General features: G+C 44.5%; 57 protein-coding genes, 6 tRNA genes and 1 pseudogene (2 of these 64 cut by a window edge). 30 read left to right on the forward strand and 34 right to left on the reverse strand.

Going from position 1 to position 57545, the window contains the following annotated elements; translation table 11 throughout:
- A protein-coding gene (locus ACTQ16_RS07880) for an outer membrane beta-barrel protein (protein ID WP_441936877.1) crosses the window boundary here: on the forward strand, positions 1-247 show its 3' portion. It extends 1994 nt beyond the left edge of the window; the window shows 247 of its 2241 coding nt (coding positions 1995-2241); the start codon falls outside the window, past its left edge; it ends in the stop codon at positions 245-247.
- Between the two features lie 51 nt (positions 248-298).
- On the opposite strand, the gene ACTQ16_RS07885 is transcribed toward ACTQ16_RS07880, so the two are convergent.
- Positions 299-697, reverse strand: coding sequence for an FKBP-type peptidyl-prolyl cis-trans isomerase (locus ACTQ16_RS07885; RefSeq protein ID WP_022121977.1), 399 nt, complete (start codon positions 695-697; stop codon positions 299-301).
- 144 nt (positions 698-841) lie between these two features.
- Between ACTQ16_RS07885 and ACTQ16_RS07890 the strand changes: the two genes are divergently transcribed.
- A complete protein-coding gene (locus tag ACTQ16_RS07890; protein WP_441936879.1) occupies positions 842-2128 on the forward strand; it encodes an NAD(P)/FAD-dependent oxidoreductase in 1287 nt (428 codons plus the stop codon).
- 1 nt (position 2129) lies between these two features.
- On the opposite strand, the gene ACTQ16_RS07895 is transcribed toward ACTQ16_RS07890, so the two are convergent.
- The 5 genes from ACTQ16_RS07895 to ACTQ16_RS07915 all read right to left on the reverse strand — a co-directional run bounded on the left by ACTQ16_RS07895 (position 2130) and on the right by ACTQ16_RS07915 (position 9770).
- On the reverse strand, positions 2130-3140 hold the full coding sequence (locus ACTQ16_RS07895; RefSeq protein WP_441936881.1) for an alpha/beta hydrolase: 1011 nt from the start codon (positions 3138-3140) through the stop codon (positions 2130-2132).
- A gap of 191 nt (positions 3141-3331) precedes the next feature.
- Positions 3332-5446 carry a TonB-dependent receptor domain-containing protein gene (locus tag ACTQ16_RS07900; protein WP_441192943.1) on the reverse strand — a complete coding sequence of 705 codons (2115 nt, stop codon included), beginning with the start codon at positions 5444-5446 and terminating at the stop codon, positions 3332-3334.
- Positions 5447-5798: 352 nt separating this feature from the next.
- The gene (locus ACTQ16_RS07905) at positions 5799-8369 is read right to left on the reverse strand and encodes a TonB-dependent receptor domain-containing protein (RefSeq protein ID WP_441936883.1); all 2571 of its coding nucleotides are present in this window, start codon (positions 8367-8369) and stop codon (positions 5799-5801) included.
- A 1-nt stretch (position 8370) separates the two neighbouring features.
- Positions 8371-9126, reverse strand: coding sequence for a DUF4974 domain-containing protein (locus ACTQ16_RS07910; RefSeq protein WP_441936885.1), 756 nt, complete (start codon positions 9124-9126; stop codon positions 8371-8373).
- Positions 9127-9287: 161 nt separating this feature from the next.
- On the reverse strand, positions 9288-9770 hold the full coding sequence (locus ACTQ16_RS07915; RefSeq protein WP_441936887.1) for an RNA polymerase sigma factor: 483 nt from the start codon (positions 9768-9770) through the stop codon (positions 9288-9290).
- A gap of 168 nt (positions 9771-9938) precedes the next feature.
- Between ACTQ16_RS07915 and ACTQ16_RS07920 the strand changes: the two genes are divergently transcribed.
- The 4 genes from ACTQ16_RS07920 to ACTQ16_RS07935 all read left to right on the forward strand — a co-directional run bounded on the left by ACTQ16_RS07920 (position 9939) and on the right by ACTQ16_RS07935 (position 11593).
- On the forward strand, positions 9939-10196 hold the full coding sequence (locus ACTQ16_RS07920) for a DUF4160 domain-containing protein (RefSeq protein WP_294967729.1): 258 nt from the start codon (positions 9939-9941) through the stop codon (positions 10194-10196).
- Between the two features lie 5 nt (positions 10197-10201).
- Positions 10202-10456 (forward strand): DUF2442 domain-containing protein, encoded by a 255-nt coding sequence (locus ACTQ16_RS07925; RefSeq protein WP_155814079.1) that lies wholly within the window; start codon positions 10202-10204, stop codon positions 10454-10456.
- Positions 10457-10965: 509 nt separating this feature from the next.
- A complete protein-coding gene (locus tag ACTQ16_RS07930; RefSeq protein WP_441936889.1) occupies positions 10966-11262 on the forward strand; it encodes a nucleotidyltransferase family protein in 297 nt (98 codons plus the stop codon).
- Between the two features lie 22 nt (positions 11263-11284).
- Entirely contained in the window at positions 11285-11593 is a 309-nt protein-coding gene (locus tag ACTQ16_RS07935; RefSeq protein WP_441936891.1) for a HepT-like ribonuclease domain-containing protein, read from the forward strand.
- 89 nt (positions 11594-11682) lie between these two features.
- Here ACTQ16_RS07935 and ACTQ16_RS07940 read toward each other — a convergent pair whose 3' ends face one another.
- The 4 genes from ACTQ16_RS07940 to ACTQ16_RS07955 form a co-directional block, all read right to left on the reverse strand.
- A complete protein-coding gene (locus ACTQ16_RS07940; RefSeq protein WP_441936893.1) occupies positions 11683-13242 on the reverse strand; it encodes a hypothetical protein in 1560 nt (519 codons plus the stop codon).
- A 16-nt stretch (positions 13243-13258) separates the two neighbouring features.
- Positions 13259-15847: an outer membrane beta-barrel protein gene (locus ACTQ16_RS07945; RefSeq protein ID WP_441936895.1), complete on the reverse strand. Its 2589-nt coding sequence runs from the start codon at positions 15845-15847 to the stop codon at positions 13259-13261.
- A gap of 1 nt (position 15848) precedes the next feature.
- Positions 15849-16610, reverse strand: a complete 762-nt coding sequence (locus ACTQ16_RS07950; RefSeq protein WP_441936897.1) for a DUF4974 domain-containing protein — start codon at positions 16608-16610, stop codon at positions 15849-15851.
- A gap of 160 nt (positions 16611-16770) precedes the next feature.
- Complete coding sequence (locus ACTQ16_RS07955) at positions 16771-17259, reverse strand: RNA polymerase sigma factor (protein WP_441936899.1); 489 nt, start codon at positions 17257-17259, stop codon at positions 16771-16773.
- 239 nt (positions 17260-17498) lie between these two features.
- On the opposite strand from ACTQ16_RS07955, the gene ACTQ16_RS07960 reads away from it, so the two are divergent.
- Positions 17499-17987 (forward strand): hypothetical protein, encoded by a 489-nt coding sequence (locus tag ACTQ16_RS07960; RefSeq protein ID WP_441936901.1) that lies wholly within the window; start codon positions 17499-17501, stop codon positions 17985-17987.
- Positions 17974-18261, forward strand: a complete 288-nt coding sequence (locus ACTQ16_RS07965) for a helix-turn-helix domain-containing protein (protein ID WP_441936902.1) — start codon at positions 17974-17976, stop codon at positions 18259-18261. The genes ACTQ16_RS07960 and ACTQ16_RS07965 overlap by 14 nt, the downstream gene beginning before the upstream one ends.
- Positions 18262-18365: 104 nt before the next feature.
- On the opposite strand, the gene ACTQ16_RS07970 is transcribed toward ACTQ16_RS07965, so the two are convergent.
- Genes ACTQ16_RS07970 through ACTQ16_RS07980 form a run of 3 tightly spaced genes read right to left on the reverse strand, consistent with a single transcriptional unit; the run spans position 18366 to position 22149 of the window.
- Positions 18366-20948, reverse strand: coding sequence for a TonB-dependent receptor domain-containing protein (locus tag ACTQ16_RS07970; protein ID WP_441936903.1), 2583 nt, complete (start codon positions 20946-20948; stop codon positions 18366-18368).
- Between the two features lie 17 nt (positions 20949-20965).
- The gene (locus ACTQ16_RS07975) at positions 20966-21673 is read right to left on the reverse strand and encodes a DUF4974 domain-containing protein (protein WP_441936904.1); all 708 of its coding nucleotides are present in this window, start codon (positions 21671-21673) and stop codon (positions 20966-20968) included.
- Positions 21670-22149, reverse strand: a complete 480-nt coding sequence (locus tag ACTQ16_RS07980; RefSeq protein WP_441218911.1) for a sigma-70 family RNA polymerase sigma factor — start codon at positions 22147-22149, stop codon at positions 21670-21672. The genes ACTQ16_RS07975 and ACTQ16_RS07980 overlap by 4 nt, the downstream gene beginning before the upstream one ends.
- A gap of 298 nt (positions 22150-22447) precedes the next feature.
- Here ACTQ16_RS07980 and ACTQ16_RS07985 point away from each other — a divergent pair, with 298 nt between their 5' ends.
- From ACTQ16_RS07985 to ACTQ16_RS07995, 3 genes are read left to right on the forward strand one after another with little or no spacing between them, the layout of a single operon-like run.
- Positions 22448-23215 (forward strand): radical SAM protein, encoded by a 768-nt coding sequence (locus ACTQ16_RS07985; RefSeq protein WP_295347878.1) that lies wholly within the window; start codon positions 22448-22450, stop codon positions 23213-23215.
- Between the two features lie 45 nt (positions 23216-23260).
- A complete protein-coding gene (locus tag ACTQ16_RS07990) occupies positions 23261-24082 on the forward strand; it encodes a bifunctional hydroxymethylpyrimidine kinase/phosphomethylpyrimidine kinase (protein ID WP_441936906.1) in 822 nt (273 codons plus the stop codon).
- Between the two features lie 48 nt (positions 24083-24130).
- Complete coding sequence (locus tag ACTQ16_RS07995) at positions 24131-25069, forward strand: DMT family transporter (RefSeq protein WP_441936907.1); 939 nt, start codon at positions 24131-24133, stop codon at positions 25067-25069.
- 44 nt (positions 25070-25113) lie between these two features.
- Here the strand turns inward: ACTQ16_RS07995 and ACTQ16_RS08000 are convergent, their stop codons facing one another.
- Positions 25114-27210 (reverse strand): hypothetical protein, encoded by a 2097-nt coding sequence (locus ACTQ16_RS08000; protein WP_295347892.1) that lies wholly within the window; start codon positions 27208-27210, stop codon positions 25114-25116.
- Between the two features lie 203 nt (positions 27211-27413).
- Here ACTQ16_RS08000 and ACTQ16_RS08005 point away from each other — a divergent pair, with 203 nt between their 5' ends.
- A complete protein-coding gene (locus tag ACTQ16_RS08005; RefSeq protein WP_441936909.1) occupies positions 27414-28187 on the forward strand; it encodes a winged helix-turn-helix domain-containing protein in 774 nt (257 codons plus the stop codon).
- Positions 28188-28280: 93 nt separating this feature from the next.
- Positions 28281-28838, forward strand: coding sequence for a hypothetical protein (locus tag ACTQ16_RS08010; RefSeq protein WP_441936910.1), 558 nt, complete (start codon positions 28281-28283; stop codon positions 28836-28838).
- Positions 28839-28963: 125 nt separating this feature from the next.
- On the opposite strand, the gene ACTQ16_RS08015 is transcribed toward ACTQ16_RS08010, so the two are convergent.
- Positions 28964-29497: a hypothetical protein gene (locus ACTQ16_RS08015; protein ID WP_441936912.1), complete on the reverse strand. Its 534-nt coding sequence runs from the start codon at positions 29495-29497 to the stop codon at positions 28964-28966.
- 452 nt (positions 29498-29949) lie between these two features.
- Between ACTQ16_RS08015 and ACTQ16_RS08020 the strand changes: the two genes are divergently transcribed.
- The 4 genes from ACTQ16_RS08020 to ACTQ16_RS08035 all read left to right on the forward strand — a co-directional run bounded on the left by ACTQ16_RS08020 (position 29950) and on the right by ACTQ16_RS08035 (position 32940).
- Positions 29950-30471 carry a ferritin gene (locus ACTQ16_RS08020; protein WP_134843744.1) on the forward strand — a complete coding sequence of 174 codons (522 nt, stop codon included), beginning with the start codon at positions 29950-29952 and terminating at the stop codon, positions 30469-30471.
- 213 nt (positions 30472-30684) lie between these two features.
- Positions 30685-31005: a nucleotidyltransferase domain-containing protein gene (locus ACTQ16_RS08025; protein WP_441933338.1), complete on the forward strand. Its 321-nt coding sequence runs from the start codon at positions 30685-30687 to the stop codon at positions 31003-31005.
- Positions 31006-31377: 372 nt separating this feature from the next.
- A complete protein-coding gene (locus ACTQ16_RS08030; RefSeq protein ID WP_153125195.1) occupies positions 31378-31983 on the forward strand; it encodes an HU family DNA-binding protein in 606 nt (201 codons plus the stop codon).
- An 87-nt stretch (positions 31984-32070) separates the two neighbouring features.
- Positions 32071-32940, forward strand: a complete 870-nt coding sequence (locus ACTQ16_RS08035; RefSeq protein ID WP_441936914.1) for an N-acetylmuramic acid 6-phosphate etherase — start codon at positions 32071-32073, stop codon at positions 32938-32940.
- Here ACTQ16_RS08035 and ACTQ16_RS08040 read toward each other — a convergent pair.
- Complete coding sequence (locus ACTQ16_RS08040; protein WP_441936915.1) at positions 32887-35445, reverse strand: S9 family peptidase; 2559 nt, start codon at positions 35443-35445, stop codon at positions 32887-32889. The two genes, ACTQ16_RS08035 and ACTQ16_RS08040, sit on opposite strands and share 54 nt — an antisense overlap.
- Positions 35446-35698: 253 nt before the next feature.
- On the opposite strand from ACTQ16_RS08040, the gene ACTQ16_RS08045 reads away from it, so the two are divergent.
- Positions 35699-37936, forward strand: a complete 2238-nt coding sequence (locus tag ACTQ16_RS08045; protein WP_294971750.1) for a TonB-dependent receptor domain-containing protein — start codon at positions 35699-35701, stop codon at positions 37934-37936.
- Positions 37937-38005: 69 nt separating this feature from the next.
- Here the strand turns inward: ACTQ16_RS08045 and ACTQ16_RS08050 are convergent, their stop codons facing one another.
- Both ACTQ16_RS08050 and ACTQ16_RS08055 read right to left on the reverse strand, forming a co-directional pair.
- Positions 38006-38683, reverse strand: a complete 678-nt coding sequence (locus ACTQ16_RS08050) for a phosphatase PAP2 family protein (protein WP_441936917.1) — start codon at positions 38681-38683, stop codon at positions 38006-38008.
- A 74-nt stretch (positions 38684-38757) separates the two neighbouring features.
- Positions 38758-39270, reverse strand: a complete 513-nt coding sequence (locus tag ACTQ16_RS08055) for a nitroreductase family protein (RefSeq protein ID WP_441936918.1) — start codon at positions 39268-39270, stop codon at positions 38758-38760.
- 159 nt (positions 39271-39429) lie between these two features.
- Between ACTQ16_RS08055 and ACTQ16_RS08060 the strand changes: the two genes are divergently transcribed.
- The 11 genes from ACTQ16_RS08060 to ACTQ16_RS08110 all read left to right on the forward strand — a co-directional run bounded on the left by ACTQ16_RS08060 (position 39430) and on the right by ACTQ16_RS08110 (position 48414).
- On the forward strand, positions 39430-40800 hold the full coding sequence (locus ACTQ16_RS08060) for a Y-family DNA polymerase (RefSeq protein ID WP_441936920.1): 1371 nt from the start codon (positions 39430-39432) through the stop codon (positions 40798-40800).
- A gap of 5 nt (positions 40801-40805) precedes the next feature.
- Positions 40806-41258 (forward strand): LexA family protein, encoded by a 453-nt coding sequence (locus ACTQ16_RS08065; RefSeq protein WP_441936922.1) that lies wholly within the window; start codon positions 40806-40808, stop codon positions 41256-41258.
- Positions 41259-41395: 137 nt separating this feature from the next.
- Positions 41396-42454, forward strand: coding sequence for a hypothetical protein (locus tag ACTQ16_RS08070; RefSeq protein WP_295346911.1), 1059 nt, complete (start codon positions 41396-41398; stop codon positions 42452-42454).
- 77 nt (positions 42455-42531) lie between these two features.
- A complete protein-coding gene (locus ACTQ16_RS08075) occupies positions 42532-43377 on the forward strand; it encodes a hypothetical protein (RefSeq protein ID WP_441936924.1) in 846 nt (281 codons plus the stop codon).
- 275 nt (positions 43378-43652) lie between these two features.
- Positions 43653-44084 carry a hypothetical protein gene (locus tag ACTQ16_RS08080; RefSeq protein ID WP_441936925.1) on the forward strand — a complete coding sequence of 144 codons (432 nt, stop codon included), beginning with the start codon at positions 43653-43655 and terminating at the stop codon, positions 44082-44084.
- Positions 44085-44343: 259 nt separating this feature from the next.
- A complete protein-coding gene (locus ACTQ16_RS08085) occupies positions 44344-45645 on the forward strand; it encodes a hypothetical protein (RefSeq protein WP_441936927.1) in 1302 nt (433 codons plus the stop codon).
- Positions 45646-45655: 10 nt separating this feature from the next.
- Complete coding sequence (locus ACTQ16_RS08090) at positions 45656-45844, forward strand: hypothetical protein (RefSeq protein ID WP_441936928.1); 189 nt, start codon at positions 45656-45658, stop codon at positions 45842-45844.
- Positions 45831-46832 carry a CHC2 zinc finger domain-containing protein gene (locus ACTQ16_RS08095; RefSeq protein ID WP_441936929.1) on the forward strand — a complete coding sequence of 334 codons (1002 nt, stop codon included), beginning with the start codon at positions 45831-45833 and terminating at the stop codon, positions 46830-46832. Before ACTQ16_RS08090 ends, ACTQ16_RS08095 begins: the two co-directional genes overlap by 14 nt.
- A 141-nt stretch (positions 46833-46973) precedes the next feature.
- Entirely contained in the window at positions 46974-47195 is a 222-nt protein-coding gene (locus tag ACTQ16_RS08100) for a DUF4248 domain-containing protein (protein ID WP_153125180.1), read from the forward strand.
- Positions 47196-47559: 364 nt separating this feature from the next.
- Positions 47560-47748, forward strand: coding sequence for a hypothetical protein (locus ACTQ16_RS08105; protein WP_153125178.1), 189 nt, complete (start codon positions 47560-47562; stop codon positions 47746-47748).
- A 135-nt stretch (positions 47749-47883) separates the two neighbouring features.
- Positions 47884-48414, forward strand: a complete 531-nt coding sequence (locus ACTQ16_RS08110) for a DNA-binding protein (RefSeq protein ID WP_441936930.1) — start codon at positions 47884-47886, stop codon at positions 48412-48414.
- Here ACTQ16_RS08110 and ACTQ16_RS08115 read toward each other — a convergent pair.
- Positions 48403-48612, reverse strand: a pseudogene (locus ACTQ16_RS08115) (substrate-binding domain-containing protein); the annotation flags it as partial. The gene ACTQ16_RS08110 and the pseudogene ACTQ16_RS08115 sit on opposite strands and share 12 nt — an antisense overlap.
- A 244-nt stretch (positions 48613-48856) precedes the next feature.
- Here ACTQ16_RS08115 and ACTQ16_RS08120 point away from each other — a divergent pair.
- The gene (locus ACTQ16_RS08120) at positions 48857-50218 is read left to right on the forward strand and encodes an NAD(P)/FAD-dependent oxidoreductase (RefSeq protein ID WP_441936931.1); all 1362 of its coding nucleotides are present in this window, start codon (positions 48857-48859) and stop codon (positions 50216-50218) included.
- Positions 50219-50347: 129 nt separating this feature from the next.
- Here the strand turns inward: ACTQ16_RS08120 and ACTQ16_RS08125 are convergent, their stop codons facing one another.
- The 15 genes from ACTQ16_RS08125 to nspC all read right to left on the reverse strand — a co-directional run.
- On the reverse strand, positions 50348-50680 hold the full coding sequence (locus ACTQ16_RS08125; RefSeq protein WP_022122055.1) for a cupin domain-containing protein: 333 nt from the start codon (positions 50678-50680) through the stop codon (positions 50348-50350).
- Positions 50681-50765: 85 nt separating this feature from the next.
- Positions 50766-51314 carry an NUDIX hydrolase gene (locus ACTQ16_RS08130; protein ID WP_119227869.1) on the reverse strand — a complete coding sequence of 183 codons (549 nt, stop codon included), beginning with the start codon at positions 51312-51314 and terminating at the stop codon, positions 50766-50768.
- An 88-nt stretch (positions 51315-51402) separates the two neighbouring features.
- Entirely contained in the window at positions 51403-51753 is a 351-nt protein-coding gene (locus ACTQ16_RS08135) for a hypothetical protein (protein WP_441936932.1), read from the reverse strand.
- A 9-nt stretch (positions 51754-51762) separates the two neighbouring features.
- Entirely contained in the window at positions 51763-52866 is a 1104-nt protein-coding gene (locus ACTQ16_RS08140; protein WP_441936934.1) for an esterase-like activity of phytase family protein, read from the reverse strand.
- A gap of 22 nt (positions 52867-52888) precedes the next feature.
- The gene (locus ACTQ16_RS08145; protein ID WP_441936936.1) at positions 52889-53524 is read right to left on the reverse strand and encodes a 4'-phosphopantetheinyl transferase superfamily protein; all 636 of its coding nucleotides are present in this window, start codon (positions 53522-53524) and stop codon (positions 52889-52891) included.
- A 6-nt stretch (positions 53525-53530) separates the two neighbouring features.
- The gene (gene gldE, locus ACTQ16_RS08150) at positions 53531-54874 is read right to left on the reverse strand and encodes a gliding motility-associated protein GldE (RefSeq protein WP_295346900.1); all 1344 of its coding nucleotides are present in this window, start codon (positions 54872-54874) and stop codon (positions 53531-53533) included.
- A gap of 40 nt (positions 54875-54914) precedes the next feature.
- Positions 54915-55361 carry a single-stranded DNA-binding protein gene (locus tag ACTQ16_RS08155; RefSeq protein WP_441936937.1) on the reverse strand — a complete coding sequence of 149 codons (447 nt, stop codon included), beginning with the start codon at positions 55359-55361 and terminating at the stop codon, positions 54915-54917.
- A gap of 38 nt (positions 55362-55399) precedes the next feature.
- The gene (locus ACTQ16_RS08160) at positions 55400-55942 is read right to left on the reverse strand and encodes a hypothetical protein (RefSeq protein WP_153123856.1); all 543 of its coding nucleotides are present in this window, start codon (positions 55940-55942) and stop codon (positions 55400-55402) included.
- Positions 55943-55980: 38 nt separating this feature from the next.
- Positions 55981-56053, reverse strand: a tRNA-Gly gene (locus ACTQ16_RS08165).
- A 20-nt stretch (positions 56054-56073) separates the two neighbouring features.
- A tRNA-Leu gene (locus ACTQ16_RS08170) sits at positions 56074-56157 on the reverse strand.
- A 22-nt stretch (positions 56158-56179) separates the two neighbouring features.
- Positions 56180-56261 (reverse strand) — tRNA-Leu (locus tag ACTQ16_RS08175).
- Positions 56262-56299: 38 nt separating this feature from the next.
- Positions 56300-56372 (reverse strand) — tRNA-Gly (locus ACTQ16_RS08180).
- A 17-nt stretch (positions 56373-56389) separates the two neighbouring features.
- Positions 56390-56473, reverse strand: a tRNA-Leu gene (locus tag ACTQ16_RS08185).
- A 65-nt stretch (positions 56474-56538) separates the two neighbouring features.
- A tRNA-Gly gene (locus ACTQ16_RS08190) sits at positions 56539-56611 on the reverse strand.
- Positions 56612-56804: 193 nt separating this feature from the next.
- Positions 56805-57545, reverse strand: partial view of a carboxynorspermidine decarboxylase gene (gene nspC, locus ACTQ16_RS08195; protein WP_441936938.1) — the 3' portion only. It continues 435 nt past the right edge of the window; only the last 741 of its 1176 coding nucleotides appear in the window; its start codon lies beyond the right edge, outside the window; the stop codon is at positions 56805-56807.

Below are 57545 nucleotides of genomic sequence, written 5' to 3' on the forward strand. Positions count from 1 at the left end.
TCAGAACTGGAGTCTTGGTGCCAACAAATCGTGGATGGACGGCAGATTACAGGTTGCCTTCAGTGCCAACGACCTCTTCCATCAGCAGCTCTTCAAGGAGCGAATCCACGAGCATGCCGTTGACTTCTCCCAGACTGAGGATTACAAGCTATGGAGCTACAAGTTGACCGTAACCTGGAAATTCAACAAGCGCAAGGGAAGATACAACGGCATGAACAGTGCGGAAGATGAATTGAACCGACTATAGTCGGACAAGACACTCTTATCTTAATGATCTTTATAATTTCAAGTATCCGGGTTATCCCACTCCCAGCAGTTCTACTTCGAATATCAGGGTAGAACCGCCTGGGATGCCCGGCTGCGAGAACTTGCCGTAGCCCATCTCGGCTGGGATGTAAAGTTCCCACTGGTCGCCCACGTGCATCTGCTGCATGGCAACAATCCAGCCATCTATCAGGTCGCTCAATCGCATGGCGAACGGCGTACCGCCACGGCTGGAATCAAACTTCTTGCCGTTGATGGTCCAACCGGTGTAATGAGCCGTCACGATGCTGCGTCGGCTAGGCTGTGCTCCCTTCGGGTCGCCCTGCTTCAACACCTTATAATATATACCACGAGGCAGCGCCATAACGCCCTCCTCCTTTGCCTTTTCCTCCAGCCAACGCTTGTTGGCCTCAACATATTCTCTTTTTGCCATAAATCTATTTGATACTTGATATACTATGATTTTTACGCAAAGTTACAAAAATCTATCGTATCTGCAAAAGAAAAAGAGGAACTTTTCTTCTTTTATCAAAGAAAAGCAGTACCTTTGCACCCTAATCATCCAAAAAAATACGATATGCCACAATCACTACATATTGCAATTATTGGTGGGGGTGCCGCAGGATTCTTTGCGGCGATAGAGGCCAAGCGCAACTTCCCTCACGCCGACATCACGATTTTCGAGAAGAATTCGAAGGTTCTCGCCAAGGTGGAAATCACGGGAGGAGGAAGATGCAATCTTACCAATTCCTTTGAGGAGATTTCCGACCTGAAACAGGCGTACCCTCGCGGACATAAACTGATGAAGCGACTCTTCAAGAGATTCGACTACCAGCATGCCTTCGACTGGTTTGAGGAGAACGGCGTGCCACTGGTTACGCAGGAAGACCAGTGCGTGTTTCCGCAATCGCAGGATTCGCACAGCATCATCGACTGTCTGGTGAATACCGCCAAGCGACTGGGCGTGAAGATACAATGCAACCACCAGCTCACCGCCATCACCGAACTGGAGGATGAGCGCCTGCTCCTGGATTTCAAGGTTTCAAAAGAAAAGGGAAATCTATCGGGTGCATCTTCTGCCTCTCATCCCGTTTCCGGAATCAGGCAGATTGCCTTCCACCGGGTAGCCATCACCACGGGCGGTCATCCCAAGCTGGAGAGCTTCAAGCATCTCTCACACCTGGGACATGCGATAGAGCAGCCTATCCCATCGCTCTTCACCTTCAACATTGCCGACAAGGCTTTCAAGAATCTGATGGGCACGGTGGTTGAGCCTGTATATACCAGCATTCCGGGCACCAAGCTGAAGGCTGAGGGTCCGCTCCTCATCACCCATTGGGGCATGAGCGGTCCTGCCGTGCTGAAGCTCTCATCCCATGCAGCCCGCTATATGCACGAGAACAACTATCAGATTAAGATTTCCGTAAACTGGGTACACGAGAGCAACCGCTCGCTGGTGGAAGAGAACATCCAGGGCATCATCATCGCCAACCCACAGAAGCAGCTGGCTAGCATCCGTCCTTACAATCTGCCATCCCGCCTCTGGCTCTTCCTGATTCAGAAGATGGGATATGCACCCGAGAAGAAATGGAGCGAAATGGGAAAGAAGGGTTGCAACCTGCTGATAGAAACCCTCACCAACGACCTCTATCAGGTGAACGGAAAGGGAGCCTTCAAGGAGGAGTTTGTTACCTGCGGCGGCATCAGCCTCAGCAACATCGACCTGCATACCCTGGAGAGCAAGGTGTGCCCTCACCTCTTCTTTGCCGGCGAAGTGCTCGACATCGATGCCATCACCGGCGGCTTCAATCTGCAGGCTGCCTGGACCACGGGGTATGTGGTGGGACAACATATCGGAGAATAGCCTATTCCTCTTTCGAAACAAAGTCTTTTACGATGCGGGTATATTCCTCGTGATGATCGTGATATGCCATAGCATGAACGGAGCCTTTGGCGATGAAGATGGCTTTACGGCCCTTCGTCTTTGCCTCGTAAAGAGGATGCAGCATGGCGTAGGGCACGAAGGCATCCTTGTCGCCATGGATAAAGAGCATCGGTTTGGTACTCTTGCGAACCTGCTCTATCTGCTGCGCCTCGGCAAACGACCAGCCGTAGCGATACTGGCAAAGGGCGGAAGTGGTATTCATCAGCGGGAAGGCAGGCAAGCCAAACTGGTCTTTGAGCTGAGCGGAAAACTCATCCCACACGCTGGTATAGCCGCAGTCCTCCACAAAGCACTTCACGTAATCGGGAGTCTTCTCTCCCGATACTGCCATCGTGGTTGCCGCACCCATCGAAATACCGTGAATCACCTGACGGGTATTCTTCGCTCTTCGGTCTTCACCCTTCGCTCTCTGTCCTTCACCCTTCACTCTAAAAATCTCATTGGCGATTTCCGACCATCTGATTACATCCCATCTATCCTTCCATCCCATCTGGATATGGTCGCCCTCGTTCTCTCCATGTCCATACAGATCTGGCAGGAGCACATTATACCCCATATCGTGATTATAGAGATAGGCGATGTGCAGCATTCCCTCGGAGCGCACCTGATAGCCATGCACCACCACGGCAGTCTTTTCCGTAGTTTTCGGTGCATAGAGATAGATGGCATGGGCCTTGTAGCCCGACGGCATCGTGACAAAGGTATCCCTCACGCAATGGTGCTGATACACAGAGTCCATCCAGCCAATCATCCAGGGGCACTCGTTCTTCATTCTGTTCTTCCAATGCTCAGCCGTCATTCTCTCCTCCTTCGGATAGTTGAGCGAATAATTGAGCATATAGTTGCTGGCACCATACAGTCCCAGCATCACGAGCACCACCAAGCCCAGAGCCGAAGCGATGCCTATCTTTCTCATCTTTTTCTGTTTCATCTTCATTCTTTTTGCTATTAAAAACATCTATTATAGAGTTTCCACTGCAAAATTAAGGAAAAAGATGGAATTAGCAAAGAAACGGCGGAAAAAATCCTGTTAAATTGAAGCATAAAGCTGCATTTATAAGGGTATATGAACTACGACAAACAATCGATAAGCATATCCCAGAAAGGATAGAGTTTAAACAGTTACAATCTATCCATTTCCTTTTTCCCTGCCCCTTTACCTTTATATTTTGTTTTAACTGTATTAAACTTATATCTTACGATACATTCCACTGCCCTTACAGACGCAGTCTTTTCAATATAGACATCATTCATTCCGCTGAAAATGGTAAAAGTATTTTTGCGGGCAGTATTAAAGATGTCATTTGCAGACAACTTGACATTCCATTTTTCAGATAAGTCCTTAGCCAAAGAAAGATTTATCTGTCCAACACTCCCCATCTTAATATTCTCACTATTTCCCTCACTACGCCAACTGTAATTTACTGTCGCCATATAGTTGTTATGGAATTTGAAAATATTATTGAACTTAACTACAACCAAAGGATTGTCCACGTGCTTTATATCTCCTCTGTAATCAATCTTGTAAAATTGCGAGACAACACCACATGCCAATACGGGATAATAGCATTTCCAAAGGAATCCGGGCATAAAAGAAGCCATTATCTGTAAGTTAGACAGACTGTTTCTAGAATTTTCCTTTTTGAGCAAAGCAATAGTCTTCGCATCATCATAATATGTATATGATGTTATTATTTGGTTTTGCACCTTTTTATAATTAGCAGTTAATGCCAGCCAGCGATACCTCAAATTTAAAGAGATGTTGTCGCTATAGGATGGTTGCAAATACGGATTTCCACTTTGATAGAGATATTTGTTAACATAGTGAACCGTGTTGCTCAACTGAGAGTACAATGGACGATAGCATTGCTTAGAATAGCTCAGCTGCACCATAGTTTTTCCAATGGGCAGAGACAATGAAGCAGTCGGGAAAAACTTATCATAAACATGTGACTGTTCGTGATTTTTTCTGCCACCTATAAAATATTCACTGTTCACATGCTCATACCTGCCACCGATACGGAATGTTACATTGCCTAAATGCTGCATAGTTTCAACGTAATATGCCATATTCAGCTCCTGTATTTTATTGTTCTCGCCTGCCATAATGCTATTTTCACTTTCTGAATTTTCCTCACGGCTACTATTGGTGAAATCTACTCCAAAGCTAAAATTACCTTTAAGAAATGGGTGTGACGCATATAATTCCGTTGCCATTAACCTAGCATGCCCAACATCTTTTATTCCGAAATCCTGATTGATGCCGGTTTGCTCTATAACGTTTTGATTTTCACGTGTTTTTTTCCACATTAAATCAAAAGTCATTTCCAAATTCCATTTTCCCCAAACCCCATGGCAATATCCATCTAACAAATGTTCCAAATCTCTTAATTTGATATCCTTGTATGCAGAAGTTTCACTTTCAATTACATCATCAGAATATAATGATGACATAATGCTCGAATTGGTCTTTATTGGAGCATAAGATACTTGGTAAAATGCGCCAAATGAGAGTTTTGGAGATGAGGAAAAATCAAATCCCCATTTACCATCAATCAAGTTTGAGTGCTGTGTCGATTTCATAGCCGTATTCTGCTGATGATGTGACGAGAGCCATGAATTCTGAACATTTTTACTAGAGTTCGTATCCTTGCCTTTCTCAAATCCCAACGTTCCAAAAACATCCAAATTGTCAATTCTATAGTTCAAGTCCAAATTGTCTTTGCCATACATATAATTACGATAACCAAAAGTAGCGATGTTATCAAAGGAGAAACCATCCCCAACCTTTTTAATGGTTGTTATCTTTATGATGGAACCTACGGTTGAAGCATAACGTGAACTTGGATTCGTTATAACTGTTATCTTATCTATTTGGTTAGCCTTCAATTGCTCAACTTCTATATTATTGCGGACAATATGTCCATTGATATAGAAGACTGGTTTTCCCTTGCCAAAAACTTCAATGGAACCATTATTATTCAGTACACCAGGCAACATACCCATAACGTCTTTTGCAAAACCAAGTTTTTCCAAAACGGTACCTTTGACTTCTGTCACAAAGCCTTCGCTGTTCAACTTTGCCAAAGGGCGGGTTGCTCTAACAACAACCTCCCTTAATTGCAGAGTATCCTTTCCAAAATTTTGGTTAGCGATACCAGTTTGAGCTAAACAGATTTGAGCTAAAATCAAATGAAATATAATACCAACAAATCTTTTTACTTTAAAATCTAACATTTTCATCCGTTCCTATATCTTTTGTTTTATATATGTTTTTATTTCATCATTATCTAGTACAAAAGTACACATTATTATCCAAAGCCATTACATCTCTTCCGTTAAATTTGTATAACTGCATCAAATTACCAATTCCATCCAGTTCTTCATCCCTCCTAGCCAGAATGTATTCCCGTTTTTTGTCATACATCATCTCTTAACGAATCTAACTCATAGAGTTAACATCCAAAAGTCATAGAGTTACGGGGAGAAAAGCTATAGGAAACAAAGCTGAAAAAGCCTGATTTTGACTCCAAAACCACAGAAAAAAATAACACGGACAAATTGAATTTGTCCGTGTTTTAAAAAATAGCTATAATCTGCTCTTTTCTGCATTACCAGCACCCGTACCCTTATACTTGCTCTTGGTGGCATTGAAGTTATAAGTTACATTGACCAAGAACATGCGGGTATTATCTATACCGGTTCTGGTGAAGTGCGCATACGAATTATTATATTTCCAACTCTCGTTCTGACCATGAAGCAAATCCTCTGCTTCCAATCTTACAACCAGTCGGTTATTCAGGAACGACTTGGAAATAGACGCATCCAGGGAATTCCATGCATAATTGACACCCAATTCGCGATAATTACGCGACTGGTAAGCGTATTCCAATCTAGCCTTCCAATGATGTGGCAATACCCAGGTATTCTCCAAATCCAGATAGAGAGAAGGACGGTTGGCATTATAGTCGCTGACGTATTTGCTGGCATCAAAGAACTGATTGACCAGACCTACCGTATAGTCAAGATGCCATAAGCCTATCACCGGAGTAGCCTCAAGATAGAACTTCAGGTTCTGAATCTTATCTACATTCTCGTAATATGACAGAGCTATATCCTTATTGCCCTGGAACGGCTTCATCATATATACCGAGGCATTCTTGTTGTAGATATATTCAGCAGAAAAACTCAGCCAGGAATATTGCGCATCCCATTCCAGATGATAGGCATCCTTTGGTCGCAAGTTAGGATTACCGCTTTCATAGGAATGACGACTCGTATATCGGGTATAACCGGAAAGACGGAAGTAACTTGGTCGATAGGTCTTCGCCGTGAAACTCAACGAAGAATGCCACTTGCCCTTGTCATATCCCAAGGATACATTAGGAAATACATTATCATATTTTCTGCTCATATCTGGGTTGAGCACTCCTTCGGCATAATAGTCTGATTTTACATGCTCATATCTCACACCGGCATTCAGGAAATAATCTCCCAACGACCATGCAGCCTCAGCAAAGGTGGCAATGTTCTGTTCCTTGATTCTGGAATCATTGGATGCAGCCACACCACCCTCGTTCTGGTTGTTGGTATGACTATCAGAATTTGTGTATTCCGAACCAAAGTCTATGTTCAACTGATCGGTCAAAGGATAAGAAACAACCAATTTACCGGCAAGCAACTTTCCTTTGGTATGGCTATCTGAACATACAATCTGGTCGCCCAACTCAGAACTGGTTTCGGTGGCTTTCTGTATCTGGTCTTTCGTCCGCCACAACGCTGATGCATTCAGGTCTATACTCCACTTGCCTATCTTACCATCATAATAAAAGTCAGCCTGATGAATAGGAGTCTGCTTGGAATCTGACTCATCGTTGAGATAATTTACATCTCCCTGGTGAACTCCATCCTGAAAGATGGAATAGTTATTCTGATCAGTAAAATACTTGGTATAGCCAGAACCAAACTTATATTTCAGACCGATGGTATGATTTTCGTTGAATTCATAATTGAAACCCAGATTGGCATCAGGTCCATAATCTCTAGCATCTATGCGCCCTGCAGATTTTTGATATATCTGATGCTGATTTCCATTGATATATTCATCCAATCCCAACTTATCATAGAAATACGAATCTGACCACATCAATCCACCGAATACATCCAGTCCACCCACACGGTAATTGAGATTAGCCTGCTCTTGCCAGGCATTCTTCATGGCAAAACCATATTTTGCCTGAAAATTACCACTCCATCCATTACCTTGCTTCTTGACCGTAGTAATACGAATCACCGAATTGACCTGGGCATCATACTGCGCACCAGGAGTCGTGATAACCGTCACGTTCTTCACATCCTTTGAAGATATGGTTTGCAATTCATTTTTGTCGGTCAGCTTTCTGCCATTGACATAAATCTCCGGTGTGCCTTTTCCAAACACCGAACAGTTTCCATCATTATCCACACGCACTCTTGGAACCTGCTTCAACAAGTCGGCAACCATACCTGCATCACTCAGTATTGTACCCTGCACCTGGGTCTGGAATCCCTCGCGAGTCAGTTTTGTCTTGGGGCGAACCGCCTTTACTATCACCTTTTGCAGGTTCATCGTTGCCTCCTTCAGAGTAATTGAACCTATCTTACCTGTATTATAAGTATCAACAGCGGTATGATAGCCCACGCAACTAACTCTTACTATCGCCTTTCTGGCTCCGCAGGGAATCACGAACTGGCCGTTCTCATTCGTCACGCCGCCATTTATCAATGAAGAATCACGAACATTCAGCAGGGCTACATTGGCGAAATCTACAGGGCGTTTCTTATTGTCGATGATGCGACCTATCATCTTGGTGGGAGTCTTCTGCGTACACTCCACAAAGATGTTTTCGCCATCTATCGTCATCTTCATCGGATAGAAACCCATGATCTGGCGGATGGCATCCGGAGCTGTTCGCTTCACGATACTTGTGGTAACCGTGAAATCTTCCAGTTCATCATACATAAAGTTGATACGATAATCCTTGGTGCTCTTGGCAAGGATGGTGAGCGCTTCTGACATAGAAGTGTTGCGGAAGCTGCGGGTGATGCGTTGGGCATAGATGGTCTGAAGAGAAAGGCTCATCAGACCTGCCAGCAGCATGATATATCTTAATCTTTTCATCTTATTCCACGATTAAAGTTTGACCTTCATGACGAATATTCACTTTCTCGAAATGATTCAACAGTTCGATGATATCATCCAGACTCATGTCCTTCTCCAGTTGCAGGAAGAGACGGATGTGGCGAGCCGACTCGTTCTGATAAGTTACCTGGAGATGAAAATGCCCGGCAACAGGAGTCAGGATATTCTGAAGCTCAGCGTTTTCGTAAACCAATGGGAGCTGGGCAAGACTTGCAGAATCTGCCTTTTCTTCTATGTTGGATTTCTGAGGAGCAGAAACCTGCTGGATAGAATCCTTTTGGGATGCCACGAGTTCGGTATTGTTCTTATCTGATGCCTGATGAGAACGGGTTACCAGATGAATGGCAGCAAAGGTGATGCCGGAGACGACAAGGACGGCTGCAACGGCAGCCACCTTTCTCATCGGACTCCAGAGAGGAAACAACTTGGCGGTTTGTTGGGTTTCTGCATTCTGACTCATCTCATCTTTCAGCTTCATCTCGTCTTTCAGCTTCTCCCATTCTGCATCAATCGAAGGCATCTTCATTTCTTCCTTCGACTTGGCGAAATCCAGAGATTGTCGGGTCTCTACCAACTGCTGATAGAATTCGTTCACTTCCTCATCGCCCAGAAGTTCATCCTTCTGGGTTTCGGAATACTTTTCGGGATGCTCCAGGAGATCGAGGAGATCGAGGAGCAAATCCCATTTCTGAGAATCCATCTTCTGAGGATTTATGTCAGATAATTCATGTTTCATTTTCTTTTCCTTTCTTCATTTTAGGGTTATTGTATAAGCGGATTGCAAATCCGCAAAATAAAGAGGTCGAACCTTTTTTAACGACGGATTGCAAATCCGTCGGAACACCTGGCGGAGGACTTTCTTACGGCAAAGACTATCTTGTCTGAATGCCTAACGGATTATTTTCCTTTCAACTTTTCTCTGAGCGTTCGCAAACCTTTTACGATATGCTTGTTCACTGCCGAGACACTGATGCCCAGCTTCTCCGCCGTATTCTTATACGACATTCCTTCCCGATAGCACAATCGGATGACGGAAGCAGTCTGGTCGGTCAGGTCATGGTCGATGCAATCCACGGCAGCCAGCCATCGTTCTTCCAGACGAGAAGGTTCTTCCTCCGTCAATTTCTCTTCCGAGAGAGGGAGAAGCCGTTTCAGTCTTTCATCTCTCTTCTTTCTGGCTATAAGATTGATGCAGGCATTCTTCACGCTCCGCATCAAGTAAGCCCGGTCTGGAACCAGCTGTTTATCCCACAATCTGGAGAACACGTCGCTCACCACATCCCTCGCCTCCTCATTATCATGGAGCAAGGCGAAGCGATACATCTGCTCGTAATGGTCGTGGAACAGCCGTTCCATCCGCTGTTCATTTTCTTCTGTCATCACGTCATTTTCTTCTTGTTTCTACTCTTATATACAAGCTTTCCTGAAATCAATTACCCCTAAAATGAAGAAATCTTCTACTTTTTTTGGAAAAGCAATGCAAAAGTAATAAAAAGATTTGGAACATTCAATAGTTTTTTTTATCTTTGCCAAAAAATAATAAAGATTATGCCAGAACTAAGTCGTTTTTTCGGAATTATCATTGCCATGTTTGGAGATGATCACAATCCTCCACATTTTCATGTGAGATATGGAGACTACGAAGCCATTATTACCATACAAGATGGAATCGTAAAAGGAGAATTGCCTAAAAAGGTACTTAAAGACGTATTCAAGTGGATGGAGATTCATCAAAACGAACTTGAAATGAATTGGAAGCGATTACAGGAAGGCAAGGAAATAATAAAAATTGAACCTCTTAAATAAGTTGAATTATGGTTGACATTGATTTAATAAGAATCGTTGATGTTGATTACATTAAGGATTATACCATGGACTTAAAGTTCAGTAATGGCGAAACAAGACGCATTGACTTTCTCCCATTACTAAAAGGCAATAAGCGAGAAGAACTTAAAGACATGAATAAGTTTATTCAATTTGGACTTACCCATTGGACTTTGGAATGGTACAATGGAATTGATTTTGCCCCAGATTTCCTGTACAAACAAGGGAAAAAAGTGGCTTAATAAAAACATCGGTCAAGCAAAGAGCAAGCCAATATGGTTTTGCCTTCGCTTGACCGATTGTCATATATTCATTGTTTTAAGAGAGTTTCTTTCTGGAAAAAGCTACATGAAGCGATTATAATCTCATAAAGAATCCGTGTAATCTCTCCCGATGCCCTTGAAATTACATGGCGACGCAGGAATATCTGTGTCGTGATGTAGGAAAGATTACGTCGCCATGTGGTAAAGTCTACATCGGGACGTAATTTTTGGGGGTATCTATAAGGTTTCATATCAGATTCTTTTTTGATTTAACATCGAGCTTATACGCACACGAAAAAGTATTTTCATATACATCAGTTTTTCTTTTTTCTGTTTCTTATTATCTATACAGTTGAGCCAAGCGAAAAACTAAGCAAAACATAGATTATTTTCGGAAAACCTATGCAAAGGTAATAAAAAACTAGAAAAAAGCTTGCTCTTTCGAATAAAAAGTGTATCTTTGCACCAAGAAACAACATCATTATATTATGGGTAAACGAGCCATCATAGAAGCTTTACGCCATTATTTCAGCACCCAACCCGTACTGAAAGCCTGGCTGTTCGGTTCTTTCTCCAGAGGGGAAGAAACGAAGGATAGCGATGTCGATATTATGGTTTCTTTGGACAAGAGTAAACCTATAGGTTTAAAATTCTTCGGCATGTGGAGTGATTTGGAAGAACTCTTAGGAAGAAAAGTTGATTTGGTCTCAAAAGGAAACTTACTTCCTTTTGCACAGGAATCAGTAGAACGTGATAAAATCTTAGTATATATGAGAACGAAGTAGAGATAAAAACCGCCTAGAGCACATGCTCCAGGCGATAGAAAGAATCTGCCGATATACAAAAAGTAAAAACTTTGAGGATTTTATCGCAGACGACATGATGTATTACGCAGTAGTCAAGAACATCGAAATTCTTGGAGAAGCATCGAATATGCTAACTGAAGAATTTCGGCAAGCGCATCCTAAGACTCCTTGGAAACAAGTGAACGGCATGAGGAACTATATCGTTCATGAATATTTCCAAGTTGATAACAACGTTGTTTGGGATGTGATTACAAACGACCTTCCGATATTAGAGCAACAAATAAAGGAGTATCTAACTGAAGAAAAATAAAAACATCGGTCAAGCAAAGAGCAAGCCAATATGGTTTTGCCTTCGCTTGATCGATTGTCATATATTCATTGTTGTATTAAGAGAGAAATCTATTTAATCGGCTCAGCATGGATACAATAGTAACTCTTTAAGGGATTTTCCTTATTCTTTTTCAAGATTAAAGCAACTAAACATCCCCCATAATCAGAGTTCCATTGCACAGGCGTATAGCCCTTCCAATACATCACAAGGTCTGCATCGGATGGCAAAGCCTTGAAACGATTGCGGTACTTCTCTCTGTTCGAATCATCTACCACAACACCCTTGCCATACTGACCATAATACATATCCATCAGATCAACCAGCATCCTCTTTTGCTCAGACAACACAGCCTCATGCTTCTTCATGCTTTCCGGATTCTCAGAATCCAACAGCACCCCTGATACAATGTATTTCAACTCAGAATATGGCTTTTCCGGAAAATCAGGAGAATAACGAGGAGAGACTATCCGGAACCGCTTGCTTTGGTCGAAGATGCAATACAAATCATAGTCATCATTAGATGGATTCAGCAAATCAGAAGAACCGAAATCGTAACCCATGAAACCATTATTATAGATATTGAGATAGATGCCGGAAGAATAAACCACACGTCCACCCCTATAGCCATCAGCAACAATCAATGTTCTATCTTCCTCCGTCATAGAAGTATTACGGCTGATCTGAAAAAGATAAGTGCTAAGGTTGATTGACACAGCATAACAATTGTTCTCATTTCTGAGACTCACTACCCTATCTGGCATTCCCTTACATGACCATACAATGGAATCATAATAATGATAATAAGGGTTAGCTGATGAGTTATTGTTCAGATAATCTGTCAAATCCAAACTCAAAAGTCTGAATGACTGAAATTTACTATGTCCATCAAATCCATGGGAATCCTTAGAATTGGCATATACACACCGAATATAATAACGGCAATCATCCGGTACTTTTTCAGTTTCATTTGGCTTGTCTTCTTCATCACTCTTATCAATAGTATAAGTATTCTGCACATCAATCAGTTCTAATGAAGATAAACGCTGATATACCACCAAGCCATAAACAGCTTTTTCCTGATTGTCAGCTACTGTCACCGAACCAATCTTCTCCATCACATACAGGTAAGCTTCATCTTCATGAAACTTCACATCCAGGATTTGCATATAATCATCTACCTTACCAGCCTTATTCGTTTTGATGACAATGCCCGTCGCATCATCATACGACCAATCCTGCTTCTTGAAACAGAATGTACGTGTATCCTCATCACGATAATAAGTCATCAACTGATTCTCAGATAAGAATTCATAGACCTTCGGACTATAATCCTTGATGCCTTCACGATAATCAGTTTTCGCAAGTTTACCGTTTTCCTTCATCTGATAGATGCCGACAGGTTGCCAGCCATAACTTACAAGCCAAGAATTCAGAACATTCCTATCTATATCACAGACAGGAGCCTTTCCATCTAAGATGCAATACCCGTCCTGATTTAAAACAAAAGACTGGTTGAACAGTTCCTTATCATTCCAAGGAAGGCTGTCCAACTTATCATCATCACTACTACAGCCAGTTAGCATACAGATGCCAACCACCATGAATATCATCCATAAACAACGCTTCATATACTTTCTGTTTTTTTTATAATCTGTTCTTTTCTGCATTACCAGCACCCGTACCCTTGTACTTGCTTCTACTAACATTAAACTTATAGCTGAATGAGCACATGAACATTCGGGTATCCGTATATTTTCTGGTATAGATATCGCTGGTACCATATACCAATCTTGTGGAATTGCGCATCGTCGCAAAGAGGTCATTGCCCGCCAAAATGACATTCAGGCGGTCGTGAAGAAAACTTCTACGCAAAGAGACGTCCACTCCTCCTTGTGCCATATAAAGCGGAAGCGCAGAATGGCCCTGCGTGTTCCAACTCATATCAAGATTAAGCGTCCAACCGCATGGTAACGAAAACGCATTAACGAAAGAGCCGATGAATATCGGTTTGCTGTACGCCTTACCACCAATGGTCAGGAACTGCTTTCTAATACCAGCGTCCAACGTAGGATGCCACCATCCTATCGTCGGCGATGCTGTCAGTCCCACGTAACAAACCTGAGTATGATTCAAATTACGAAAGGTGTACATACTGATTAACTCATTGTCATGATACGGTTCTATCACCTGATAGCAAGGATCTACAAGATAACGCCAGTTGGCAAAAAACTGGAACCATTTATATCCCAGATTAATCCCTATGCCATGTTCGAAGGTTGGCTTGAGCAATGGATTTCCACCCTGATAATAATAGCGACTATTATATTGCACATTACTACTTAACTGACTATAGGAAGGACGACTCACCGTCACCTTATAAACCATATTCATTTTCACATTCCCGATAGGAAAGGTCAAGGACACATTCGGAAAGAAATGGTCGTATTTACGACTCTGGTCGGGTACGAAATAATCCTTATTCTCCTCGCTCCAATAATCACCACCTGTATTATAGTAATTGGAAGAAACATGTTCGTATCTGAGGCCAGCATTCAGTTCTACCTTGTTTAGTCTCAATCCATAAGAAACAAAGGCTGCAAGATTACTTTCCTTCACCTGATCGTCCGTCTTGCCTGGCAAGTCAGTTCCCTGTTCATCTATAGTATAAAGATTGGCACGGCAACTTTCGGTAAACTCATTACCAACCTTCAGAGTACCTTTCCATACCGGAAAGCTCAGTACCAGCTTAGATGCATGCATCCAACTATCAGCCGTGAAATCAGATTCTATCGTACGAGAATCTCCGCCCTCCATTCCTGTTTCTTCAGAATATTGAGTCTGTCCTGTTTTACGAAGATATATTTCCCCATTCCATTCTATGCTCACCTTTCCTATCTGTCCGGCATAATAAGCCGTAATATCCTGCGTAGGTCGGCTTTTGAAACGACAATACATATCATTTATATAGCTTTCTGTCTTGGAGCCATTCTTCCAGACATCCATCAGCGAATTCCATCCACCCCGACTATAAGGATTGATGTTCACCTCGTAAGTGGCACCCACAGAATGCCTATCATTGAAAACATAATTAAAACCAAGACTTCCACTGGTATAGTAACTCTTGTTTTTGATAATCAAATCTTCGTCGATGCTCATGAGCGTCTTGCCGTAGAGTCTGTTATCATTATGCTGATCCTGATAGCCCTGAGACAAACCGCCATACAAATTGGAGAAGATATCCAATCCCCGATAGCGATAGTTCAAATCGAGTACTTCACGATGATTGTCCTGATGATTGCGCTGATAGACCTGCCGATAAGTCAATCCCAAACCTTCTCCCTTTTTTCTTGTCGTCTTGATTCTGATGACAGACTGATAGGTTGCATCGTATTCAGCACCCGGCTCGGTTATCACCTCTACATGTTTGATGTCAGAAGAACTCAATCTATCGAGGTCAATGGTTCCCTTGATTTTCTTGTTATCGATATAAATCAAAGGTTTACCTTTGCCCAAGACTTCTATATCACCGTTCTTCTGCATCACTCTCGGAAGATGCTTCAACACATCTTCTGCCGAGCCCATTTTCTCCAAGGAGGTTCCTTCTACCTGAGCCACCAATCCTTCAGAAGTCATTCTGAAAGGCTGTCGATGTCCTTTCACTACAATTTTCTGCAGGTTTATTGTTGCCTCCTTCAGAGTTATTGTCCCTATCTTACCTATATTAAAGGTATTGCTTGCCGTAATATAGCCCACGCAACTTACTCTTACTATCGCCTTTCTCGCCTCGCAGGGAATCACGAACTGGCCGTTCTCATTCGTCACGCCGCCATTAATCAAAGAAGAGTCACGGACATTCAGCAGGGCTACATTGGCGAAATCTACAGGGCGTTTCTTATTGTCGATGATGCGGCCTATCATCTTGGTGGGAGTCTTCTGCGTACACTCCACAAAGATGTTCTCGCCATCTATCGTCATCTTCATCGGATAGAAGCCCATGATCTGGCGGATGGCATCCGGAGCTGTTCGCTTCACAATACTCGTTGTAACCGTGAAATCCTCCAGTTCATCATACATAAAGTTGATACGATAATCCTTGGTGCTCTTGGCAAGGATGGTGAGCGCTTCTGACATAGAAGTGTTGCGGAAGCTGCGGGTGATGCGTTGGGCATAGATGGTCTGAAGAGAAAGGCTCATCAGACCTGCCAGCAGCATGATATATCTTAATCTTTTCATCTTATTCCACGATTAAAGTTTGACCTTCATGACGAATATTCACTTTCTCGAAATGATTCAACAGTTCGATGATATCATCCAGACTCATGTTCTTCTCCAGTTGCAGGAAGAGACGGATATGGCGAGCCGACTCGTTCTGATAAGTTACCTGGAGATTGAAATGCCCGGCAATAGGAGTCAGGATATTCTGAAGCTCAGCGTTTTCGTAAACCAATGGGAGCTGGGCAAGACTTGCAGAATCTGCCTTTTCTTCTATGTTGGATTTCTGAGGAGCAGAAACCTGCTGGATAGAATCCTTTTGGGATGCCACGAGTTCGGTATTGTTCTTTTCTGATGCCTGATGAGAACGGGTTACCAGATGAATAGCAGCAAAAGTGATGCCGGAGACGACAAGGACGGCTGCAACGGCAGCCACCTTTCTCATCGGGCTCCAGAGAGGAAGCAGCTTGGCGGTTTGCTGGGTTTCTGCATTCTGACTCATCTCTTCTTTCTGCTGCTTTTCTTTCAGCTTCATCTCATCTTTCAGCTTCTCCCATTCTGCATCAATCGAAGGCATCTTCATCTTTTCCTTCGACTTGGCGAAATCCAGAGACTGTCGGGTCTCTACCAACTGCTGATAGAGTTCGTTCACTTCCTCATCGCCCAGAAGTTCATCCTTTTGGGTTTCGGAATACTTTTCTGGATGCTCCAGGAGATCGAGGAGCATATCCCATTTCTGAGAATCCATCTTCTGAGGATTTATGTCAGATAATTCATGTTTCATTTTCTTTTCTTTCTTCATTTTAGGGTTATTGTATAAGCGGATTGTAAATCCGCAAAATAAAGAGGTCGAACCTTTTTTAACGACGGATTGCAAATCCGTCGGAACACCTGGCGGAAGACTTTCTTGCGGCAAAGACTATCTTGTCGGAACGACTGGCGGATTATTTGCCTTTCAACTTTTCTCTGAGCGTTCGCAAACCTTTTACGATATGCTTGTTCACTGCCGAGACACTGATGCCCAGCTTCTCCGCCGTATTCTTATACGACATTCCTTCCCGATAGCACAATCGGATGACGGAAGCAGTCTGGTCGGTCAGGTCATGGTCGATGCAATCCACGGCAGCCAGCCATCGTTCTTCCAGACGAGAAGGTTCTTCCTCCGTCAATTTCTCTTCCGAGAGAGGAAGAAGCCGTTTCAGTCTTTCATCTCTCTTCTTTCTGGCTATGAGATTGATGCAGGCATTCTTCACGCTCCGCATCAGGTAAGCCCGGTCTGGAACCAGCTGTTTATCCCACAATCTGGAGAACACATCACTCACCACATCCCTCGCCTCCTCATTATCATGGAGCAAGGCAAAGGCGAAGCGATACATCTGCTCGTAATGGTCGTGGAACAGCCGTTCCATCCGCTGTTCATTTTCTTCTGTCATCACGTCATTTTCTTCTTGTTTCTACTCTTATATACAAGCTTTTCTGAAATCAATTACCCCTAAAATGAAGAAATCTTCTATTTTTTTGAAAAACCTATGCAAAGATAATCCTAATTTCATTATAAGACTAATAAATTATAGTTAAAAAACATATCTTCTCTTCATTTTTAAGTTAATTTATAAACAACTTAAAGAAGATTGTATTATCTTTGCAACGAAATAACTTAAAAGTTAAGCTTATGGAACAGAAGTACAACATAGAGCTTATAGAAGAGTATGAAGATATAAACTTCTATAGTATTCATCTTGAAGGAGAAGAACTCTCTGAATTTGAAAATTTCTTTGAGAAATTTCCAGAAGGATGTTCTTACGATGAAGAAATAGATGTTGTCATTTCATGGTTGGACAAAATCTCCGAACGAGGAGCTTTGGAACGTTATTTCCGTCCGGAAGGCCACTATGGAGATGGTGTTGGAGTTATCCCAATAGATATTGGTAACAAGATTCAACTCTACTGTATCAGATTATCTAACAATATTCTGATTTTCGGAAACGGAGGAGTCAAAGATGCTAAAAGTTGGCAACAAAGTACAACACTAGCTCCCTATGTAAAACTCTTGATAGATACAAGTCGTTTCATTCAATCGAGAATTAAAGATGGAACAATTGTATTAGTTGACAAAGAAATAATTGGAAATTTAAACTTTACAAGAAATGAAAAGAAGTAAGATTTTAGAAGAACGCCGCAAACATGTTGATCCTGAGATTCGCAAGTCTGTAGATTTGTCTTTCCAAATCGTAGATAGGATACATGACATTCTGGTTTCTAAAGGGATGAAGCAGAAAGACCTAGCCATTCTACTCGGAAAACGGGAAGCGGAAATAAGCAAATGGATGCGGGGAACACATAATTTTACAATAGACACTCTTGTATCTATTGAGGATGCTCTCCAAGCTCCTATATTAAATGTCGTCCATCAGGATTTAGAAATATGTGTATGATTTTTTTATCGGTCAAGCAAAGAGCAAGCCAATATGTTTTTGCCTTCGCTTGACCGATTGTCATATATTCATTGTTTATTAAGAGAGTTTCTTCCTAACAAAAACTACAAGCGGCTCTTTTCTTCATTACCAGCTCCAGTACCCTTGTACTTGCTGCGCTTGGCATTGAAATTATACGTAACCTGCAGGGAGATGCTACGAGTATAGTTGTAGCAGTCTTTCATGGTACCCGAACCCTGTCCATACATCGTCCAACGTTCCTTTGTAGTCTTGAAGATGTCATTTGCAGAAAGATAAATGATCCATGTGCGATTGGCAAACGACTTGTCGAACCGCAGATCGACGCTGTAATTACTCTTCATCATAAGAAATCCATCTGCATTGGGTGTTGCTGCATTCAGGCTGATAGCCGCGTTCATCGTTTCTGAAAGAGCAAAATTATTGTCGAGCGAGCACAACAGCAAAGGTCTGCTTAATGCCTTGCTGGCGCCATACTTCCTGGTATCGAAAAACTGCTGGTTATAATAGAATCCCCACGTAGGACGGAAGATGCCAAGCTTTGGCGAAACATTGACAGAAGCATAAAGCAGCTGCTTATGGTCGAAATTCAACGACGTACTATAAGCAAATTCCTTTCCAGGATAGATATACTTGGTCCACTCTATCACATCCTTCAGGTATTTATAACCTGCGGAAACATTCAGCCATTTATATATCATCATTGCCTCAGCATTGAACACCTTCTCCGGTTGCAAGGTAGGATTTCCGCCTTCATAAAGGAAACGGTTGTCAAACTGCATGAAGTTGCCCAACTGTCGATAACTTGGACGACTTATTTTCTCGTTAACATTCAACTGCCAATTCCAGTTACCTTTGTTCCATGATATGCTGAGGTTAGGAAAGAAGTTGCTGTATCTTCTGCTCACATCATCCTGCTTGACTCCACCAGAGAAATAGTCGCGAATGATATTCTCGTAGCGCATACCCAAACCAATGGTCCACTTGCTGAGGGACAGTTCATATTGTGCAAAGCCAGCAACATTTCTTTCATGGATATCCGTCTCTGTAGATGGCACCAACTGCTCTTCGTTCAGGAACGTTCCATGAGAGTCGGTCTTCGACAGCTCTGTTCCTACAGACATATTTCCTTTCCACAGAGGAATATTCACAACCAACTTGCCTGCCCACATATCGCTATTCTGACGATTGCTTGAGTGTACCTCCTGATTGCCCAACTCCTTGCTGCTTTCAATACTCTCATCACTACGTCTGTCATTAACCGCATAGTATGTGGCATTGAAATCGATGCCTACCTGCCCTATCTTTCCCACATAATAGATGTCCGCCTGATGTGAACCGAGATGAGGTTTTATAACCCCATTCTGCTGAATGCTACCCTGTGCCACACCGTTCAGAAACACATCCTGTTGGCTTGCACTATTCGTCCTGCCATTCAACATGCCATAGTAGCGATAAGAGCCACCAATGGAATTGCTGTCGTTGAGTGAATAGTCGGCTGAGAGATATTCCGACAAGAAGCGGTTGTTAGTATCCGAATGAATATGTTGGTCGTTGTGATAATGCTTGTCGGGCAAATTGATATCGGTGTTCAGAAGATTATCCTCACCAATATGATAGCCCCTCATCCATAAACTATTGGCTATCTCGAATTTCTTGGTCTGATACCGGGCGCTGACAAGCTCGTAATCCGACATCCATTTGTTGTATTTCCCAAAAGCATCCGCGCGTAAACTGAACCCATTGGCATGGCGCTCTTTGGTACGGATACGAATTACCGATTCCACCTCGGCATCATATTCTGAACCTGGACTTGTAATCACGGAAATCGACTTGATATTGTCGGGAGTGATGTTTACAATCTCATTATTGTCATTCACTCGCTTGTTGTTGATATAGACAATCGGTGTGCCTTTTCCAAACACGGATATCTTTTGTCCATCAACAGAGACACGGGGCAACAGGTTCAGGACATCAAAAGTGTTTGCCATCTTAGAAAGCAAGGTATGCTCTACGGCAACCTCCACTCCTCCAGGCGACATTTTATACTGAGGTCTTTCACCCTTCACTACAACTCCCTTGATAATCATCGTTTCAGGCTGCAATTTGATGATTCCCATTTCCGGATTGCCGTATATACGGTTGATTGTCTTATAACCAACGTATGTAATACGGGCTAAGACTTTCCGGGAATTACAAGGAATGACAAAACTTCCATTCTCATTACTCACACCATGTCCTACGATCGTAGAATCAATGGGCGACAACAAGGTTATATTTGCATATTCGGCAGCATTGCCACTCTCATCTATAATACGTCCCTTATAACGAAGTGTTGTCTTCTGCATACACTCCACCATGATATTATCCTCCACCTGCGTCATCCTGATGGGATAGAATCCTATCAGCTGCATGATGGCATCTGGAACACTCTGGTTTCTGATGCTCTTGGTTACCCTGAAATCCTCCAGTTCATCATACACGAAGTTGATGGTGTACTTATGCTGGCGGGCATTCAAATCCTTCAACGCCGCAGAGAACGACACATTATTATATTGTCGGGTAATGCGCTGGGCATAAGACTGCTGAACCCCAAACAGCAGGAAGAGAAGAAGAAGCTCTCTGATAAGCTTGCCGCTAACGGGCATTGGTTTCCAAAAATCTCTCATAAATATATCCTCCTATCTTATTTCACCAACAATGTACCGTCAATATACTCTATCTGTATGCGGTCGAAAGCATTCAAAATCTCCAGGTTCTGCTCCAAAGTCTTCGTCTTGTTCCAGTTGAAGAAGAGACGGATGTGCTGGGCACCGGCATCCACATACTCCACCTTGACATGATAGAAACCGGATAGCTGAGCCAGGATGGTTCCCAATTCAGCATCATCAAACACCACCGGCTTCATATCAAGCGAATCCTTGTTCTCTGCTGTTGCAGCACGAAGACTGTCGTTCGTCAGCGCCTGGGTTGTTGCCAGCTGTTCTGTCGCAGCCTTGTTATCCGCTGTCTGATCAGAAGCCGGGAACCCCAACCAGCCATTGTGAATCGCAGCCAAGGCTACCCCCGAAAGGAAGATGATGCCGACGATGGATGCAGCAATCTTCATCCGGTTACGATAAGCACCCTTGGATTTGCCGGCATCTATCGACATCTTATCCTCGTGATGAGCCTGAACAAACTCCTTCCAAGCCTCATCCACATCCACCTCCTTCGGATTGGCTTTCTTGCCAGCCATTCTCGCCATCGCCAGTTCATGGAAGAACTCCTTCACTTCCTCATCGGCAAGCAGGTGCTCCACCTGCTCGTCGGTATATTTCTCGGGATGCTCCTGCATGTCAAAGAGCATCATCCGCTTTTCTTCTTTACTCATGTTTGTCATTGTCTTGCTCATTTAAATTGTTCCTTAATCCAGTCCATCGCCTTCGAGAGATGATTGAATACCGTCACCTTGCTCACTCCCACTTCATCAGCCACCTCCTGATAAGATTTCTCCTGAAGATAGCGCAGACGGAAAATGAGTTGCCGGATAGGCGGTTCCAGGTCTTCGATGAGAAGCATCAGCCGGTCGAGCCGTTCATCGGTCTCTTCTGAGAGAATCACGTCGGCATCATCCAGCAGCAGCTTCGCCACCCTTTCCTTCATGCTCTTATGAGCTATCAGGTTGAGACAGCGGTTGCGTACGCTCCGCATCAAGTAACCATCCTCACTCCCAGGCACCAGAACCACATCATCGGCAAGAATCTGGGCGAATACTTCACTCACCACATCCTTGCTCTCGTCATCATCCGAAAGAATGCATCTGGCCAGATTGTACATCTTCACATAATGCTGACGGAATAACTGTTCTATGTCCTTTTTTCTGTTCATATACTATCTATACAGTTGAGCCAAGCGAAAAACTAAGCAAAACATCAACTTTTTTGTTTTTTCCTTTAAATCCGAACCGAAATCACCAAGATTCTCCCCGGATTGGAATGCAAAAGTACACAATCTATCAGAGATAAAAGACAAATGGTAAGGATAAATCGATTTTCAGTTGATTTATTTGTTCATTCCAACATTTTTTAGTACTTTTGCCCACCAAATTACGAACAAGTAAATAAGATTGGTATAAAAATAGGTATTACCAAAGTAAAGAATAGATTAGATAAAGGAGAATAAGATTATGTCAACGATTATTTATCCATCACCGATATTCGGTCCGGTAAACTCCCGCCGTCTGGGAGTTTCACTGGGCATCAACCTCATGCCATCTGATGGCAAGGTCTGCTCATTCGACTGCGTTTATTGCGAATGCGGATTCAACGCCGACTTCCGTCCTAAGAAGAAGCGCCCTACCCGCGAGGAGGTAAGAGAAGGATTGGAGAAGGTTCTGAAAGAGCGCCACGACAACAACCAGCCTCTGGACGACATTACCTTCGCAGGAAACGGTGAACCTACGGGACACCCAGACTTCAAGGGAATCGTGGAAGATACGATGGAACTCTGCAAGAAATATTTCCCTGAAGCACAAGTATCCGTACTCAGCAACGCCACCTATATATATAAGGAGGAAGTGAGAGAGGCGCTGATGCTCGTGGATAACAACATCCTGAAACTGGATACCGTGGATATGGATTACATCAAGAAGCTGGACCGCCCTCAGCAGCCTAACTACGACGTGAAGGATGTGATCAAATATCTGAAGATGTTCAAGGGGCACGTCATCATCCAGACCATGTTCCTGAGAGGTGACGGTTTGGACAATACCAGCGAGCATTTCGTAGCTCCTTGGCTGGAGGCAGTGAAAGACATCCAGCCTCAGCAGGTAATGGTTTATACCATCGCCCGCGAAACACCAGACAAGTTGCTGGAAAAGGCACCAAAGGTAGTTCTCGATGCCATCAAGGACCGTGTAGAGGCACTGGGCATCAAGTGTACAGCCAGCTATTAAGAGATAATCAGGATAAGAAAGAAAAGCAAGTAGAAAAAAGAAAGAATGAAAGCGAAAAGTAATATCCTTGTTATCAGCGATATGTGTGGCTACGGAAAGGTATCTGCCGCAGTTCAGATGCCTATCCTCTCTTATATGGGACTCGACGTGTTCAATCTGCCCACCATGCTCATCAGCAACACCTTCCCATACGGCAAGTATGCCATTCTGGAATGCACTTCGTATATCGAGGAAGCCTTGCAGAAGTGGAATGAACTGGGCATTCACTTCGATGCCATCACCACGGGTTTCATGGCTTCGGAGTGTCAGGCTAAGCTGGTGGCACGTTATTGCAGAGAACAGGCAGCACTGGGCACCGACATCTATGTGGATCCCGTGATGGGCGATTACGGCAAGCTCTATGGTGGAGCCAGTGAGAGTACCGTGAGATGCATGAAGGAGATGCTGAGCGTATCGCATCTCTGTTTTCCCAACTATACCGAGGCTTGCCTGCTGACGGATTCGGAATACAAGGAAGAGGGAATCTCGCAGAAGGAAGCCTATGAACTGATAGATAAACTGAGAGCCATCGGTTCCCACTCCGTGCTCATCACCTCGTGCATCGTAGAGGGTCAGCATGCCGTGGTAGGTTTCAATCATCTTACAGAAGAGTATTTCCTCCTGCCCTACGAAGAAATCCCTGTTCAGTTCCCGGGCACCGGCGACATCTTCTCCAGCATCATCGTGGGCAGACTGAAGGATGGCGATCATCTTCGCCATGCCACCCGCATCGCCATGGATACCCTGCGCAACTGGATAGACATCAACAAGAATGACAAGGACAAGAACCGCGGTATTCCTATAGAAAGACATCTGGGGGACTTGTAGATTGCCATTTAGCAAACACAGAAGCAAGGGAATACCAATTAAATTATAATGGAAAAGAAAGAAACAAATACACTCAGTATATTTCAGCGCCCGGTATGGGTAAGCCTGTTCGCCCTTACGGCTGCTATCTCGTGGGGATGGGCTTACCCATTGATTAAAATGGGAATGGAGGAATATCAGATTACAGCAGACATGACCGGAAGCAAGATGCTTTTTGCAGGCATCCGCTTCTTCATTTCCGGCATCATCATCCTGGCCATCGCCAGAAGCTCGCATCGTAAATTCGGATTCAAAAAGAATGCTGTTCAAGAGAATGTCTGGTTCCTTCTCCTCTATGCACTCCTCAACACCACCCTTCATTATGCTTTCTTCTATTTCGGACTCTCGCATAATGCAGGAGCACGTTCGGCGATACTCAATTCGATGAGCGTCTTCACGGTGGTTATCTTTGCCTGCATCTTCTTCAAGAGCGACAGGATGACGTGGCGAAAGGCATTGGGATGCATCATCGGCTTCCTGGGCATCCTTGCCTTGAACCTTGGCGGAAAGGAAAGCGGAAGTTTCACATTCCTGGGCGATGGTATGATTATCCTCAATGCCCTGTGTGGAGCCAGTGCTTCCCTGCTGACCCGAGGATTGAGCAAGAGGGTGGATGTTTTCGTAGGAACCGGTTATTCGTTGAGCATCGGTGGAGCCTTGCTGGTGATTCCTGCATTGTTAATGGGTGGATATCTGCCAGTCATCAGCTTCTGGGGCATCACCATCCTTCTGCTGCTCATTGCCATCTCAACCATCAGTTTCGCTCTCTACAACAAACTATTGAGCTGCAATCCCGTAGGAAAGGTAGCGATATACAATTCGCTCATCCCCGTAGTAGGAGCCATCACCTCCTGTCTCTGTCTTGGCGAAACCTTCTACTGGAAGTATCTGATAGCAGGCGCATTGGCTACTGCCGGAATTTATATCATCAATAAAGGGAAGAAATAAATTCCGGCTGTTGCCCATGCAACCCATATAGAAAGCAAAGCCAACTATTTCAAGATACCCGTTTCGCGCTCCTCATTGTTGATATTCCGCTGTATCTTACGGTATTCCTTTCCCCGATTGATATTCCAGGCAACACCGATACGGAACAAATTGCCTCCCGAATTGTCATAACCACGAACCTGCTTACGGAGCAAGGCGTTGACGATTTCTGCTGAATAAGATTTCGGATGAGCCATAAACGGATTATGCATATAGAGCGTAAAATCGAAATCACCTATATGATAACTGGCTGAGGCTGCCAATGAAGGAGGATTATGCCCGATGTTCTCTCCCTCCATAAAGTTCCAACCGTTATCAGCATACAGCATCACTGTCCATTTTCCCCAATATCCCTGTAATGTTCCACCATAATTATAAGCGGTATAACAATGACTGTACTCATCGCCCTTATTGAAAAAACGGTAAATACCTGCGTTCACAGATAATATAAGGTGGTCGGGGATAATGTCAAACCGGGTATCATTCGTAAGATACAACATATTACAATGGGGCTGATTCGCCTGGGTATAAAGAAACTGATCATCTTCCGTGCGGGTGTATTTCGCCAAATTACAATGACGATTGATGCGATAATTCAAGGTAAAATCAGTATTTATCCTTGGTTTACTAAAAGAGAATACCACCCAGTTCTCATATCTACTGTTAGGCTTAAGCGAAGGATTACCCACAGTCCATTCCATACTATTCTTTCGAATACGGGTATCCGAAATCATAGCTATCTGCGAAATATGCTGTGATAATTCACTTCCCAAGCGGATCTGAAACGAAGATGTCAAGGAATAAGCCAATGTGAGTTTCGGACGACAAAGCCAAAAGCTAAATTCCTCATCTCCCTGTCGATAAGACTGATTACTCAACCCGAAGCCAGCCACATAAGTTAAACGGGATGTTCCTTCCTTGAATTGTCCCAAACTTCCCTTGATTTGTGCAAAACCATAAATACCCAATGAACGGATACCATTCTCGCTAACCACATCACCCAAATACTGATTATCCATATATTTCCAGTTCAAGTTGGTTCCTGCAGAAAAAGTAAAGGGTTTCAACCGGTTTTCATAGATAGCCTCGGCTATGAGCGAATAGGTCTTTCCATCTACCTGATATTGATAGGGTTCGCCCTCACCTTCATAATAGGCTCCTTTGGTGTGGATATAAGTGCCCAAAACATCTGCCGACAAAGACTGATGCTTGCCCAACTGATGATAGAAATACAAATCGAGAGCAGGAGTAAAATCCCTACCCTTGCTGGTTCTGTAAACAGGATACGCAGGCTTTCCAGATTCAGAAAACCACATCTCATTCGATGTATAAGGCTGATTGCTGAAATCCGTGGTAAGCGTTGTCTGGAATACATATAAGGCAGAATCAGCCAGATTATACTTCAACTGCAATGTATTACCATAATTTTGAGTTGCCCCATTCATGATTTTTCGAGATATCTGATACTCAGAACCATCATGTAGAAGATACTGAGCATCCTCATTATATTCGGATGCCTTATTATCCACATAAGTCTGCTCATATAAAATATTCAATTGACTCTTGCCCCTATTGACGGATGCATAGACATCGTTAGAACCGAGCTTGGTAGTTAGCGCATTGGTCAGGTTGAAGCCCAAACTGCCACCCGATGAAGCCCTGCGGGTATGAATATCTATCACGTATGCAATATTCTTTCCATATCTTACACCAGGGCTATCGATATAATCTACACTCATAATAGAAGCTACATCCAGCATCTGGATGTCATGCATATTGGCGAGAATGCCATTGATACGAATCTGCACTTCTCCTTTATTATCGGTAGCAGAAATGGAACGGCCAGCCTCATCAACCCTGATATGAGGCAAAGCCAACTTTCCCAAAAGCGAAAAGCCAGAAAAAGAACGCTGCTTCTGAATATCGCTTGGGAATATCAACTTGCCATCTTCCTTGTTGACTACTCGTGCCGCCTTCACAACAACCTCTTGCAAGGCTATAGAATCATTCGATACCTTTTGGATCTCCTGGGCACGTATTTCTGCACAAGAGATCAATGCCCACAGCATCACCATAGCTGTTAACAATTTACTTTTCTTCATTGTCATCATATACTTTTCTAAAACTTGTTTTCTGCTGCAAAGGTATCAAAAAGAGAAGACCGAAGCGAAAAATATGGCTGACATGAGTCTGACATTTATCAATTAACGAATATTATATCTAGTTTTATACCATCTTTCATAGAATTTCTGTACTTTTGCATTTGAATCTTTAAACAGTATATCATTTAAACAGAATAGATAATATGAAACTGAAAGCATATCATTCCATCCTCATCTTTGCCATCCTTGTGATGTCTGCGGCATTCTCCAGCGTAAGCAACTACCGCAAGGCACAGTATGCCATTGTACAAGATATGAACAAAGCTTTGGCTCTGACTCTTCAGGAAAATAAATATCAATGGATTACGCCTGATACCATCCAGAGCTACCGCTCACATCTCAGCATCGACCTGCTGAAATCGACCAGTAATCTCTGCTATGTGATGGAAGACAGAAGAAGAGGCAAGAACAATTCCCAACTGGTAAATAGCGCCAACCAGCTCAGCAGCAAAGAGATGCTTCTCAACGAGCATTCTATCCAAAGTTATGCTAACTGTTCGATGGCAGATGTTTTCTGCATGAGCAACCAGCGGACACCTTTGACGCTTACTCTCATGGCTATGATTTGGGCTATTGCATCGTTATACTATCATCTCAGAAAACAACCCTGGAATCATGAGGCTGATATGTTCGGCACCATGTGCTATTCTCAAGACGAGGATTCCTTCTACAATCAGGAAAACGGACAAGCCATCAAGTTTACTCCGATGCAGCACCAGCTGATGCAACTCTTCTTCAACAATACACATCATCAACTCTCCAAACAGGAGATATGTGATGCTCTTTGGCCCAAGAAACCGGATGCCAGCGAAACGCTCTATACCTTGATTCGCCGTATCAAACCGGTGATTGAGCAGAATAGCAACCTCATGATTGAATCGGAAAGAGGCAAGTCTTATCGACTGATTATCAGATAAGTTCAGAAATGTCAGCCAAATGTCATACTTATTATTTGGCAGTTTCCCATCTTCTTCATACCTTTGCAGCTAAAATACAAAAGAAGCAAAGATATGAAGAAGTTTTTTTTGATAGCAGTTGTCTTGCTGATGATGATAAACTTCATCATCAACTATCACCATGAGGTTACGAAAGAGCAGCATACACCGATGGCGGATTTCAAAACCAAGGTAGAGATGGCACCCATGAAGGAATACAATGACCCTGACTTCGGCTACGTTATCAAGTATCCTTGCTTCTTCCAGCAGGAGGATACTTCGGTATCGGGATACCAGGGCTATGCCCGCTTCTCATTCACTAATCATGCCAACATCATCCTGGAGAGTTACGTTACCCCCAACAATAGCAACACCCTCCAGGCTTGTGCAGATTCTCTAGCCCAGAAGCTTCATTCGGAGCGGACGATGCAGGCATCGAATAAGGCATTCATCCTCTCCGGTCCTGTCTATGAAAACGGAGTAAGAGTAGATGGCTACAGTCATTACGATAAATTCATCAAAAGTGGCAGAATACTCTTCGTCTATTCTCTCACCTATCCCGACAGCTACAAGCCAGCCATGCCCCGATTGTTCAAACTCATAGACGACTGGAAGGTTTTAGGGGCATATTAATCAGCCTTGAAGATATCCTCACGAGCCTCTTGGGATTGTATAAAAACAGTTTTCAAAGAAGATAAAAGCACTTGATTATTTGCATATATCAAATAACAATAGTTCGTTAATAATTCAATAATGTGCTAAGCAGCTATACGCTGTAAGCACGAGAGATCTTTGAAAATCTTGCTAATTAAAGTTCGGTTCGGGGTGTACCCACTTGCTTTAAAAATTCGTTTCACCAGATAAATGTTGGTCATCAGTGACTTGAATAAAGACATAGAATATTCCATTCCCATCTCCTTCATAGTTACCTTGGCAACATTAGTGATGTGAACGAAGCATTGAAAGCAAAATTCGATCTGGAACCTGGTTCTATAATAAAGAAGTACCTCTTCACCCGAAAGTGAGGTGTCTGTAGAGAAGAATAGTTTCTTCTTGCCATTCGGCATCTGCCAGATGACAAGTCTAACTTTACACCTGAGTGCCTTGGAATAGGCTATCAAAGTATAAGCTGTTCCTTCTATATCTTTCATCTCCATCTTCTCCATTCGAGTGAGGTCAAGATTCTTCATATCAATCTTGCCATCCTTGGTCTTGGGGCGACCACGTTTTCCAGTACGTGGACCAGCATAGACATAAAAGAGACAAGCATTGTCACGAAAGCGGCTTATCAAAGAGAACCCTTCTTTCTTTATCCCATTAACAAATGTACTTGTAGAGAAGTAAGCATCTGCAACAATGAGGGTTGAGAGTTTGAGAAGTTCCTTGCGGTAACGCTTAATGAGTTACAGAAAATCAGCGACTTGACCAACTTTTTATAGTTAAGTTTTCATAAGCATTTCTTAATATAAGTTATTGATTTACAGACGATTAAATGTTAATTTAACGCAGTATTGCTCTATGGTATTGTTTTATTATAGATAATTAACTCAACTTTCGCGTGTACGAAAGTTGAGTAACCATACTTTCAGAAATTGAATCTTCCAAGATTAAAATTTTCTTAATATTTTTTGTCATTTCAAATAAAAGCCGTAACTTTGCGATGTGCTTGCAAGAAAAGGCAAAGAATTGCCATTCTTCATATATGGTACAAACAAAAAGTCTAACCCATTAAATTTAGAAAACCATGCTAAATAAGAAAGTAGAAGAGGCGCTCAACGCCCAGATTAATGCAGAGATGTGGTCAGCTTACCTATATTTGTCTATGGCGGCATATTGCCATGCCAACGGCAACCCAGGTATGGGTAACTGGTTCCAGGTTCAGTTTCAGGAGGAGCAAGACCATGCCAAGATTATGTTCAATTACATCATCCAGCGTGGCGGTCACGTGGAATTGAAGGCTATAGATGCCGTTCCTACCACATGGGAGAATCCATTGGATGTCTTCGAGTCAACCTTGGCACACGAGCAGAAGGTTACCTCCCTCATCAACAACCTCTTCGCTCTCACTACCCAGGAGAATGACTATGCCACACAGAGCATGCTCAAGTGGTTTGTAGATGAGCAGGTGGAGGAAGAGGAGAACGCCCAGAACATCATCGACAACCTTCGCATGATCAAGGACAACGGCTATGGTCTATACATGCTCGACAAGGAGCTTGGCGCAAGAGTCTATACCCAGGCAGCGCCATTGGCCAACAAGGCGTAAAATGACTGAACTTTCGCATATGGGGAAGTTAAGTGAAGTTAGGGAAGTTAGAAGGAAGTTAAGGGACAAATGTCCTACGTTTTACGCTAGAAGACAATTGTCCCTTAACTTCCCGAACGACCGTAGGGAGTGACAACTTCTTTAACTTCAATCAATTCCCTCACTTGCGAAACTTGAATAAAATGAGTATATAAATTTGCGGTGAAATAGTGAATGATTGCGTATGAAGAAGAACCAAATTATAGAAGCGATGCACAACAATTGTATGAGATAGACCCTCACGCAAAGGCTATCCTTTTCGGTTCTCGCGCCAGAGGTACAGAACACGAAGGAAGCGATTGGGACATTCTTGTTCTTCTCGACAAGCCAAAGGTCACTCTGCAAGATTACGACAAGTATTCCTATCCACTAAGAGAATTAGGATGGGATATTGATGAAACTATCAATCCTGTCCTATTCTCACAAAAAGAATGGGAAGAAAACCGTCATACCTTATTTAATCATAATGTAACAAGGGAAGGGATTGCAATATGATAAAGGGAGTTACAAAAATTACTGCACAACAGCCGCTTTACGAGCGCACAACACGTGGCAGATAACCGCACAACAGCTGATGTGCGATTGCATAACAGCTGTTGTGCGGCTGACGATACTATCTCTTTCGACAACTATTCCTATCTTTTCCAACAACTTATCCTATCTCTTACGACAACTTATCCTATCTTTTCCAACAACTATTTCTGTCATTTCAAACCGCCAATCACAGTATTTCCAAATTCTATCTGTATTTCTTTCCTCTTTTCTTCTTGATTCTCAGAATAATTGTTTATCTTTGCGACGTCAACCAGACAATAATGGGTGATAACAAGAACATTTTATTCTTGCTGACATAAAACTGAGAAAACTATGGCTATAAAATATGAAATACATTATCTTCCCAATGCTGGAGGAAATGAAGAGACACGCCGATTCGCCCATATCTTTGAGCAACCTGCGATGACAGACAAGCAGATGATAGAACGAATAGCCCAACATAGCTGTTTGGGAAAGGGAGAAGTGGCTACTGTCTTCATGCAACTGCGTGACATTATCGAAGAAGACCTGCAGGATGGAAAGCGTATCAACATCCCGGAAATCGGATACCTCTCACTCTCGGTAAATCTGGATATGGATGAACTGAAGCCTGACAGCAAGGTGAGAGCCGACTACGTTAGCGTAAGGGGCATCAAGTTCCGCCCCAATGAAGACCTGCTGAAACAGGTGAAGCATCATACTCATTTCGAGAAATCGCAATATACTTCCCGCTCCTACCCTTTCTCTGAAGATACCTTGAAGGAGAAAATAAGAGAGTATATGAAAAGCCATCGCTCCATCAACCGCAGAACCCTGGAAATGGAATTTCATATCCGCAAACAGACTGCACTCAACTGGTTGAAGCAACTGGAAAAATCCGGTTTCCTGATTAAAGAAGGTTCACGCAATGCTCCGGTTTATTTCCTGGCAGAAGAATAGAAACCTGCATCAGGATTATCGGCTATAGCCATAGGAAATAGCCTGAAATCAAGCTTTTCGTAATCTACAACCAAAAGATAAAATAATATGCCCAATAAAGAAGAAAAAAGAATAACAGAGCAGAGCTCGCTCTACGAACATCTGGAAAAGATGAGCGTAGCTGAACTCACCGCTCATATCAATGAAGAAAACAAGAAGGTGGCTCTGGCAATAGAAGAAGCATTACACGCCATCAACCAACTGATTTCCGCCATCGAAGGGCAGCTGAAGAAGGGCGGAAGACTCTTCTATGCCGGTTGCGGAACGGGCGGAAGACTGGCTACCCTCGATACCATAGAAGTACAGAACACCTATGGCATCGACGGTTCGCAGATACAAGCCATCTTCCCTGGAGGCATCGGCTGCCTTACGCAAACCAGGGAATCAAGAGAAGACGACCTGGAGAATGGTTGGCACCAGCTCTGCGATAAACATATCTCAAAGCAGGATTTCGTACTCGGTTTTTCTGCCAGCGGCACAACCCCATTCGTGCTTTCCATCTTGCAGCATTGCAAGAAAGAAGGCATTCCTACGGGTTGCATCGTCAACAATCCCCACTCTCCCATCGCCCAAGCAGCCGATTATCCCGTAGAAGTCATCACAGGACCGGAATTTGTAACGGGAAGCACTCGCATGAAAGCAGGCTCATCGCAGAAGATGATTCTGGACATGATAAGCACTTCCCTTCAGATCAGGCAAGGACGGGTGGAAGGCAACAAGATGGTGAACGCCAAACTCATCAACCATAAACTCATCGACCGTGCCTGCCGCATCTTCATGGAACGCAATCCGCAATATACGGACTACGAAGAAGTGAAACAGCTGATTCTGGAATCAGGAAGCGTGAAGAAGGCAGAAGAGAAATTACATCTTCTCGGTGCCGTACATGTCGTTCCACCAACTGGCATCATCCTGTAACCACTTGGCAAACCAGGCGAAGATAGTATCTTGCCACTTGAGGCGCTTCTCATAGTCTATGATGTGATGGTCCTGATCTTTTACCAATACCATCGCTGTTGGACGGCCGAGGAGCTTCAATGCATTATAGAGCTGGATACTCTCGCCCACCGGTACATTGTTATCGGCAGTACCATGCACAAAGAGCAATGGTGTATGAATCTTATCAGCATTGTAGAGCGGACTCTGATCAACAAAGAGATGCTTGTTGGTCCAAGGATACTCATTCGCCATGGAAACTTCGCTATAGCTGTAGCCCCAATAACCCTCGCCCCAATAGCTGGTATGATCGCTGATACCGGCATGAGAGATGGCTGCAGCAAAGAGGTCGGTCTTGGTCTGCAAGTACTGGGTCATGAATCCACCATAGCTTGCACCGATACATCCTATCTTCTTACTGTTCACGAAGTTATGTTCCTTACAGAAAGCCTGTGTGCTGGCAATGATGTCTTCTGCCACGCCCTCGCCTGCCGTATCCACATGGCGGGCAGAAAACTTCTGACCGAAACCGGTAGCACCGCTAGGATTAACCACCAGAACAACATATCCCATCGCTGCATATACATGATGAGGATAGCGACTCTGGAACATACGGGTGGTAGGACTGCAACCGCCGTAGTAATTCACAATCATAGGATATTTCTTCGAAGCATCGAAGTGAGGAGGCAGATAGTAACGGCAGCAGAGTGTATCGCCACGAGAGTTCACATAGTTCCATGCCTTGCATTCGCCCAGCTCGATGTCCTTCAGCAGTCGGGCACTGAGATCATCCACCAGCAGAGCCTTCTGTGCCTTGGTATTCATCTTGTAGAGACGGTCGGCATTGGAAGCACTCTGACCAGAGAACGCCATTTCCGGAGCAGCCGCTGCAATGGAGAAGCTCTTGATATTCTCTTCCGGAGTCTTCAGGAGAGTGAACTTTCCGGTCTTAGGATTGAGCTGGAAGAGATGCATGCAGTCTTTATCCTCGGCAGTAAAATAGATGTTTCCATCCGCCTTACTCCAATCCACGCTCTGCACGTTAGGGTTGAAATCCCTGGTCATCGGTTTCACCTTCTTGTCTGCCAAAGTCATCAGATAGAGCTGTGTATCTATCATGCTTGGTGTCTGTCCCTCTTCTACATTCTTTCCGATGCCATTGAAAGCCTCAGGCGAACCGGTTATGAGGATGCTCTTGCCGTCTGGCGAGAACTGGGCACTATTGATGAATTCTCCCTTCTCTACCAAAGTCTCCACGCTCATGTCGTTCAGATTGAGACGATAGAGGGAATTGAGCGTTGTTGGACGCTTGGTAAGACGCTCCTCGCTCTTGCCGATGAGCAGATAGCGGGAGTCGGCAGAGATATCATTGAGATATACATTGTGATAGCCGAAAGTAAGCGGCTGGAGAATGCCCGATGCCAAATCATACTTGGCAAGATAGCTGCGGTTTCTCCATCCAGGCTGGCGGTCATCAGGCTCCTTTACATCAAACACCTGAGCATCCTGCTTTCTACCCTCCATATAAAGCGTATAGATAAGCGATTTCTCATCAGGAGTAAACTGGAACCAGCCTTCCGGAATATTAGCCGCCATCACCTCGCGCTCCATATTCAGCGGATTGATGGTGATAAGCTGCATGGCTCCGTCTGCCTTTCCTTCTCCGGCGATGGCATTGTCGCCCGCCTTCTCGGTAAAATACATCTTGTTGGTGCGAGGCATCCATCTTACGTTCTCCTCAAAGGAAGCAACGACCTTGTTGGTCTGGCTGTTTCTCAGCTCGTTGATGCTATGCTTCTTGCCCTGACGGTCTACCCAAGTCTTGCGCACAATCATAAACTTGCCATTTGGCGAAAGTGCCACACTTGAATAGTTTGGCATGCAGATTGCATCATATATATTAAGGGTGCGCTTGGTATTGGCAGAAGCCTCGCCCACGCTCAGCTGCTTGCCATCGGCAGCAGTAACGCTCACCTTGAAATCCTTGGCAGCATCCTTGTCTGCAGTCTTATCGGAAGACGAATCAGATGCGGTGAGATATTTGATGACCACAGTATGGGTAGAAGGCAGCAAGACGGTCTCAGCCTTGTCAGCATTCACCTTCACCTGCTCGCCATCTACGAAGAGGCGGTATTGCTTCAAGCCCTTTACCTCTACAGTAGCCTTGGTACGGCTGGTGTTATATACGGTGAAGGAAGCCAGATGGAGTGCATTCTGCTTGGCATTATCAGCCAAGAGCTGAGAAGCAGCCACTTCCTTGCCATTATTCAATAGGTTGAACGATAATGGAGAGTCTAATACCCCCTCCATTGCAAACTTTTCTCCCTTCACATTTACGCTGTCTGCCATCCAGGGAGTAGACACAGGGAATGGACCCACATACTTCAGTTTCTGCACCTCGATAGTATCGGCATTGGCAGAAAGCGAAGCACAGAGAGCTGCGCTGAAAGTGAGAGCCAAGAGGCTCTTTCTTGTTGTTTTCATCATGATTTATTTCAATTATATTAAATTTTCTGCGAAATTACAAATAAAAGTTGAGATAAGCGAAACTTTCGCTTACATTTTTTGCTTTTTATCGGGATTATTCTGTTTTTATGTTATCTGAACGTTAAGAAGAGCTTTCAGAAAGTTATAGTTGGGTTAAACCCCTATTCCGTTCATTGTCATTCCAAAAAATCCATTTACCTTTGCATCGTCAAACAGAAAAAGAAAGAAGTATTAAAACTAAAAAAAGATTGTTATGAACAAGAAAAATATGATAATACTGAGCTCTTTGCTCGTATGTTCGCTCGAAAGTTTCGCACAGAACCAGGTTGAGGCTACTGATTCCATCTGGAAGGATATGGACCTGGATGCTGTAACCGTGGTTGCCTCCAAGCCTTTGGTTAAGATGGAGACCGACAAGATGACCTACAACGTAGAGCAGGATGCCGATGCCAAGGCTTCTACCGTACTCGATATGCTGCGCAAGGTTCCGATGGTAACTGTAGACGGACAGGACAACATCACCGTGAATGGTTCTTCCAGCTTCAAGGTATACGTAGACGGAAAGCCGAATCCCATGTTCTCTGCCAACCCATCGCAGATATTCAAGGCGATGCCTGCCAACATGGTGAAGAACATAGAAGTGATTACCAACCCTGGAGCCAAATATGATGCAGAAGGAACGGGCGGAGTGCTCAACATCGTACTCAACAAGCAGACCTTGGGCGGAGCTGGAAGCAGCGACCTCAGCAATGGATATAACGGCAACATCAGTGCCGCTACCGGCAATCAGGCTCAGCGTATCTCTGCCTTCATCAGCGGTCAGCAGGGCAAACTCACCTACAGTGCCAACGGTATGTACAACTATCAGAAGATGAACGGTACAACCATCTCCTTCGACCGTACGCAGAAAGACGGAAGCCTGATGAACTACTATCAGAAATCAGACATGAAGCAGCCGTTCTCGATGGGTAACATCAGTCTCAGCTATGAACTCGATTCGCTGAGCAACATCAGCGCCACGGCTGGCTTGACCACCTTCGGTCAGAAGCTGAACGGTCATCCGCTTACCCAGATGTCTGGCGGCATCTATGGCAAGGGCTTCGAATATGGCAACGAAATGAAGCAGGATCTGGACAACACTTCTTTCAATGGAAGCATCGACTATCAGAGATTCTTCAACAAGGAGCGAACCAACTACCTCATCCTCAGCTATCTCTTCAGCACCAACCCTACCCATATCGACAACTATACGTTCTACGATGACATCAGTCAGGTAACGGGAATTCAGCTCCACGACCTGCTCTCAAAGAGCAAAACCCGTGGCACTGAGCATACCTTCCAGGCAGACTTCACCCACTCGCTCAGCGAGACACAGCGCTTGAACTTCGGCGCCAAATACATCGCCCGCACCAACAAGAGCGATTCCCGCTACTATGATGTAGCAGCCGATAAGACCGAGACTCTGAACCCAGCCAACAGCATGGAATACAAGAACACCCAGAATATTCTGGCTGCATACGCTGAATGGAAAGGAAACTTCGGAAAATGGGGAACGATGATGGGAACCCGCTACGAGCAGACCTGGGAAAAGGTGAAGTTTGAACAGGGCAAGGGCGATGACTTCGACAAACAGTACGGCAATCTCGTACCTAGCGCCAGCCTTTCCTACAACATCGCTCCAGGCATGAACATCGGACTGAACTATCAGCTGCGCATCACCCGTCCTGGCATCACTTATCTGAATCCATACATAGACCGAAGTAATCCTACTGCCATCTCCTATGGCAATACAGATCTCGACGTGGTGAAGTCGCATCAGCTGAACATGGTATTCAATTACTATAACCAGCGATTCATGTTGAGCACCACCCTGGGTTACGGATTCTGCGACAACAAGATAGAGCAGTATTCCTTCCTCGATGCCGACAACCTGCTCAACACCACCTACGGCAATGTTTCGAAGACCCGCAACGCCAGCATGAATGTATTCATCAATTGGCTGATGTTCAAGAAAACAAGACTGATGCTGAACGAGAGCTTGAGCTACAACGATTTGCGCAGCGATGCCCTGGGATGGAAGAACAACGGATGGAACAGCAGCACGATGATCAACCTGCAACAGACCCTGCCTTGGGAACTGCAATGGACCGTGGGTAGCATCATCCAGACCAAGCAGCATAATCTGCAGGGCTATCAGAGCGGTATGTCGTTCTTCTATACCACCCTCTCCAAATCTATCGTGAAGGATAAGCTTGACCTGAGTCTGATGTTCCTCACTCCTACCGACGACAAGCTCAACATCAAGCAGAAGACCGTGGGTTCGGATTACGTACAGAACATGACCGTAAAAGTGCCATTGCGCCAGATCAGTCTTACCCTGACATGGAAGTTCGGAAACACCAAGAAGCAATTCCAGCAGGCGAAGTCAAACATCAAGAATGACTTCCAGGAAGAGCAACAAGGAATCCAGACAGGAGGAATGGAGAAATAATAAAAACGGAAAAATCAGCAGGAAGACTCTTTTCTGCTGATTTTTCCGTTCTATACAACTGATTGTTTTTTATAATCTGATAGCTAAATCAATACCTGTCGGAGCTACCGAAAGACTGATATTGTCATTGATATCCTTCTCTTTCTCTCCATCACTCTCCTTTCCTTTCTTCTTGTTCTTTCCCAAAATCCAGTCGCCTATCAGATAGCCGGCTTCTGCTGAGGCTACACCGATGGCAGCACCCGCCACGACATCTTCCCAATGATGGCGATTGCGGCGCACTCTATCCACAGCCACTCCCGTAGCCACCGCATAGCCCGCCACACCAATCCAGGGTGAAACCTTGCGATATTCGTGCATCAATGTGGTGGCACCGCAGAAAGCCACAGAGGTATGTCCGGAAGGAAACGACTCGTTATCAGTCCCATCGGGTCTCATCTTGTGTATCGACTTCTTGAGCGAATAGGTTACAGCCGCATTGACGCCGAACGAGAGCACCGAAACAGCAATCCTTCGCTTCCAGGAACTCTCAGCCTCCACGCCCAACATCTTCAATCCAAAGACAGATGCCGTTGGCACCAGGCGCAGGACATCATCGATTCCATCACCATGATAGCGCTTGTAATGGGTAGTCTGCTCTATAGGAACCGTTGTATTCTGCCCCATGGTTATCATCATATTCTGCGAAAATACAGGGGCAGGAATCATCATGATTCCACCTATTAATATCTTTCTTATTCTTTTCATATTCATGTTAATATGGCGTACCCGGCATGTATGGCGAAAAGGGAAGCCATTTCCATTTTGCTTCCATTTTTATCCTAGATTTCTTCTACTATCTCGCTCATGTCCTTGCGCTTCTTCTCGGCATGAGGACAATCTTCTGCAATATGCCCGATAGGAATAATAACAACTGCCTCATAGCCCTCACGAGGGAAAAGCTGTTGCATCTTATCGGTATCGTAATTGCATACCCAGCAGGTTCCAAGTCCACGCTCGGTGGCTGCCAGACAAAGATGCTCTGTAGCGATGGCTACATCAATATCTCCATGAGACTTCTCATCATATCTGCGAACCCAGTTTTCATTCACGTTTTTCATGCCCACGATATACATCGGTGCTGTTTTAAACCACTCACGATCGTAGCATTCCTGCAATTTCTCCTTAGCCTCTGCAGAACGGACGATGAGCCAATGCCAAGGCTGTCTGTTCACTGCCGATGGAGCCAGTCGCACACACTCCATTATGTAATCCAAATCCTCCTGGCTTACAGCCTCAGAGGTAAACTTACGAGCCGAGAATCTCGACTGGCTCAATGATAACATATCTTTCATATCGTTCTGATTTTACGATTATTCTAATCTAAATTATGGGCACAAAGTTAAGAAAAAATTACGGAACAACCAAAAAACAAGGATAAAAGATAATAGGTTTCGGATTATTTTTCGTAATTTTGCAGATTGTACAAGAAATCGTTGTTAATATTAAAGGAAATGATAGGATTAGCAGATTGCAACAACTTCTACTGTTCGTGCGAACGAGTGTTTCGCCCCGACCTGATAGGGAAGCCCGTGGTTGTCTTGAGTAACAACGACGGGTGCATTATCGCACGCTCTGAAGAAGCCAAGGCTTTAGGCTACAAGATGGGCGACCCATTCTATCAGGTAAAGGAAAAGCTGGAGGCTGAAGGCGTAGCTATCTTCTCCAGCAACTATACGCTCTATGGTTCTCTATCCAACCGCGTGATGTCGATGCTATCGCACTACTCACCCCATATCGACCAATACTCCATCGACGAGAGTTTCTTCGAAGTGGACAGTTCTATGGCAGAGTCATTCTTCAGGGAATATCTGAAGAAAACTTCTACTTCTCCTGATTATGAATCTTCAGATCACGAATCTCTCCTCCACCGATATGGAGCCAGGATTTCGGCTGATGTGCTCCGAGCCGTGGGCATCCCTATCTCCATCGGAATCGCAGAAACGAAGACTCTGGCAAAAATCGGTTCTAAATTCGCCAAGAAATACAAGGGATATCAGGGCTGTTGTCTCATCGACACAGACGAACGGAGACGCAAGGCGCTGTCTCTCTTCCCCGTAGAAGACGTATGGGGAATAGGCAGGCAGATAGCCCGGAAGCTCGACTATATGGGAATCCGAACTGCTGCCCAGTTTGCGGAAAAGAAAGAAAGTTGGGTGCGCAGCCATTTCAACATCACCACCGTCAGGACCTGGAAGGAACTGAACGGAGAGAGTTGCATCAGCATCGAGGAACTGCCGCAGAAGAAGAGCATCTGCACCAGCAGGAGTTTTGCCGACGAGGGCATTACTGACAAGAACGTGATAGAAGAAGCCGTGGCTAATTTCGCTGTACGCTGTACTGAAAAATTAAGGAGGCAAGGTAGCGTATGCCAGGGTATTACCGTGTTCGCATGGACCTCCAGATTCAATGAGAACGTGCCCGAATATACCATCCACGACTCCCTCACCCTACCCATCGCCACCAATGCGCAGGACGAGATTGTGGGTGCCGCCCTCACTATTCTCCGCGCCAAATATCCGAAACCAATGACAGACAGCAGAGCTGACCGCCCAGGAATGTCATTCAATTTCAAGAAAGCAGGCGTTATCCTGTGGCAAATCTCCCCCGACAATCCTCGCCAGCAGGACCTCTTCGACCCTATCGACCGAAGCAAGCAAAAGGCACTGATGGAAGCCATCGATGCCATCAACCGGAAGAACGGCTATGGAACCATCCGTCAAGCCGTACAGGGAAACGGTTGCCGATTCGACTTGAAGCGGGAATATATGTCGAAACGGTTCACTACAGACATCAATGAAATTCTGAAAGTAAAGAGCAAATAAACGAAATGGAGAATAAAGACAAGATAAAACTGACGATTCATCCTGCGGAATTCGGAGCCAAAATGCCGATTCCGCTGGCTGAACAAAGCGTAAAAGCCGGCTTCCCTTCGCCGGCACAAGACTATATGGAGGGAGAAATAGACCTCAACGATATTCTGGTTCGCCATCGTGAGGCAACTTTTTACGTGCGTGTTTCGGGCGACAGCATGAAGGATGCAGGCATTTTTGACGGTGACCTCGCTGTGGTTGACCGGCAGATAGAACCCTCTAACGGCAACTTCGTCATCGCCTTCGTGGATGGCGAATTCACCATTAAACAATTCAAAATGGACGAAAGCGGAACCTTTGGCTGGCTCATCCCATGGAACAGTGATTTCTCTCCTATCCGGGTAGATGAAACCAACCGGTTCATGGTTTGGGGCGTGGTGACCTATGTGATTCATCAGATTGCTGAATAGTTTTAAGTTAAAGAACGTAAAATAATTAATCACTTTCGGTATTTTTTATTACTTTTGTTGGCTAAAATGTGGCATTTCAATACTGCATTAAACACAAATTAATAAAAAATAATAAAACAAAATCATCAAAAAAAGCCATGGAATACGCTTTATATAGATACGAGTTTGAGGTCATAGAGAAGAAAGACTCCTCCATAAACCTATTCCCCGAGCTATCGGAGAGTTTCAACCCAAGACAGGCGTTCGAGAAAAAGAGCGAACTGCTCAACTATCTGCTGGAAAATGACTATCAGATGCTCCTTGCCGAACAAAATCAGCAGGCTGCCGAACCAAATCAGCAGGTTGCCGAGCGTTGTCCCTTTCCTGTTAATCCGGCTAGCGCAAAAACTGAGCTAGCCTTTCCCTTTGATTCGGCTAGCGTAAAACCAACGCTAACCTTCACCAGCAGCAGAAAGAAAAAGCTCTACCACAAATACACTTCTGCACCGAAGGATGGATTTGCCATCCTGGAACTAGCCCGCTGTAGAAGCATAAGCCATCGTCCGAAACCCTTTTTGGATAAAGCCGTGATAGAAGACGACTACGAGTCACTTCACATCATCATAGACAACCGCGGCACCTATCAGCGTGTAGCCATCGAAGTGAAATCTTCCGTATTCAAAAAGACCGATACCGTGGCCGATTCACTTGCCCGTGCCCTGAGCAAGGCTTTTGCCCGCTATGGACTCCTGGTGAAAGTGGTGCCCATCCGCGATGACAAGCACTTCTGGAGTTTAGTGAGCGACAGAAAGCAGTTTCCACGTGGTTTCAATAAACTGTGTGTAAAGTTCCCACAAATCAACGACCCAAAAGTAACCGAAGCTATGAGACGTGCCAATATCATCTATCGTGAAATGTTTCATTCCAATCTCGTTATCATACAAGAATCGTCTGAGGGAGAAAAACTCAGTTTCAACGAAGAAGACGAGAAACAGAGAGAATACATGAAACTTTGCGCAGAAAATGCCGACAGCATCCAGGTATCGCCAATAGGCGCCCGCCCTATCACGCTTGGAGGAAAAACTGCCAAGACGCAACAGATGACTGATGCGGAACGTAAAAACATCGAGGATGTGAATCACGAGATAGGGCTCTTTGATGGCGACCCAATTCAATCCACCCAATCATTCATGGACAAAGCATACGGTAAAGCATGACACAAAACGACAGAAGGCGCAAGAACCTCAGAAAAGAAGAACCGATTTATAGACAGCAGGCTCAATACCTACGAATAATGGGAGAAAAAAAAGCCTCTGACACAACAAATGACGATGTGGCAGATAAACTCCGCAACCTAGACCTCCTGACTTGGGATGAAACCGAACGATACTTAGCCCGATTCGCCGAAGACCTGGATGATGCGAGCTATGCGGTGACCGACTTGCTTATAGAAACAGCCTGCCTAGGCAGAACTATAGGAATGGAAAGGGAATTGCCTCCCCTGACAGCTGCCCTGACTTTCGCAAGATTGATGGCAGCCGGCGACGAGGTGTTTGAGAAATATCAGGACATCTGGATAGCCATCATGAGCTCACAAGACCGCAACCCAGAAGCCAAGCCCCTCTTCGAGAAATTCTGTCAAGAGATAGAGGCCAACAAGTTCGACCCATCCACCGGCAAGGAGACCATCTACCGCCGTGGCGATCCAATAAAGCGATTCAGAAGCACTGGGGTGGCTAAGACGGAGGCCCGGCAAGAGGCGCTGCTCTACGGGATACTGGAAGCCACCAAGGGCTGGAACAGAAAGGAGGCTTTCAAGGCTTGCTGGCCCCTATGGGAGGAGCTGTGGAAGTACTTGCTGGAGAAGGAGGAGCTGGTAGAGGAAATCTCCCGAAAGCATCCCAAAAGCAGCTCAAACAACACTTCTATCAACATCACGCTGGTGTGCAATGTGGCTGGACTTCTGAACAGTCATTTAAAAACCCTGGGCCACGATGTAGCATCCTGCTCAAGACTTGCAGACTTGATCAAGGAAAATTGGAACTCCTCGCAGAGCCACAAGGAATTGAGCAAAACCACCAAACTCTCAGATGAGCAAGCAAAGCTGATAAAAGCCTGGCTCACCATGAACATGAAATAAAGATTACCCCAGAAAATTACCAACAAATTACCATTTTTTCGCTAACTATCTGAAAGTGAGCGGGTAATTTGGTGGTAATTATTTTTTTGAAAGTACCTATTACCACCTTTTGACCATCCACCATCTATTACTACCTTTGCACCCGTCGAAAGGACAAAACTAATTGTTGAATCTGAGTTGATACGAGTCTATCAGAGGGAGAGTTCCCGGGAAATAAGTGTCGACACCTTTCTTTTCTTGAAAAGGCTCTCTTCTACTCGTAAAACGTTAAGATTATGTATAACAATGATTTTAAGATGGATGGTGTGAAGCACACCGAGTTCTTAACCGCTGCCCAGCAGCACTCCGAGTTCTTAACCGCCCAGCAGCACACACTGCTCTCTGGCATGGCTTCTTACGACGGTGGCAGATACTTCCTCTTCTCGCCCGATGAGCCTGTGGCAGGCCTGTTGCCACGATTCCGATGCCATGGCATCGCTCAGCAGATGACCGACGGCACCTTCGACTTCGTGGCCAAGCCCAAGGTTAAGCCGCAGTCGCAGCTCATCAAGAAGCTGGCGCACGGCAGAGTGAGCAAGACCAAAGATGAGGCCATACAGCTCACACTCAAAGTGTATTGCGACGAGGGCGAAAACATCGCCGAGGCTATCTACAAGGAAGCAGCCATCGCCAAGGACGCCATCGTGGACTATCAGATGAAGAGATGATTTTCGGGGGCCAAAGCTGCTTGACAAGCTCAGCTTGCAGGCAGCAAAACCGTCTCAGCGTCTCAGTCTCAGTTAGGAAAAAAGTCACAAATCCACTTCATACCCCCTTTCTTATGTCTTATAACTTATTGATAATTAATTAGTTATATAATATATAGATAGAAGTGGATACCCCTTTTAAAACAACTGAGACACTGAGACTGAGACGCTAAGCCCCCCAAGTAACAAACCAAAAATTGATTTAATTCTCTAGAAAGCAATGAATTACAACATTTTTAGCAGCACCGCTCCAGCGATGCCAAAACCGGGCAAAGGCACAGAATTTGTGAAACTTGCCCTCTCACAAGCCTCAAAAGACATGCGAGAAGTGCTCATTCCGATGGCAATTCCTGCCTTGGCAGCCCATCTCACGGACGTAAGATTCATGTATTGCGACAACAAATTTTATGAAATGTGCGGCCAAATGGGGCATTTGATAGGTCCTTCGGGCATCGGAAAGGCGCAATTGAGCCATCTTGTAGAGGCAATCATGCGGCCTTTTCGCAAACACGATGAGATAGAGTATAAGAAACTCGTGGACTGGCAACGACAGATGAAGACCAAGGGTGCCAACAAGGAAAAACCCGAGCGTCCGGACGTGAGCTTCTGGTTTCCACCTGCCGACATCACCAACCCTGCCTTCATACAGAATGCCATGGCTCTGGAGAAGCTGGGCGAGCGAACCCAATACCTCAACCTGCCCGAGGTAGAGATGGCAGACAAGATGTGCGGCGGACACAGACAGGTGAGCCAGATGGTGAGAAACATCTACGACTGTCAGCGAGCTGGTGCCCTGCGTGCCACGGCTGATGGCGTGACGGGTAACCCTACGCTGCGGGTGAACCTCACCTTTACCTCTACCCCCGATGCCGCCCGCCTCTTCTACAAGAAAGACTTGACCAACGGTTTCTTCGGCAGAATCCCCTTTGCCTACAAGGCTCGCGGCGAGCGACTGGGCAGGATTCCACGCCAAGGCACCTATGGGCAGGACTTCATGGAACAGCTGGACAGCTATCTGCTCAGGTTGGACAACTGCAAGGGCGCATTCACCGTGAAGCCGCTCAACAAGATAGCTGACCAGCTGGCAGAGGAGATGGCGAAGCTAGCCGACCTAGCCGACGACGACATGCTCTGGGAGCTCTCCCACCGCAGCATCTTCTCGGCATGGAAGAAGGGGGCAGTGCTGTGGATTCTGAACGATCAGCAGTGGGCTCGAAGCATCGGCGACTTCGTGGTATGGTTTTGCTACTATGACCTGTGGTCGAAGGTAAAGGTATTCGGCGACATGTTTAAGGGCGCAGAAGCCAACGAGGAGGAGACTCAGAAGAGCGGACCAAAGAATATGCTCGACAGCCTGGATAATTCCTTCAACGAGCAACAGCTGGAGGCATTGCGCCTAAGCCTTGGCAAGAGCAAGGAGGGCACCAAGCATCAGCTCAGGGTTTGGAAGAACCGTGAGTTTATCACCTACTGCGCCCAGACTGGGCTTTACACCAAGACGAAAGAGTATCTGAAAAAGTAAAAAAAGACTTTTGCTTGAAAAAAGACTTTTGTTTGAAAAAAGACTTTTGTTTGAAAAAAGACTTTTGTTTGAAAAAAGACTTTTGTTTGAAAAAAGACTTTTGTTTGAAAAAAGACTTTTGTTTGAAAAAAGACTTTTGCTTGAAAAAAGACTTTTGCTTGAAAAAAGTAAAAAAAGACTTTTGTATGGAAAAATATGAAATTCAAAAGCTCCGCGACCTTCCAATAGAGGAGGTCGCAGAGCGACTGGGAATGCAGGTGTCGAAGCACAAGTGCCTCTGCCCTTTCCACGACGATCATCACGCCAGTTTCTCGTTCAACACGAGGAAGAACTATTGCCGCTGCTACGTATGTATGGACCACAGCATCGGCACCATCGACCTTGTGATGAAATATACAGGCAAGGATTTTCTCTCGGCTTGCCGTTGGCTGGCAGATGCGCATCAAGTTTATATAGCAGATGGAAAGGAGAAATATTCTCCGGAGAAAGCACCCACCTCGAAAGCACCCTCCTTTGATGCCAGCAAGTACGCCCGATTCTTCGAGCATCCTTGGCTCAACGAGGCGGCACGTAGATTCCTCTTCGAGGAGAGACGGATTGATGCGAGAGTGGTAAACTGGTGCCGACTGACATCATGGACGGATAAGGAGGGCATCAGTTGGCTACAGACTCCGTACTATGACGTGGACGGAAAACTCATCGGCATCCAAAACCGAAATCTCGGCAAGGCGAATCTTAACAAAGATGCTTCGGGAAAGAGCGATTTAGGCAAGGCGAATCCAGATAAAGAAGCTTCGGGAAAGAGCATTCCCCGCTTCCGATTCCCCTACGGTTCGCAATGCGGCATCTATAATCTGCCCGTCACTAGACAGCTTTCGCCTGGTGAACCTCTCTACATCACCGAGGGGTGCAGCGACTGCTGGGCGATGCTCTCTGCCGGACACAAGGCGATAGCCATTCCGTCTGCCACGCTCTTGAAACCAGCCGACAAGCAATGGTTGGCAGAAATGGGAGAAAAGCTCAAGATAGAATGGCACATGTATCCCGACAAGGATGCGCCGGGCGAACATCTCTACATGCAGTTGAAGGAGATTCTGCCCTCGCTGGTGCATCACCAGTTGCCCCCTGGATGCAAGGATTTCAGCGACTATTTTCTGAAAAGCTTTGTATATTGCCCAGTATTTTGAAGCTTTTGCCCTTACAGGGTGCCTTGCTGATTGCCATTATACCCAGGGCGTGCCCTGAGCTAGGAGCTTTTGGGCCTTCAGCCCGTTCTTGAACCACATAAGAAACTTGAGTCAGTTATTAATTTTTAAAGCAAAATAAATATGGAAGAATTTATCATTCACACGTACACCAAGAAGGAACTTGCCCTGATGTACTTTCCCGAGAGCATGCCACGCACTGCCGTCAACCATCTGATGGCTTGGATTCGACTTTGTACCCCTCTGTGGGATGAACTCCAGAAGATGGGCTACAAGAAGACCAGCAAGGCTTTCTCGCCTAAACAGGTGAAGGCCATCGTGGAGTATCTGGGCGAACCGGGATAATACCGTTTCAGAAATTTACGAAAAAATATTCTGAAAAATGTGCCGCCATCTCACGGCATCAGCCGCCAACGCATAACCGCTGGCGGCTGTTTTTGTATCTTTGCATCGTGATTCAGAAAGCGCTGGAAAATCACTTTCCTAGTTGGAGAAAAATATTTCTCCAGTTGGGAAAATGAAAAAGAGCATCTGGAGTAAGTCTCAGACAAGAAAGAGTAAGTCTCAGACAAGAAAGAGAAAGTCTCAGACAAGAAAGAGAAAATCTCAGATGCATCAAGTTATAACCTAGACTCCATGTCCCGATACGAGTCCTTCTTTTCCTTTTTTTATAAGAGGACGGGAAGTTAAAAGGGGGCAAGAGAAACGTATGAACCCAAACATGAAAGCATTCATCAAGTATCTCATCGTGGCCGTGTGCTCTGCCATCGTCACCTACCTCACCAGCTCGTGCACCGCAGGACTGGTAATAGGAAAGAACCAACGACAGCAACAGGAGAACAATATCTCCACCCGAGCCGATTCCACTCACTTCGTGCCTACCATCACCATTAGATAAATGGTAAAAAGAATTTTTTAAAGGTAAAAAGGTAAAATTACGAAGGGAAAGATATTGACAACCAAGTCTCTATTTAACTTGGAAATTACGATTATCAATTCTCTAAATTATTAATTATAAATTATTTAAAGTATTATGGCAATTAATCTGAAAGCAAAGGAAACCCTCATCCAGGTGGGTGAGTTGAAAGGTAAGTATCGTTACGTGCTCGGCACCGAGCTTTACAACAAGCTCTCTGAGAGCAAGGTTATCAAAGAGGCTGCTCTGCGCAGCGGAGTGAGCCGAGGCGTGATGCAGGCATGTTGGGATGCCGCAGGCGAGGTAATCAAGGCTTGGACCACCGAAGGTCACTCCGTGGCTATTCCAGGACTGGGCACCATGAGATTTGGCGTAAGAGCCAAGAGCGTGGAAACCGTGAACGAGGTGGCAAGCGGACTCATCACTGCCAGACGTGTCATCTTCACGCCTAACGTGGAAATCAAACAGGAACTGATGGACACTGCCATCCAGATAACCTGCTACGACCGCAACGGCAAGGTTATCAAGAACGTTACCTCTGGCGATAAAGGCGATGTGGAAGACCCAGACAACACCCCTGGCGGAGGCGAAGGCAACACCCCTGGCGGGGGCGAAGGCAACACCCCTGGCGGCGATTTAGGTTTGTAATAGCCCTATAATCATACGATACAGACTGGCGGCTGTGCTCAAGCAATTGGGTACAGCCGTTTTTTTGTAAAAAAACCTTGCAAACGTGCCCGAAAAACCAGCCACGAAAATCTCTTCCGGTACCCGCTTACCCAAAGCGCGGAGCCGATTCTGCGCACCTATCGCCAAAGTATCAGTAAAGGCGAAAACGGCATCAAAAAGCTGGAAGATCTCCTCAAAATGCTATCTGTATATTACATTTTATAACATCAGTTACCCGTTTCTAAAATGGAAACGATTGCAACAGTCTTCTACCCTGTTTTTCTACACTTCTTTCTTTGCCGTCTCAATTAAAAGCTGTACCTTTGCAAGCGAATTTCAGCGATGACTAGGCTAAATGCCTATAATATGAAAAATCAGTAGCAAATATATGTAATTAATTATACAAAAAACAGCAGCAGTTATGAGTATTAATATCAAGAGAAATCAGTTGAAGAGAGTTGTGATTGTAGGTGGTGGACTCGGTGGTCTTCGTTTGGCAGAAGACCTCTGCAATGCAAACCTGCAGGTGGTGTTGATTGACAAGAACAACTTCCATCAGTTCCCTCCACTTATCTATCAGATTGCCTCGGCAGGTATCGACCCAAGTTCCATCTCCTTCCCGTTCCGCCAGATTTTCCGCAAGCGCAAGAACTTCTACTTCCGCATGGCAGAAGCAAGAGCCGTGTTCCCAGACAAGAAGATTCTGCAGACTTCCATCGGTAAGATTGAGTACGATTACCTGGTGTTCGCAGCAGGAACCACCACCAATTTCTATGGCAATGCCAACATCGAGAAATGGGCGATTCCGATGAAGACCGTTTCTGAGGCAATGGGATTGCGCAACGCCGTGCTGAGTAACCTGGAGCGTGCATTGACCTGTGCCACGGAAGCAGAGCGACAGGAACTGCTGAACGTAGTGATTGTAGGCGGTGGTGCTACAGGTGTGGAGATAGCCGGAGCCCTCTCTGAAATGAAGCGCTACGTGATTCCTTATGATTATCCTGATATGGACTCATCTCTGATGCACATCTATCTCCTGGAAGCGGGCGACAGACTGCTCGCCGGAATGTCACAGGACTCTTCTAAGAAAGCATACGAATTCCTTACCAGCATGGGTGTGGATGTACAGTTTGGCAAAATGGTAACCGACTACAAGGACCACAAGGTTCTGATGAAGGATGGTCAGGAGATTCCTACCCGTACCTTCCTCTGGGTATCAGGTGTAAAGGCACAGCCTATCACAGGTATTGATGGCGATCATCTGGGCCGTGGTTTCCGAATCGTAGTAGATGAATTCAACCGCATCCCTGGCATGGACGGTCTCTTTGCCATCGGCGACCAGTGTATTCAGACCACAGACCCAGCTTATCCTGGCGGTCATCCACAGTTGGCTCAGGTAGCCATTCAGCAGGCAGTACTCCTGGCTAAGAATATCCAGAAGATTGCCGAGGGAGCTGCTGATTCCCAGCTCAAGCCTTTCCGCTACAAGAACCTGGGTTCTATGGCTACCATCGGAAGACACAAGGCTGTGGTAGAGCTTGGCAAGTTCCACAGCCAGGGCTTCTTTGCCTGGGTATTGTGGCTGGTAGTTCACCTCCGCTCTATCCTTGGAGTAAAGAACAAGGTAATGGTAATGCTCAACTGGCTCTGGAAGTACGTGAGCTACAACGATTCTATCCGAATGATTACCTACGCCACCAAGCCTAAGGAGGTGCGCGACCGTTTGAAGCGTGAGCAGACCACTCACCTCGGCACCGACTTGCTGGAAAATGAAGAAGATTAATATGAAGAAATAAAAACGATGAAAGTCCAGCTTGGAGCCTTTCAGAGAGAGAGGCATCCGAGTTGGACTTTCTTTTTTCGTTTTCCTCAGGAGGAATATGATGCATTTTTCCCTGATGCTCCAGGGATATTAATGATGCTCAGGCACAATGGCGAGATACACCAGATCATGGTCGGTGAGATTCTCCATATAATGAGCATGGTTCATCGGGCAGTAATGCACCTGTCCCTGTCGAACCTCCTCCACGGTATCATCATAATGGAAAGTAGCAGTGCCGCTTACCACATAGATAATCTCGCAGTTGCCCTCATGAGTATGAAGACCAGTTGATGCACCCGGACGCAAGGTAGAATACATAATCTTCACCTTGTCATCCACATAGTTACGAGTATCGAGCTTACCCTGTCCACCCTTGAAGCCCTCCAAATGAGCCTCAGCAATTTTTTCGAAATCTATTACCATCTTTATAATGTTTATTGTTTAATATCTATTGCTTACAGTCTATTGTCTGCTGTTTACTTGGCTTTTATAAATGAAGCCCTGCAGCTTACTTTGCTTTCGCAAAATACTTCCAGAGCGGAGCCGCCATCAGGCTTTGCCAGATTTCTCCCTTCTCCAGCATTTCCATCACTTCATCCCTGGAGAAGAGGCGAACTTCGATATCCTCAGCCTGGTCAAGATGCTGCACATCCATGCGCTCCACATCCGTAGCCAGATAACAATGGGTTAGATTGGTATGCGTGCTTGGGTTGGCAGAAATCGTCATCCACTTCTGCCAGTTACCGCCTCCGAATCCAGTCTCTTCCATCAGCTCTCGCTTGGCAGCCGCCATCGGGTCCTCGCCCTTCTCTATCACTCCGGCACAGAGTTCATTCACCGTCTTCCCTATCGCATAGCGATACTGGCGAACGAATACGAACATTCCGTCCTTCGTGATGGCGATGGTGTTCACCCAATCGGGATATTCCAGCACGTAATATTCATCGATAATGGCTCCCGTAGGCAATTCCACCTTATCCACTCGTGCCGTGAGCCAAGGCTTCTCTATCAGATACTTCTGCGAGAGCGTCTTCCATTTCATATCTTTATCAGCCATTTTCTTACTTCATTTAAAAAACTGAATTTTCTTTATTTTAATTGATGGTGCAAAAATACGAAAAAAGATTGAAAGGATAGAAATATTTCTATGAAAATGACAGTTTTTCATTTTTTTTGCCGTACTGGATATTGACAGCGAATACCTCAGCACCTTCGATGATATTGATAAGAATTGGCGCATCGATATCGCGCCCCTTGACGATGGCATCAAGCGGTCCGTACCTTCTCACCTTATCCAGATTCCTGCCGCAAAGACTGGCACCATGCAAAAAGATGATGACCGGTGTATGCTCTTGCGAATAAAAATAATCTACTGGCGTATAAACCCAGAAGTTGTAGCCTCCCGGAATCTCATCTTTCACGGCTCGCAGAAAGTCGTAAGCCGACATGCTGCATACGGAAAGACAGAATAATATGAACAAAAATATCTTCTTCATTTTTCTACTTTATTTTTTCTTTATCACAATTGTTTTAAAACTGTCTCTTAATACTCCCGCATATTGATTTTGTGAATCAGAAAGCAGGATAAGTACTTGAGAACCATCTTCCAATTTGGGGCCAAGACACATTCCTTCGTAATTTGCAAAAGAACGCTTTACGAGCGACAGACTAGTCTTCCATTCGGTAAGCAATTGCTTTTTGACAAAGGGCGAATCTTGATAGAGATGATCATAATCAGAAAGACTCATCTCATTTGAAGGATTCACCAAATAAAGCTTGCACTTGCAAAATGCGCCCAGTTTAACTTTCGGAATGAAAGCCTCACGCTCTAATACCAGAAGTTGCCCATCCGGCAAAACGCAAAGTTCACTTACTCCCATCACATACGTCTCGGCTTTTCTACGAGTAGAAGGTGCATCCATCTGATAAGCGTACATTGTCATGCCAGATCCGATAGAATCTTGTAAACCATGAGACCAGGAATAAGCCATTAACCGCAACTTATTAGCTAATCCATTCTCCGGGGTAGCCGGTACACCATCCTTCCGAAGCGTACTTTCAGGAATTGTCCAAAGCAGATGGCGGATAGAATCGAAAGCCAGTGACTCGAAATTATAATTAGGATAAAAATTATCTGGCGGCCAAACATTCTCCCAACCCTTCAGATATAATTTCGCTGGATAATCCTTTATGAGATATTCCTTCAATCTACATTTTCCTTCACTGGCTATTACCACTGTAGAATCCGAAACCTTAGTTATAGCCTCATGATCAAAACCTTTTTCCGTTCCATGCCATGGTTTATCATCAAAGCGACTACCATCCACCATAAAAGTATATCCCAGGTTCTCCACCTGCTCCAAATCGCCCGTCACAGGATTCACTTGAATGCGAAAATTAAAGTAGAGGGCACTATCCGACTTATCACTCACCACCGCATATATATCATCATGCAAATGGGTAATGCCACTATAGTTGCCAGCAGGTACAGTCTTATGAAAAGACTTCTGAACATTCTCTCTCACCACCTGCCACTCTTGAGCATAGCCCATGAAACTAAAAAAAAGAAGAGTACTCAGCAGTACTCCTCTCCCCATTATTATTTTCATAAAACTTTCATTTTTTAGGAATTTACATAGCTGCATAAGTTAAGACAAACTCCATGGTCAGTTCAAAGTCAACATGCGCTACCTTCTTATTTTTCAAGTTCTCTACATCACAAGCCCAATCAGACATCGTATCAAAAGGCTTCACGCGCATATCATCAAACTTCAAGTTTTCTTCAGAAAACAATTTGTAAACCGTTTCCTTGGCACACCAATGTACCAACTTGGAATCCAAATCAGAAGCATTCTCATCCATTCTTAAGAATTTAGAAGAAATACGTTCTACCCTATCGCTGAAATATTCTATGTCAACAGCTACTTCCTGATTTCTGGAAAGAATAAGCGCTGCGTACCCCTTGGTATGACTCACACTGATATGATAACCGCGAAACAAAGGTTTACCCGCCTCATTATGGATGATATCACCAGCATGAAACAGCAATCCCTTGGATGCCCCATTCGCCTTCAACATCTCATACATCAATGCACGAATGGCAAGAAACTCAAGTTTCCTGCCATCATTCTGATATTTTTCCTCCAATGATGATCTATAGGCTTGAAGATGAGGATACTGTTCGAACAACTGCTCTACCTCCTCATCCATCTGCCATAAGCCTAAACTCACACCTGGATAAACTTCACGTATATTGACTACTGCCATACCATGTTATTTTTTTTCTTCTTCCAGATTTCTTACGGGATGCACCGTAACCTTAATCTTACTGATACGGCGCTCCTCTACATTCATCACCTCGAAAGTATAATTCTTATAATCTATCTTCTCGTGAATACTAGGGAAATCTCCCTTTATCTCAAGCAACAGACCTGCCAAAGTATCAGCATCACCCTCTACCTCTTCAAACTCCTCATCATCTACATTCAAGATACGACAAAGGTCTGTAAGCAGGGTTTTTCCTTCGAAAATAAATGTGTTGTAATTCAATTTCGAATAGAACTTCTCTTCCTCATCATATTCATCATTGATTTCGCCAACGATTTCCTCCAAGATGTCTTCAAGAGTAACAATGCCGCTTGTACCACCAAATTCATCTACCACAATGGCGATATGCACCTTATTTTCCTGAAATTCACGCAACAAATCATCAATTTTTTTTGTCTCAGGAACGAAATAAGGAGGACGAATCAAACTCTGCCAACGAAAATTGGAACTCTTCGTAAGATGAGGCAGTAAGTCCTTGATATACAGAATGCCACGAATATTATCCGTATTATCCTGATAAACAGGAATACGGCTATAATTATTGTCTTCAATGCATTTCAAGACATCTGCATAATTACTTCGTATATCCAAATCTATAATATTCTGTCTACTGGTCATCACCTCTTTGGCTGTTTCATCTCCAAAACGGATAATACCCTTCAGCATGTTCTGCTCATCCTTGATATCGTTCTTATCAGTGAGTTCCAATGCCTGTTCCAGATCATCAACACTTAGAACATGATTCTCTTTCTGTATGATTTTTTCTGCCATCATTCCGCTCTTGAGCAAAATATTTTCAATAGGCCAAAACAGCTTACGGGCAAACATAATTCCTCCCACACAACGACGACAAAACTTCAACGGATCCTGACGGGCATAAACCTTTGGCATAATTTCACCAAAAAGCAAGAGTAAGAAGGTGAGAATTACTGTAGTAAAAAGAAACTGAAGTAAAAGTGCTCTTTCACCGAACGAAATAACGCCAGCAATCACATAGTTCAAGAGCATGATAATTGTAACATTGACAAAATTATTTGCAATAAGAATTGTTGCCAATGTACGCTCAGAATCATCACGAAGATTCTGAATTTTCTTGTCTGCCCCAAACTTTCCGTCTTCCAGCTCAGCGACATCAGAGGGTGACAAACTGAAGAATGCTATCTCCGAGCCGCTGGCAAAAGCAGACATAAGTAACAATACAGCAGCCAGAATGGCTGCTATAATCACTCCGGTAGTGGGCTGTTGTAAAACCACATCTCCGAAAGCATCTGTTATGGTTGAAATATCCAATTTCTGATCTTAAAATTTAATAACAACAAAATAGCACTAGCTAGAATGGGAGTCCATCTTCACTTTGTGACGTCTGAGAAGAACCACTTGCTCCCTGTGTAGCAGGCTTGGGTGTTGGGGTAACAGTCTGAGAAGCTTGAGATGCTGACGATGACATTGATTTCGGCGTAAGCATCTCCATATTATCAACATAAATCTCAGTTATATACCTGCGCTTTCCTTGCTTGTCATCATACGAACGATAACGTATCTTTCCTTCCACATAGAGTTTATCACCCTTATGAACATATCTCTCCACTATTTTTGCTAAAGCCCGATAAAAAACCAGATTATGCCAATCAGTATGGTCAGGCACCTGAGTTCCATTAGTCAGAGTATACCCCTTCTCTGTCGTTGCCAATACCACTTGAGCTACAGCTTGGTCGGCATCATAATAATGAACATCAGGCTCTTTACCCACATTGCCTATTAACATGACTTTATTCATAGCCTACCTCCTCAAATTTGAAACTTATCTACATTACTTTATTTCCACATACCCAAATAACGGTATGCAAAATTCTTGCCCTTTGCCGACGGGAACTGGCTACGGGAATCTACTCGCTGACGCAAATACTCAACGATACGATTATAGCAGTCCAAAGCAGAGAGCGCCTTGACATTAGCAACGAAATGGGTATCACGATATTCGAACTTACCAGTGGCAGGAATCATAACGACACGCTTAAAATCAAGCGCACCTTCATACCAACCCGGCTGTTGCTGGTTCAATCGAACAACAGAAGGGCTCACATTTTCACGATGTTCCTCAGAAGGAGTTGAACGCAACGCCTTCTTGTCTTTGAAGTCACGCATGCTAGCTGCAGTGGTTTTTATAACGATGAAATAGACACGGGGGCGAACCTTATAACGCTTAGGATAACAAACATCACTAGCAGCATAATCGCGTACATCAGCCTCTAATGATTCGTCCATACCAATTTCAGGAATACTCTTCAAAAAATCTATTGCTTGATCCACATTTGTTGCAAATGCTTCCTGATCAAAATATCTTAAATATAAATTCATAAATTAGGTATGTTTCTCTATTTAAACAAATAAAATAGAGCGGAAAACGGGACTCGGACCCGCGACCCCAACCTTGGCAAGGTTGTGCTCTACCAACTGAGCTATTTCCGCTTATTAATCTACAAAAGACGTGAAGAGGAGGAGACTCGAACTCCCACGACACAATTGTCACTACCCCCTCAAAGTAGCGCGTCTACCAATTCCGCCACCTCTCCAACATTAAGCAATTAATCATTGTGCCCAAGACAGGACTCGAACCTGCACGTTGTGAAACACACGCACCTGAAACGTGCGCGTCTACCAATTCCGCCACTTGGGCCCGATTTCAATATCCTATCTCAAAGATATCAAAATATGAGCGGAAAACGGGACTCGGACCCGCGACCCCAACCTTGGCAAGGTTGTGCTCTACCAACTGAGCTATTTCCGCTTATCAAATAATAACAGTGAAGAGGAGGAGACTCGAACTCCCACGACACAATTGTCACTACCCCCTCAAAGTAGCGCGTCTACCAATTCCGCCACCTCTCCAGAAATTATTATTCACCAAATATCTTAATAAAGATAAAGCTTGATGTTGTCTTCAAAAAAATCTGAGCGGAAAACGGGACTCGGACCCGCGACCCCAACCTTGGCAAGGTTGTGCTCTACCAACTGAGCTATTTCCGCTTATTTCCTACTCTTCATAGGAGCGTTCCTCTGAATGCGAGTGCAAAGGTACTACTTTTTTCCGAATTACCAAACTTTTCTTGAACTTTTTTTGAAAAAAAGATGCATTTTGCCCATTTTTCAGGCAAAAACGCACCTTTTTCCGTAGTTATTGTACCTTTTTACTGGTTTTCTTCATTCTTTTATCCCGTTTTTAATCCATACGCGAAAGATAATCCTCATATCCAAATTCGCGTAAGATTTCCAAATTTCCATCCAAATGAACGATACCTATAGCCGGATGGGAGATTCCGTTAAAGGTATTTGTCTTCACCGTAGTGTAGTGAAGCATATCTTCAAAGATAATATTTTCACCCACTTCCAGTTCATGGTCAAATTTCCAGAAGCCCATAAAGTCACCACTGAGGCAGCTGTTTCCACCTATTCTATATATATACTCCCCCTCTGGAGCCTTCATCGGATCATCAACCTCTAATGTTTCAGCATTTCTGATAGCAGGCATATATGGCATCTCAAGGCAATCGGGCATATGACAAGTAAAACTTGCATTGATAATAGCCGTCTTGATTCCCTTATCTTCTACCACATCTACAACTTGTGTAACCAGCGGACCTGTTTGCCATCCAAAAGCACTACCCGGCTCCATGATTACCTTCAGATGTGGATAACGGGCATGGAAATCCTTCAATATATTAATAAGGTGTTCCACATCATAGTCTTTACGGGTCATAAGATGGCCTCCACCAAAGTTTATCCATTTCAACTGCGGAAACCATTTGGCAAATTTTTCTTCAATATGCTTCAAAGTACGCTCAAATACATCAGCCCCACTCTCGCAATGACAGTGACAATGGAATCCTTCTATGTCAGAAGGCAATTTTTCCGGCAATTTATCTGCAGAAACACCAAATCGCGTACCCGGTGCGCAAGGATT

The sequence above is a fragment of the Prevotella sp. LCP21S3_D2 genome (assembly GCF_052118345.1).
In the GTDB taxonomy this organism is placed as follows: domain Bacteria; phylum Bacteroidota; class Bacteroidia; order Bacteroidales; family Bacteroidaceae; genus Prevotella.

Coding starts and splice junctions, on each gene's coding strand:
- ACTQ16_RS07885 (WP_022121977.1), bottom strand. CDS start 697: ATGGCAAAAAGAGAATATGTTGAGGCCAACAAGCGTTGGCTGGAGGAA.
- ACTQ16_RS07890 (WP_441936879.1), top strand. CDS start 842: ATGCCACAATCACTACATATTGCAATTATTGGTGGGGGTGCCGCAGGA.
- ACTQ16_RS07895 (WP_441936881.1), bottom strand. CDS start 3,140: ATGAAACAGAAAAAGATGAGAAAGATAGGCATCGCTTCGGCTCTGGGC.
- ACTQ16_RS07900 (WP_441192943.1), bottom strand. CDS start 5,446: ATGTTAGATTTTAAAGTAAAAAGATTTGTTGGTATTATATTTCATTTG.
- ACTQ16_RS07905 (WP_441936883.1), bottom strand. CDS start 8,369: ATGAAAAGATTAAGATATATCATGCTGCTGGCAGGTCTGATGAGCCTT.
- ACTQ16_RS07910 (WP_441936885.1), bottom strand. CDS start 9,126: ATGAAACATGAATTATCTGACATAAATCCTCAGAAGATGGATTCTCAG.
- ACTQ16_RS07915 (WP_441936887.1), bottom strand. CDS start 9,770: ATGACAGAAGAAAATGAACAGCGGATGGAACGGCTGTTCCACGACCAT.
- ACTQ16_RS07920 (WP_294967729.1), top strand. CDS start 9,939: ATGCCAGAACTAAGTCGTTTTTTCGGAATTATCATTGCCATGTTTGGA.
- ACTQ16_RS07930 (WP_441936889.1), top strand. CDS start 10,966: ATGGGTAAACGAGCCATCATAGAAGCTTTACGCCATTATTTCAGCACC.
- ACTQ16_RS07935 (WP_441936891.1), top strand. CDS start 11,285: ATGCTCCAGGCGATAGAAAGAATCTGCCGATATACAAAAAGTAAAAAC.
- ACTQ16_RS07940 (WP_441936893.1), bottom strand. CDS start 13,242: ATGAAGCGTTGTTTATGGATGATATTCATGGTGGTTGGCATCTGTATG.
- ACTQ16_RS07945 (WP_441936895.1), bottom strand. CDS start 15,847: ATGAAAAGATTAAGATATATCATGCTGCTGGCAGGTCTGATGAGCCTT.
- ACTQ16_RS07950 (WP_441936897.1), bottom strand. CDS start 16,610: ATGAAACATGAATTATCTGACATAAATCCTCAGAAGATGGATTCTCAG.
- ACTQ16_RS07955 (WP_441936899.1), bottom strand. CDS start 17,259: ATGACAGAAGAAAATGAACAGCGGATGGAACGGCTGTTCCACGACCAT.
- ACTQ16_RS07960 (WP_441936901.1), top strand. CDS start 17,499: ATGGAACAGAAGTACAACATAGAGCTTATAGAAGAGTATGAAGATATA.
- ACTQ16_RS07965 (WP_441936902.1), top strand. CDS start 17,974: ATGAAAAGAAGTAAGATTTTAGAAGAACGCCGCAAACATGTTGATCCT.
- ACTQ16_RS07970 (WP_441936903.1), bottom strand. CDS start 20,948: ATGAGAGATTTTTGGAAACCAATGCCCGTTAGCGGCAAGCTTATCAGA.
- ACTQ16_RS07975 (WP_441936904.1), bottom strand. CDS start 21,673: ATGAGCAAGACAATGACAAACATGAGTAAAGAAGAAAAGCGGATGATG.
- ACTQ16_RS07980 (WP_441218911.1), bottom strand. CDS start 22,149: ATGAACAGAAAAAAGGACATAGAACAGTTATTCCGTCAGCATTATGTG.
- ACTQ16_RS07985 (WP_295347878.1), top strand. CDS start 22,448: ATGTCAACGATTATTTATCCATCACCGATATTCGGTCCGGTAAACTCC.
- ACTQ16_RS07990 (WP_441936906.1), top strand. CDS start 23,261: ATGAAAGCGAAAAGTAATATCCTTGTTATCAGCGATATGTGTGGCTAC.
- ACTQ16_RS07995 (WP_441936907.1), top strand. CDS start 24,131: ATGGAAAAGAAAGAAACAAATACACTCAGTATATTTCAGCGCCCGGTA.
- ACTQ16_RS08000 (WP_295347892.1), bottom strand. CDS start 27,210: ATGAAGAAAAGTAAATTGTTAACAGCTATGGTGATGCTGTGGGCATTG.
- ACTQ16_RS08005 (WP_441936909.1), top strand. CDS start 27,414: ATGAAACTGAAAGCATATCATTCCATCCTCATCTTTGCCATCCTTGTG.
- ACTQ16_RS08010 (WP_441936910.1), top strand. CDS start 28,281: ATGAAGAAGTTTTTTTTGATAGCAGTTGTCTTGCTGATGATGATAAAC.
- ACTQ16_RS08020 (WP_134843744.1), top strand. CDS start 29,950: ATGCTAAATAAGAAAGTAGAAGAGGCGCTCAACGCCCAGATTAATGCA.
- ACTQ16_RS08025 (WP_441933338.1), top strand. CDS start 30,685: ATGATTGCGTATGAAGAAGAACCAAATTATAGAAGCGATGCACAACAA.
- ACTQ16_RS08030 (WP_153125195.1), top strand. CDS start 31,378: ATGGCTATAAAATATGAAATACATTATCTTCCCAATGCTGGAGGAAAT.
- ACTQ16_RS08035 (WP_441936914.1), top strand. CDS start 32,071: ATGCCCAATAAAGAAGAAAAAAGAATAACAGAGCAGAGCTCGCTCTAC.
- ACTQ16_RS08040 (WP_441936915.1), bottom strand. CDS start 35,445: ATGATGAAAACAACAAGAAAGAGCCTCTTGGCTCTCACTTTCAGCGCA.
- ACTQ16_RS08045 (WP_294971750.1), top strand. CDS start 35,699: ATGAACAAGAAAAATATGATAATACTGAGCTCTTTGCTCGTATGTTCG.
- ACTQ16_RS08050 (WP_441936917.1), bottom strand. CDS start 38,683: ATGAAAAGAATAAGAAAGATATTAATAGGTGGAATCATGATGATTCCT.
- ACTQ16_RS08055 (WP_441936918.1), bottom strand. CDS start 39,270: ATGAAAGATATGTTATCATTGAGCCAGTCGAGATTCTCGGCTCGTAAG.
- ACTQ16_RS08060 (WP_441936920.1), top strand. CDS start 39,430: ATGATAGGATTAGCAGATTGCAACAACTTCTACTGTTCGTGCGAACGA.
- ACTQ16_RS08065 (WP_441936922.1), top strand. CDS start 40,806: ATGGAGAATAAAGACAAGATAAAACTGACGATTCATCCTGCGGAATTC.
- ACTQ16_RS08070 (WP_295346911.1), top strand. CDS start 41,396: ATGGAATACGCTTTATATAGATACGAGTTTGAGGTCATAGAGAAGAAA.
- ACTQ16_RS08075 (WP_441936924.1), top strand. CDS start 42,532: ATGGGAGAAAAAAAAGCCTCTGACACAACAAATGACGATGTGGCAGAT.
- ACTQ16_RS08080 (WP_441936925.1), top strand. CDS start 43,653: ATGTATAACAATGATTTTAAGATGGATGGTGTGAAGCACACCGAGTTC.
- ACTQ16_RS08085 (WP_441936927.1), top strand. CDS start 44,344: ATGAATTACAACATTTTTAGCAGCACCGCTCCAGCGATGCCAAAACCG.
- ACTQ16_RS08095 (WP_441936929.1), top strand. CDS start 45,831: ATGGAAAAATATGAAATTCAAAAGCTCCGCGACCTTCCAATAGAGGAG.
- ACTQ16_RS08100 (WP_153125180.1), top strand. CDS start 46,974: ATGGAAGAATTTATCATTCACACGTACACCAAGAAGGAACTTGCCCTG.
- ACTQ16_RS08105 (WP_153125178.1), top strand. CDS start 47,560: ATGAACCCAAACATGAAAGCATTCATCAAGTATCTCATCGTGGCCGTG.
- ACTQ16_RS08110 (WP_441936930.1), top strand. CDS start 47,884: ATGGCAATTAATCTGAAAGCAAAGGAAACCCTCATCCAGGTGGGTGAG.
- ACTQ16_RS08120 (WP_441936931.1), top strand. CDS start 48,857: ATGAGTATTAATATCAAGAGAAATCAGTTGAAGAGAGTTGTGATTGTA.
- ACTQ16_RS08125 (WP_022122055.1), bottom strand. CDS start 50,680: ATGGTAATAGATTTCGAAAAAATTGCTGAGGCTCATTTGGAGGGCTTC.
- ACTQ16_RS08130 (WP_119227869.1), bottom strand. CDS start 51,314: ATGGCTGATAAAGATATGAAATGGAAGACGCTCTCGCAGAAGTATCTG.
- ACTQ16_RS08135 (WP_441936932.1), bottom strand. CDS start 51,753: ATGAAGAAGATATTTTTGTTCATATTATTCTGTCTTTCCGTATGCAGC.
- ACTQ16_RS08140 (WP_441936934.1), bottom strand. CDS start 52,866: ATGAAAATAATAATGGGGAGAGGAGTACTGCTGAGTACTCTTCTTTTT.
- ACTQ16_RS08145 (WP_441936936.1), bottom strand. CDS start 53,524: ATGGCAGTAGTCAATATACGTGAAGTTTATCCAGGTGTGAGTTTAGGC.
- ACTQ16_RS08155 (WP_441936937.1), bottom strand. CDS start 55,361: ATGAATAAAGTCATGTTAATAGGCAATGTGGGTAAAGAGCCTGATGTT.
- ACTQ16_RS08160 (WP_153123856.1), bottom strand. CDS start 55,942: ATGAATTTATATTTAAGATATTTTGATCAGGAAGCATTTGCAACAAAT.